General features: G+C 68.3%; 46 protein-coding genes and 5 pseudogenes. 22 read left to right on the top strand and 29 right to left on the bottom strand.

Annotated features, from left to right (window positions below):
- Positions 1-423: 423 nt before the first annotated feature.
- The gene (locus ACFVST_RS22010; RefSeq protein WP_390154566.1) at positions 424-3,000 is read left to right on the top strand and encodes a Helicase associated domain protein; all 2,577 of its coding nucleotides are present in this window, start codon (positions 424-426) and stop codon (positions 2,998-3,000) included.
- A 267-nt stretch (positions 3,001-3,267) separates the two neighbouring features.
- Here the strand turns inward: ACFVST_RS22010 and ACFVST_RS22005 are convergent, their stop codons facing one another.
- From ACFVST_RS22005 to ACFVST_RS21995, 3 genes are all read right to left on the bottom strand, one after another.
- Positions 3,268-3,510, bottom strand: a complete 243-nt coding sequence (locus ACFVST_RS22005; protein WP_390154564.1) for a hypothetical protein — start codon at positions 3,508-3,510, stop codon at positions 3,268-3,270.
- Between the two features lie 68 nt (positions 3,511-3,578).
- Positions 3,579-3,980, bottom strand: coding sequence for a hypothetical protein (locus ACFVST_RS22000; protein WP_390154561.1), 402 nt, complete (start codon positions 3,978-3,980; stop codon positions 3,579-3,581).
- Entirely contained in the window at positions 3,977-4,237 is a 261-nt protein-coding gene (locus ACFVST_RS21995; RefSeq protein ID WP_390154559.1) for a hypothetical protein, read from the bottom strand. The genes ACFVST_RS22000 and ACFVST_RS21995 overlap by 4 nt, the downstream gene beginning before the upstream one ends.
- A gap of 357 nt (positions 4,238-4,594) precedes the next feature.
- On the opposite strand from ACFVST_RS21995, the pseudogene ACFVST_RS21990 reads away from it, so the two are divergent.
- The 4 genes and pseudogenes from ACFVST_RS21990 to ACFVST_RS21975 all read left to right on the top strand — a co-directional run.
- Positions 4,595-4,750: pseudogene (locus tag ACFVST_RS21990) on the top strand (helicase associated domain-containing protein); the annotation flags it as partial.
- A gap of 172 nt (positions 4,751-4,922) precedes the next feature.
- The gene (locus ACFVST_RS21985) at positions 4,923-5,075 is read left to right on the top strand and encodes a hypothetical protein (RefSeq protein WP_390154580.1); all 153 of its coding nucleotides are present in this window, start codon (positions 4,923-4,925) and stop codon (positions 5,073-5,075) included.
- Positions 5,072-5,575, top strand: coding sequence for a hypothetical protein (locus tag ACFVST_RS21980; RefSeq protein ID WP_390154577.1), 504 nt, complete (start codon positions 5,072-5,074; stop codon positions 5,573-5,575). The genes ACFVST_RS21985 and ACFVST_RS21980 overlap by 4 nt, the downstream gene beginning before the upstream one ends.
- Positions 5,572-5,727 (top strand): hypothetical protein, encoded by a 156-nt coding sequence (locus tag ACFVST_RS21975; protein ID WP_390154556.1) that lies wholly within the window; start codon positions 5,572-5,574, stop codon positions 5,725-5,727. Before ACFVST_RS21980 ends, ACFVST_RS21975 begins: the two co-directional genes overlap by 4 nt.
- A gap of 721 nt (positions 5,728-6,448) precedes the next feature.
- On the opposite strand, the gene ACFVST_RS21970 is transcribed toward ACFVST_RS21975, so the two are convergent.
- The 4 genes from ACFVST_RS21970 to ACFVST_RS21955 all read right to left on the bottom strand — a co-directional run bounded on the left by ACFVST_RS21970 (position 6,449) and on the right by ACFVST_RS21955 (position 9,476).
- A complete protein-coding gene (locus ACFVST_RS21970) occupies positions 6,449-6,706 on the bottom strand; it encodes a hypothetical protein (protein WP_390154553.1) in 258 nt (85 codons plus the stop codon).
- A 3-nt stretch (positions 6,707-6,709) separates the two neighbouring features.
- The gene (locus ACFVST_RS21965) at positions 6,710-7,171 is read right to left on the bottom strand and encodes a hypothetical protein (RefSeq protein WP_390154550.1); all 462 of its coding nucleotides are present in this window, start codon (positions 7,169-7,171) and stop codon (positions 6,710-6,712) included.
- A gap of 548 nt (positions 7,172-7,719) precedes the next feature.
- Positions 7,720-9,024 carry an endonuclease/exonuclease/phosphatase family protein gene (locus ACFVST_RS21960; protein ID WP_390154547.1) on the bottom strand — a complete coding sequence of 435 codons (1,305 nt, stop codon included), beginning with the start codon at positions 9,022-9,024 and terminating at the stop codon, positions 7,720-7,722.
- A gap of 236 nt (positions 9,025-9,260) precedes the next feature.
- The gene (locus tag ACFVST_RS21955; RefSeq protein WP_390154544.1) at positions 9,261-9,476 is read right to left on the bottom strand and encodes a hypothetical protein; all 216 of its coding nucleotides are present in this window, start codon (positions 9,474-9,476) and stop codon (positions 9,261-9,263) included.
- A 327-nt stretch (positions 9,477-9,803) separates the two neighbouring features.
- Between ACFVST_RS21955 and ACFVST_RS21950 the strand changes: the two are divergent.
- Positions 9,804-10,316 (top strand): annotated as a pseudogene (locus ACFVST_RS21950) (helicase associated domain-containing protein); the annotation flags it as partial.
- Between the two features lie 321 nt (positions 10,317-10,637).
- On the opposite strand, the gene ACFVST_RS21945 reads toward ACFVST_RS21950, so the two are convergent.
- The 4 genes and pseudogenes from ACFVST_RS21945 to ACFVST_RS21930 form a co-directional block, all read right to left on the bottom strand.
- The gene (locus tag ACFVST_RS21945; RefSeq protein WP_390154574.1) at positions 10,638-11,213 is read right to left on the bottom strand and encodes a hypothetical protein; all 576 of its coding nucleotides are present in this window, start codon (positions 11,211-11,213) and stop codon (positions 10,638-10,640) included.
- A gap of 658 nt (positions 11,214-11,871) precedes the next feature.
- Positions 11,872-12,006: a hypothetical protein gene (locus ACFVST_RS21940; protein ID WP_390154542.1), complete on the bottom strand. Its 135-nt coding sequence runs from the start codon at positions 12,004-12,006 to the stop codon at positions 11,872-11,874.
- A 186-nt stretch (positions 12,007-12,192) separates the two neighbouring features.
- Positions 12,193-13,170, bottom strand: a complete 978-nt coding sequence (locus ACFVST_RS21935; protein ID WP_390154571.1) for an XRE family transcriptional regulator — start codon at positions 13,168-13,170, stop codon at positions 12,193-12,195.
- Between the two features lie 127 nt (positions 13,171-13,297).
- A pseudogene (locus ACFVST_RS21930) lies at positions 13,298-13,495 on the bottom strand (helix-turn-helix domain-containing protein); the annotation flags it as partial.
- A 338-nt stretch (positions 13,496-13,833) separates the two neighbouring features.
- Here ACFVST_RS21930 and ACFVST_RS21925 point away from each other — a divergent pair.
- The gene (locus ACFVST_RS21925; protein ID WP_390154539.1) at positions 13,834-14,277 is read left to right on the top strand and encodes a hypothetical protein; all 444 of its coding nucleotides are present in this window, start codon (positions 13,834-13,836) and stop codon (positions 14,275-14,277) included.
- Here the strand turns inward: ACFVST_RS21925 and ACFVST_RS21920 are convergent.
- On the bottom strand, positions 14,219-14,539 hold the full coding sequence (locus ACFVST_RS21920) for a hypothetical protein (protein WP_390154536.1): 321 nt from the start codon (positions 14,537-14,539) through the stop codon (positions 14,219-14,221). The two genes, ACFVST_RS21925 and ACFVST_RS21920, sit on opposite strands and share 59 nt — an antisense overlap.
- 171 nt (positions 14,540-14,710) lie before the next feature.
- Here ACFVST_RS21920 and ACFVST_RS21915 point away from each other — a divergent pair.
- A pseudogene (locus ACFVST_RS21915) lies at positions 14,711-14,943 on the top strand (IS5/IS1182 family transposase); the annotation flags it as partial.
- A gap of 384 nt (positions 14,944-15,327) precedes the next feature.
- On the opposite strand, the gene ACFVST_RS21910 reads toward ACFVST_RS21915, so the two are convergent.
- The 4 genes from ACFVST_RS21910 to ACFVST_RS21895 form a co-directional block, all read right to left on the bottom strand.
- Positions 15,328-16,017: a hypothetical protein gene (locus ACFVST_RS21910; RefSeq protein WP_390154533.1), complete on the bottom strand. Its 690-nt coding sequence runs from the start codon at positions 16,015-16,017 to the stop codon at positions 15,328-15,330.
- Positions 16,014-16,904 (bottom strand): hypothetical protein, encoded by an 891-nt coding sequence (locus ACFVST_RS21905; protein ID WP_390154531.1) that lies wholly within the window; start codon positions 16,902-16,904, stop codon positions 16,014-16,016. Before ACFVST_RS21905 ends, ACFVST_RS21910 begins: the two co-directional genes overlap by 4 nt.
- Positions 16,901-17,362 (bottom strand): DUF3592 domain-containing protein, encoded by a 462-nt coding sequence (locus ACFVST_RS21900; protein WP_390154528.1) that lies wholly within the window; start codon positions 17,360-17,362, stop codon positions 16,901-16,903. The genes ACFVST_RS21905 and ACFVST_RS21900 overlap by 4 nt, the downstream gene beginning before the upstream one ends.
- Before the next feature lie 83 nt (positions 17,363-17,445).
- On the bottom strand, positions 17,446-18,069 hold the full coding sequence (locus ACFVST_RS21895; protein ID WP_390154525.1) for a hypothetical protein: 624 nt from the start codon (positions 18,067-18,069) through the stop codon (positions 17,446-17,448).
- A gap of 272 nt (positions 18,070-18,341) precedes the next feature.
- Between ACFVST_RS21895 and ACFVST_RS21890 the strand changes: the two genes are divergently transcribed.
- Positions 18,342-19,001: a hypothetical protein gene (locus ACFVST_RS21890; protein ID WP_390154522.1), complete on the top strand. Its 660-nt coding sequence runs from the start codon at positions 18,342-18,344 to the stop codon at positions 18,999-19,001.
- A 125-nt stretch (positions 19,002-19,126) separates the two neighbouring features.
- On the opposite strand, the gene ACFVST_RS21885 is transcribed toward ACFVST_RS21890, so the two are convergent.
- Genes ACFVST_RS21885 through ACFVST_RS21875 form a run of 3 tightly spaced genes read right to left on the bottom strand, consistent with a single transcriptional unit; the run spans position 19,127 to position 20,356 of the window.
- Positions 19,127-19,702, bottom strand: coding sequence for a transcriptional regulator (locus ACFVST_RS21885; protein ID WP_390154520.1), 576 nt, complete (start codon positions 19,700-19,702; stop codon positions 19,127-19,129).
- Between the two features lie 37 nt (positions 19,703-19,739).
- Positions 19,740-20,114 (bottom strand): toxin Doc, encoded by a 375-nt coding sequence (locus ACFVST_RS21880; protein ID WP_390154517.1) that lies wholly within the window; start codon positions 20,112-20,114, stop codon positions 19,740-19,742.
- Positions 20,111-20,356 carry a ribbon-helix-helix domain-containing protein gene (locus tag ACFVST_RS21875; protein WP_390154514.1) on the bottom strand — a complete coding sequence of 82 codons (246 nt, stop codon included), beginning with the start codon at positions 20,354-20,356 and terminating at the stop codon, positions 20,111-20,113. Before ACFVST_RS21875 ends, ACFVST_RS21880 begins: the two co-directional genes overlap by 4 nt.
- 166 nt (positions 20,357-20,522) lie before the next feature.
- On the opposite strand from ACFVST_RS21875, the gene ACFVST_RS21870 reads away from it, so the two are divergent.
- Together ACFVST_RS21870 and ACFVST_RS21865 are read left to right on the top strand one after the other, a co-directional pair.
- Positions 20,523-20,873 (top strand): hypothetical protein, encoded by a 351-nt coding sequence (locus ACFVST_RS21870; RefSeq protein ID WP_390154511.1) that lies wholly within the window; start codon positions 20,523-20,525, stop codon positions 20,871-20,873.
- A 52-nt stretch (positions 20,874-20,925) separates the two neighbouring features.
- Complete coding sequence (locus tag ACFVST_RS21865) at positions 20,926-21,288, top strand: VOC family protein (protein ID WP_390154510.1); 363 nt, start codon at positions 20,926-20,928, stop codon at positions 21,286-21,288.
- Here the strand turns inward: ACFVST_RS21865 and ACFVST_RS21860 are convergent.
- Positions 21,266-22,008: pseudogene (locus tag ACFVST_RS21860) on the bottom strand (IS5 family transposase); the annotation flags it as partial. The gene ACFVST_RS21865 and the pseudogene ACFVST_RS21860 sit on opposite strands and share 23 nt — an antisense overlap.
- Positions 22,009-22,491: 483 nt before the next feature.
- Here ACFVST_RS21860 and ACFVST_RS21855 point away from each other — a divergent pair.
- Both ACFVST_RS21855 and ACFVST_RS21850 read left to right on the top strand, forming a co-directional pair.
- On the top strand, positions 22,492-22,707 hold the full coding sequence (locus tag ACFVST_RS21855; protein WP_390154507.1) for a hypothetical protein: 216 nt from the start codon (positions 22,492-22,494) through the stop codon (positions 22,705-22,707).
- 699 nt (positions 22,708-23,406) lie between these two features.
- Entirely contained in the window at positions 23,407-24,231 is an 825-nt protein-coding gene (locus ACFVST_RS21850; RefSeq protein ID WP_390154504.1) for a hypothetical protein, read from the top strand.
- A 961-nt stretch (positions 24,232-25,192) separates the two neighbouring features.
- Here ACFVST_RS21850 and ACFVST_RS21845 read toward each other — a convergent pair.
- From ACFVST_RS21845 to ACFVST_RS21815, 7 genes are all read right to left on the bottom strand, one after another.
- A complete protein-coding gene (locus ACFVST_RS21845) occupies positions 25,193-27,226 on the bottom strand; it encodes a Helicase associated domain protein (RefSeq protein WP_390154502.1) in 2,034 nt (677 codons plus the stop codon).
- Positions 27,227-27,381: 155 nt separating this feature from the next.
- Complete coding sequence (locus ACFVST_RS21840; RefSeq protein ID WP_390154499.1) at positions 27,382-30,006, bottom strand: RNaseH domain-containing protein; 2,625 nt, start codon at positions 30,004-30,006, stop codon at positions 27,382-27,384.
- Positions 30,003-33,215 carry a hypothetical protein gene (locus ACFVST_RS21835; protein WP_390154496.1) on the bottom strand — a complete coding sequence of 1,071 codons (3,213 nt, stop codon included), beginning with the start codon at positions 33,213-33,215 and terminating at the stop codon, positions 30,003-30,005. Before ACFVST_RS21835 ends, ACFVST_RS21840 begins: the two co-directional genes overlap by 4 nt.
- Before the next feature lie 50 nt (positions 33,216-33,265).
- On the bottom strand, positions 33,266-34,426 hold the full coding sequence (locus ACFVST_RS21830; protein WP_390154493.1) for a hypothetical protein: 1,161 nt from the start codon (positions 34,424-34,426) through the stop codon (positions 33,266-33,268).
- Positions 34,427-35,222: 796 nt separating this feature from the next.
- Positions 35,223-35,705, bottom strand: coding sequence for a hypothetical protein (locus tag ACFVST_RS21825; protein ID WP_390154490.1), 483 nt, complete (start codon positions 35,703-35,705; stop codon positions 35,223-35,225).
- A 71-nt stretch (positions 35,706-35,776) separates the two neighbouring features.
- Positions 35,777-38,116 carry a Helicase associated domain protein gene (locus tag ACFVST_RS21820; protein ID WP_390154487.1) on the bottom strand — a complete coding sequence of 780 codons (2,340 nt, stop codon included), beginning with the start codon at positions 38,114-38,116 and terminating at the stop codon, positions 35,777-35,779.
- Between the two features lie 18 nt (positions 38,117-38,134).
- Entirely contained in the window at positions 38,135-38,293 is a 159-nt protein-coding gene (locus ACFVST_RS21815) for a hypothetical protein (protein WP_390154485.1), read from the bottom strand.
- Positions 38,294-38,316: 23 nt separating this feature from the next.
- Between ACFVST_RS21815 and ACFVST_RS21810 the strand changes: the two genes are divergently transcribed.
- The 8 genes from ACFVST_RS21810 to ACFVST_RS21775 all read left to right on the top strand — a co-directional run bounded on the left by ACFVST_RS21810 (position 38,317) and on the right by ACFVST_RS21775 (position 47,840).
- Positions 38,317-39,399, top strand: coding sequence for a TniQ family protein (locus ACFVST_RS21810; RefSeq protein ID WP_390154482.1), 1,083 nt, complete (start codon positions 38,317-38,319; stop codon positions 39,397-39,399).
- Between the two features lie 122 nt (positions 39,400-39,521).
- On the top strand, positions 39,522-40,250 hold the full coding sequence (locus tag ACFVST_RS21805) for a TnsA-like heteromeric transposase endonuclease subunit (protein WP_390154479.1): 729 nt from the start codon (positions 39,522-39,524) through the stop codon (positions 40,248-40,250).
- Between the two features lie 19 nt (positions 40,251-40,269).
- Complete coding sequence (locus ACFVST_RS21800) at positions 40,270-41,901, top strand: hypothetical protein (protein ID WP_390154476.1); 1,632 nt, start codon at positions 40,270-40,272, stop codon at positions 41,899-41,901.
- Complete coding sequence (locus tag ACFVST_RS21795; protein WP_390154474.1) at positions 41,787-42,629, top strand: hypothetical protein; 843 nt, start codon at positions 41,787-41,789, stop codon at positions 42,627-42,629. The genes ACFVST_RS21800 and ACFVST_RS21795 overlap by 115 nt, the downstream gene beginning before the upstream one ends.
- A 125-nt stretch (positions 42,630-42,754) precedes the next feature.
- Complete coding sequence (locus tag ACFVST_RS21790; protein WP_390154568.1) at positions 42,755-43,882, top strand: AAA family ATPase; 1,128 nt, start codon at positions 42,755-42,757, stop codon at positions 43,880-43,882.
- Positions 43,883-44,405: 523 nt separating this feature from the next.
- Complete coding sequence (locus ACFVST_RS21785) at positions 44,406-45,521, top strand: ABC-three component system protein (protein ID WP_390154471.1); 1,116 nt, start codon at positions 44,406-44,408, stop codon at positions 45,519-45,521.
- Positions 45,518-45,994 carry an ABC-three component system middle component 2 gene (locus tag ACFVST_RS21780; protein ID WP_385670908.1) on the top strand — a complete coding sequence of 159 codons (477 nt, stop codon included), beginning with the start codon at positions 45,518-45,520 and terminating at the stop codon, positions 45,992-45,994. Before ACFVST_RS21785 ends, ACFVST_RS21780 begins: the two co-directional genes overlap by 4 nt.
- A complete protein-coding gene (locus ACFVST_RS21775; protein ID WP_390154467.1) occupies positions 45,987-47,840 on the top strand; it encodes a hypothetical protein in 1,854 nt (617 codons plus the stop codon). The genes ACFVST_RS21780 and ACFVST_RS21775 overlap by 8 nt, the downstream gene beginning before the upstream one ends.
- Before the next feature lie 691 nt (positions 47,841-48,531).
- On the opposite strand, the gene ACFVST_RS21770 is transcribed toward ACFVST_RS21775, so the two are convergent.
- Both ACFVST_RS21770 and ACFVST_RS21765 read right to left on the bottom strand, forming a co-directional pair.
- Positions 48,532-48,864 (bottom strand): acyl-CoA dehydrogenase family protein, encoded by a 333-nt coding sequence (locus ACFVST_RS21770; protein ID WP_390154464.1) that lies wholly within the window; start codon positions 48,862-48,864, stop codon positions 48,532-48,534.
- A gap of 350 nt (positions 48,865-49,214) precedes the next feature.
- Positions 49,215-50,267: a hypothetical protein gene (locus tag ACFVST_RS21765; RefSeq protein ID WP_390154461.1), complete on the bottom strand. Its 1,053-nt coding sequence runs from the start codon at positions 50,265-50,267 to the stop codon at positions 49,215-49,217.
- A gap of 401 nt (positions 50,268-50,668) precedes the next feature.
- Here ACFVST_RS21765 and ACFVST_RS21760 point away from each other — a divergent pair, with 401 nt between their 5' ends.
- Positions 50,669-52,909, top strand: coding sequence for a Helicase associated domain protein (locus tag ACFVST_RS21760; RefSeq protein WP_390154458.1), 2,241 nt, complete (start codon positions 50,669-50,671; stop codon positions 52,907-52,909).
- Positions 52,910-53,120 lie beyond the last annotated feature (211 nt).

The raw sequence follows: 53,120 nt of genomic DNA, 5'->3' as shown, positions 1-53,120 counted from the left end.
ATGCGTGCCGGCCACTCCGTGGCCGGTGCGGCCAACTCCGTTGTCCGCGGCTCGGATCGCTCCGCGATCCGGCCTGGGGACGTCACGCGGGGCATGGGTCTTACCGGTTGAGGCTGGCGACGGTGTATCAGTTCGATCTTGATGCAAGACTTCCACCTTGGCGGCCAAGCGGCCCGATCAGCCCAACCAACTCTACATCCGAAGACATGTGTGTCAAACTAGATGCCAGGTATCTTAGGGCCTGAGGGCAGACCACCGAATCCAGGACTGGCTAGGAGTCGACAGAACCAAGTGACGACGACGCAGATTCGCTAACCGAATCCTGGCCGCCACGAATTCGGCAATTCTATCGCAGAAGTCAGGGACAGAAAGATGAAATCCGCAGAGGGAACCGAATCCGATCACGCGCATCGTTCTGCAGCGGTGTTGCGGCCGCACCAGGTCGAGGCCGTCGACGCCATCCTCCGGGCCCTGCAGACACCCGCGGACGGGCATCTGCCGGCCGATGGGCTGCGGTGCCAGTGCATCGCCGCCACCGGCTCTGGCAAAACCCTCATCGCCGCTGCGACAGCCCAACGACTCGGTGCGCGGCGGGTCTTGGTGCTGGTACCGACACGGGACCTGCTGGTGCAGCTGGCGACCGCGTGGCGTCGGGACGGCGGACGGGCAGGGGCGATGGTCGGGGTGTGCCGACTGTCGGCACGGGACTCCCAGGGCGTGCCGTGCACCACGGATGCGGGTGAACTCGTCGCCTGGACACAGGACTTGGACACCGTGACGGTGTTCGGGACGTACGCCTCGGTGGGTGTCCTCCAGCAGGCACACGCGGCCGGCCTTGCCGCGTGGGACCTGGTGGTGGTCGACGAGGCGCACCGCACCAGCGGGGACGGCCTCAAGCCATGGGCCACCGTGCACGACCAGCAGAAGATCCCCGCGGCGCGCCGGCTGTACATGACCGCCACACCGCGGGTGTGGGAAGCCGCCCCGGGACCACGGAGTGATGAGGTGCCGCGGCTGGTGGCGAGCATGAGCGAGGACTCCCCCGTCTTCGGGCCCGTCGCGTACAAGCTGACGTTGTCGGAGGCGATCGGACGGGGGTTGATTGCGCCGTATCAGGTGGTGTGCGTCGACATCCGCGACCCCGAATACGGGCGCCGTGCGCAGTTGGGCATGGGGACCGAGCGGGTGCGTGGGGCGCGGCTGGCCGCGTTGCAGGCGGGTGTGCTGACCGCGGCCGCGCAGGAGAACCTGCGGAAGGTACTCACCTTCCACTCCCGCGTCGCCGAGGCCGAGGCCATGGCCGGCGGCATCGCGGACGCCGCGGGCCGGTTGTGGGAGCAGGACCCGCGGACGTATCCGGATCCGCAGCGGGTGTGGGCGAGCTGGCTGTACGGAGACCACCCGCCCGCCCGCCGGCGTGCGGTCCTAGAGGAGTTCGACTCCGATGTCATCGAGCACCCGGCGCCCGCCGGTGCCGGGCCCGAGCTGCTGCCCGCGGCGCTGCGTGTGCTGGCATCAGTCAAAGTTCTCGGAGAGGGCGTCGATACCGTCGCGGATTCGGTCGCCTTCTGTGATGTGCGGGGGTCGATGGTCGACATCGTGCAAATGGTCGGGCGTGCGTTGAGAATGCGGCCCAGGGAAGGGAAAGTCGCCTCGCTCGTCGTTCCCGTATTCCTCGGAGAAGACGAGAATCCCGAGGACATGCTGTCGTCCGGCGCCTACCAGGGCCTTGCAAAGGTCCTTTCCGCGCTCCGTGCACACGACACGGAGACCATCGAAGCCCTCGCCGACTCCCGAGCCCGCAGCGGCAGTTGGACCGGCGAAGACACCGGTGGAGCCGAGGATGAGGGTCGGACAGAGGCATTTCCGGGTGACGCCGAAACCCTGAGCGAGGGTGAGGCCGAGTCGGCGGGGGCGGTGAGTGCCGGGGCGCGGGAGTTGCTGAAGTTCTCCTCGCCGAGGGATCCGGCGCAGCTCGCGCGGTTCGTCCGATTGCGGGTGCTGGAGCCGGAGAACGAGTACTGGCGACGCGGCATCGAGGCCGCGGTCCGGTGGGTGAAGGAGACCGGCGCTGAGCAGTTGCGGGTGCCGTACGACTACATCACCCCCGAGGACTGGACGCCGGCCGGGTTCCCACTCGGGACCTGGCTCGCCACCCGACGAAAAGCCCGGAAGGCCGGGCAGCTCGACGCGGAGCGGATCGCGGAGCTGGATGCGCTGGGGATGGTGTGGTCGCACCAGGACCTCGCCTTCGAAGAAGGCCTCGCCGCCGCCCGGGAATGGGCCGGTGAGCACGGGCACTTCCTCCCCCCGGCAACCGCGGTCTGGGGCGGATACCCGGTAGGGAACTGGGCCAAGGCGCAACGGGCCGCGGCCAAACTCGCCGACCAGCTCGAAGCCCGGCGCGAAGCCGGCCTCCCCGCCGGCTCCGCAGCCGGCGCACTCCCGGAATCCCGACGCAGGGCGCTGGAGGACATCGACCCCGACTGGGCCCCGGCATGGGACGTGGGCTGGCAACGCGCCTTCCGACTCCTCCAGGCACACGTCCGCGACGGCGGCACCGTACCGACCGCGGTAGGTGAAGTCATCGCCCACGGCGAGGACTTGGGACGCTGGGTACAGGCACAGCAGCGCGGATGGGACGAACTGCTACCCGCGCAGGTATGGCTACTGGAGAACACCCTCGGCCTGAAACCAGCCGGGAAAGCCGAACGGCAGGCCACACGACCAGCGAAACGGACCCAGGACGACAAATGGGCCCTCAACCTCGCTGCCGCACGACAGTTCCACGCACGGGAAGGGCACCTGAACGTACCCAGAAAACACGTTGAGGAGGTGCCCCTCGACGTAGCAGGACCCGCCGCCACCGGACGCGAAGTGACCGCCGAGGACACCGTGCCCGTCGCCCTGGGCATGTGGACCACCAACGTACGCCGCCGGGCAGACAAACTCACCGACCAACGACGCCGAGATTTGGACCAACTGGACATGCGCTGGTGAGCAGGATCGGTGGCGTTGGGATTTGTTCAAAAGAAGCTTCAGCAGGGTGGCGTTGTGAGGGTCCCCAGGGCTCACATAGAGCGGCTTGAGGACGGGATTGAGGCCCGGCTTGGGGCTTTTGAGCAACAGCAAGAGCAGGCGCGCCAAGCTGAGCGCGGACGACTCCAGGCGCTGGCGGACTTTGGGCTGGAGTGGGCAACGGCGTAGCGGCCGTCAGGAACCGCGCGAGGGGCCACGCCGGAGTCGGCGTGGCCCCTTCGCGCTGTGTCAGGCGCCGGCCCTCTTGGCGCGGGCGGTCAGCGCGTCGCGCAGGATCCCGTCGGATGCGCGCGCCATGCGCAGCAGTTCACGGATCACCTCTGACTTGTCCCAGCGGACGCCGGTCTGGACCCTCAGATCCAGGAGCCATTGATCGATCTCGTGGGACTCGCTTGGGTCGGAGCGGACTGTCGTCGGGATGGCGCCCTCCGCCTTCGGAGCTGGCCGGGGAGCGGTGTCGTACATCGTCATGCCGAGCCCAACGAGGCGGCCGTGCGATAGGGACGTGCGGCGCCGCTCCAGGCTGTGTAGACGCGCGTTCAGGACGATCCGGTCGGAGCGATGGGGAAGGCTTTGACGTCCAACTGCGTGTAGAGGTCCGGTGTGGTGGTGAACAGGGTCAGGCCTTGGGGCCAGTACGGGCCCGGGCGGGCGACCTGTGCGGCGTGTACGACTTCCCAGGCGTGGCCGGCCGCGCCGTGGGCGCCGATCGCGCTGGCCGTGGGGAAGTCGAGGTCGACGAAGGACAGTGCGGGCAGGGCGCCGAAGTGCTCGGCGCTGCCGGGGCGGTCCTGTTCCGCGCGGGTCAGGGCCAGGACGGGGATGAGGATCTGGCGGCGGGAATCGCGGTGCGCGGCCTCCACCAGATGGGCCAGGAAGCTGTGGCCGGTCCCGAGCGCGGCCAGTGCGGTGTGGTCGAAGACGACCGCGGTGGCGCTCACGCGGCGGGGCCGGTGCCCTCAAGGCCGGCCCAGAATTCCTCCGCCCGTTGCCCTTCGGCTACGTCGTCCAGGCGAGCGCCGAACTCCTCGGTCAACACCCGGCGCGCCGCAACCGTACGCTCCTGCAGCTCGGCCGGCGTGAGCGTGTGGGCGGCCAGGTCGGCGACGATCCCGCCGATGCTGGTCCCCGCGGCATCGGCGAGGATCCGCAGACGGTCGCGGACAGCGGAGTCGACCTGAATCGTGGTGAGGCTCATCTCTGCACGATACCCTGACCTATAGATCATCTCTAGTCACCTGCCGGGAGCGGGCGGCTGGGCGCAACGCGGAGCGAAACGCCATCGGCAGCGGTCGGGTCTCCACGCCTTTCCCATGAAGCGGCCATGCCTCCCGCGGTGGTGTGGAGGTGCCGAAGGTCCAGCCCCTGCCGGGCCCGCACTGCCCCACTCACATCCTCGCCCGCAGGGATGGTCCCGGAAAAGCGCCACCCTCCACCCACCGTGGGAACACTCCCCGCGCCCTGAACCGCGCCAGCTCGGGCTCCGCCCGGGAGAGCGCGGTGATGACGTGACGTCAGGCCAGCTGCGCGGCCGACTGCCTGGGTACGAAGCCACATGACGGCGTGCCCCTTCTTCCCGCTCGTCCAGGCCGTCCCCAAAGCCGCCGCGGCGGCCCGCTCGTACTACGAGCAGCACTGGACGCTGTGCGCTCCGCGGTCCGCGACCGCCCTGGACCGCCCCGTCGGGCAGTGGCTGGCCAAGCAGCGCCAGCACGGGGTCTGGACGGCCCTGATGGACGGGCAGCGCGAGCGCCTGGAGCAGCTCGGTGTCGTGCCGATGCCCCCGGAGCAGGAAGCCCCCGCGAAGTCCTCGAAGACGGCCTTGGGCGCCTTCGAGAAGGGCGTGGCGGCCATGGCGCAGTACGTCCGCTCGGGAGGGCTCGGTGACGGTTCCCAGGGGCCTTGTGGAGACGTTGGAGGACGGCTCGGAGGTGAAGCTGGGCGTGTGGCTGTCGAACACGAAGTCCCGGCGAGCCAAGCTCACCGAGGACAAGCTCGCCACGCTGGCCGAACTCGGACTGGAGTGGGCGGCATGAGCGAGCCCGAGACCGTTGGTGAGCTCAGGCCGCTGCGCGGCAGCGTCGTACTCCGATCGGGTGGCTGTCGGCCTGAGCGGAACACGACACGGGCCGTGCTTGCTGAGCAAGGCATGACGATCCTGGATGAGGACGCGCGCGTGACGGTGCAGTCCATCCTGTACGCGTGCGCCGACCGTCCCGCACGAAACGCCTCTGTCGCGGCGTCCTCTGGTTTGGCGACCATGCGCAGCAAGCACGGTGACGTGGGGGCAACGACGTTGTCGATGATGACCGCAGCCCGCGTGGGTGGGCTGTGGCGGCGGTACTGCAGCGAGCCGCCGACACCGGAGGCCGTCGCCCGAATCATGCGATACGGGTTCATCCACACGCCCTTGCGGCGCTCGCTACTCGAAGCGCTGACCGCCCTCGTGACGGCCTGGGAGGCGGTCCGCCCCACGACGGACATCCGCTTGGCTCTCAAGGCCTTCGACATGGCTGTGCACCGCTTTTCGACATGACTGTGCACCGCTTTGAGACCGAACAGCCGCTTCACGGAGCCGACTTCCTCTTCTCCGAACTGGTCCTGCTGACCGCAAAGCTCGTGAGCCTGGGCGCGGTACAGCGCGGTCTGACAACTCGGGAGTTCCTGAACGTCGATCTCGCTGCCTGAGCACTGCGGGTGGGGCGTGGTCCGCGCGGCCGCACGGTGGTGAGGGGATTCGGGGACACCGGAGGTAGCCCCGTTACCGGGCCGGGGTGGCGTTAGCCGCACACCGCACCGGAGGTGTGTCCCCCCACCACGGTGCGGCACCGTGACTCCGAGCCAGACCCCCACCCCTGATCGGAAAACCCGCACCCCCACCGGGGCGCACGGCACGGCCATCCCGGACGCGGGACGGCCGGTGCCCCGGGACGCAGCAGCTGCGCTCGGTGGAGAACGGCCGACTCTCCGCTCGCCTCGCTGCGCCCGGAGCCGACACCCACGTAGGCCGGCTGCGAACTGCGGCCGACGGCGGCCAGGGGCTGAACGAGGTGGGCGCGGCTCTCGCTGCCGGGCGCGGCCACGTCTTCGGCGTGACCGAGGGGCCTGGGTACAGGACCGTTGTGGCGTTCATGCCCGACCATCCCGAGGACGGCGTCGGCACGCTGGCCCGGGTCCGCACCGGCGAAGGCCCGGACGGCGACGTCGTCTTCGAGCGGAGCGCGGAACGGCCGATGGGGCTGTGGGCCGAGGCAGGGGAGAACCTCCTGCGGATCGTGCCGGTGCTCGGTCCGGACGCGCCGCCGGCGGACGAACTCGAGGACTGCCGCTCTGCGGCCGCTGCCGGGAAGACTCTGGTGGGGCAATGCCGTGGGCTGCGCACCGGCCGTCCTGCCTCATCGGTAGGAACTCAGTTCCAGAAGTTTTCGATCTTGCTCGTGCGGCAGAACTCGCGGCTCTCTCGAAGCGTGAGGTCGTGCGGAAGTGCGGCAGCTTTGATGCTGGTGGCGACCTCTTCGGTCAGGACTCCTTGAGAGCGAAGCTGCTCCACGAGCAGGTCGAACGCCTTGGCGTTGGCGACGGTCCTCTCGGTGGTGCGGCCGAGTTGGGGCTGGTTGAACGCCGCGGTGCCCAGCGGGGGGCTCCGGCTGGCCTTCGTCGGCGACAAGTGTCAGGTTGTAGCGCCGGGCGCCGCCTTCACCTTGCTGCCACAGACAGCGGCCGAAGCGCATGCGGACGGGGTCTCGCTAACGCCCCGGCGGACGACGTCGACGTACCGGTCCTCCTGCGTGACGATGAGCTCCTCCAGGCGCTCGCCTTCCTTGCTGGAGACGTCGGCGACGAGAAACACCATGAGCGCTTCTTCGTGGACGTCTTCCTTGTACAGGATCGGGGTGAGCGCGAGCCCTGCGACCTCCACGGCGGATGCCTGAAGGTCTTCCACCTCTTGGAGTTCCAGACGGTGGGTGTACACGAGCGGCTGCGCGTTGTCGGTGTACGAGTAACTGTGGCCGGACACCAGCCAGACGGTGCCCTCCCCCGCAAGGGGTTGTCCAGCAGAAGCGGCAGCGGCCTTGAGGTCGCTTTCGAGATCGTCCTGCAGATGGCCCGGTACCTGCAGTTGCAGCTGCACACGTCGCAGCTGCCGTCCGGTGTAGGCGGAAGCCGCGGGCGGAAGCCACAGGCGGAAGCTCTTCCGCCTCGAACTGCCGTTGAGAAACCAGGAGATGAAGAGAGAAATCAGTTATGCCACTACTGTCCCATTGGGTACCGACAACGGGTGCAAGTCACTGCCCCGGTTGCAGCGTCATAGGTCGCCGCCCCAGTGCGGGCAGTACCGGTGCGGGCGGGGCTGCGGGTGGAGATGTCGATACCCCTGGAGCGCATCTTCTTGAGCTGCAGGCTGATCGTGGACGGCGATACGCCGCCGACAGGATCGGCTGCGCCGGCGCACTATTTCTCCGCCGCGGCCTGCCGGTCGGCTGCGAGGACGCCCCCGTCGCCGTCCGCCCCTGCCCGTGGGCCGTCGTCCAGCTCACCTGGCTCCGCCGCCCCGCCCTGGCCCAGGGACACCCCGGTGACCGGCCCATCGAACTCGTCAACTGGCCCGAACACGGCTGCGCCGGCGCGGACGGCTGAATCAGACCGTCCGACACCGGCGTCAGCTGGATGGCCGACGGTTCAGGTGATCTTCCCCGCGCACAGGGGCAGGTTCTTGCCCGTGTCGTCCCGGGCTTCGTCGTCACCCCAGTTGGCGAGGCCCGTTGCCGAGACCCACTGCAACTGCCAGGGGGTGCCCTCGTCGAGGTCGGTCAGCAGCCACCAGTGATTCGTGGGCGTCCCCTCCGGCTGCCGGCCCCACTGACGGCAGTAGACCCTCGGTTTCCCGCCGTTGAGAAGACCGGTGACCTCACCGCTGTACGGGCTGGCGTATCCGAGCAGATTCCCGGTGGTGGAAACGGGGATGCCGGCGCCGTGTGACGGCACGTCAAGAGTGGCCCACAGCATCCGGTGGTCGGAGAATTTGGCGTCGGTGACATCCCGGGAGGTGACGGTGACCCACTCGGACACGAACAGGTAGTCGATCTTCTGCTTGTTCAGCCAGACGACATGCTTGCTCGGCCGGGAATGATCTCCCTCGCCATAGCTCTTGCACCGCACACCGGATGCCGACTCCTCGGCGATGCTCTCACCGCACGGGCTGAAGACTTCCTGATAGGCACCGGAGGTGTTCGGCACGGCGGCACCATCACCATCCGTGTATGCGGGATGGTAGATGCTGTTCATCTGCTTCTCGTGACTGCCGTACGGATCACTGGCGTTGAAGTCCGCACCGAGAATCTTCGTCCGGCCCGGGTACTCTCGGGCCAGCACGTCCGCCGCCTTGTCGGTCTGGCTCTGCGAAAGCTCCTTGGTGTGGCCGGAGCAGGCGGTCAGATTACGTGCCGCGAAGTCCGCGCAGAGCATCCAGCGGTACTCGTCATCGCCCTGATTACCGAGGTTGTACTCCGTGAATTCGGGTGCCCCGAGACCAGGGGCGGTCAGGACGGCAACTCCGAAATCGTGGTCACGGGACTCTTCCCCGCCCTCACGGATCTTGCATTCGTGCTCTGCCCCCGTACCCTCCGTCGCGGCCTGGAACTCGTACGTGTACCCCACCGCAGCGGCGACATCCGTGGTCCAGTCCCGGCATGCCTCCTGCAGCAGTACGATGTCCGGCTTGTTGGTGAGGATCGAGTCTCTGAGCGCCTTCGGTGATTCTGTGCGCTCAGCGTCGTACGGCGCCCCGTCCTCGCCCCCCGGGTCCCTCTCGTCACACAGCTTGGAGTCATCCTCGCCCGGCTCGTTGGGACGGTTGACGGTGCATGTCCAGCCACCCGCCATATTGAAACTCAGCACCTTCAGTGAATTATCCGCCGCAGCTGCCGCGGGCTTCCCCGCCGGGGGCGACGGCGCGGCAGCAGCCGTCGCGGAGACGACCAGCATCAACGCCGCCGCGACGATCAGAAATACGGTACTGATTCTCCGAGGAACATCCGGTAGACGCATAGCGTCCGCCCCCCTGTTTCCGTTGAGGCCCATATGAAAGGCGGCCCCAGCGTAAAGAGGACGGCCCCTCAAACCAACCTCGCTTGTACGAGGTTGACACCGCCTGTCCACGCGACGGGGGCCGGAGCCACTGGCATTGGCTCCGGCCCCCGTCGTGCGGCGGCGCGGACGGGTCAGTCGGTGTCCTCGTGCGGTTCGAGCAGGGCGAAGTACGTCGCACGCTGTTCGTCGGTCAGTTCACCGTCGAGCGAGAGCGCCGAGCGCAGCGCGCTCAGGGTGTCCGCCGCCGGCGCCTTCCAGGTGTGGTGGGCCTGGCGCTGGATCTCCCCGATGGTGGTGTACGCCTCGGCGGGGAAGCACCGGATGTACCAGTCCAGCGTCTCGGCCACCGACGGCGTACGGAGACCACCCGCCGGCCCACCGGCGGGCGGTGCTGAAGGAGTTCGACTCCGACGTCATCGAGCACGAGCACCAGGCGCCGGGGGGGGCGCCGGGCCCGAGTTGCTGCCCGCCGCCCTGCGGGTACTGGCCTCGGTAAAGGTCCTCGGAGAAGGCGTCGACACGATCGCGGACTCGGTCGCCTTCTGCGATGTACGCGGATCGATGGTCGACATCGTGCAAATGGTCGGGCGCGCACTGAGAATGCGCCCCGGGCAAGGAAAGTCGCCTCGCTCGTCGTTCCCGCATTCCTCGGAGAAAAGGAGAATCCCGAAGACATGCTGTCCTCCGCGGCATACCAGGGCCTCGCAAACATCCTCTCCGCGCTCCGCGCACACGACACCGAGACCATCGAAGCCCTCACCGACTCCCGAGCCCGAAGCGGCAGTCGGACCAGAGAAGACACCGGTGGAGCCGCTGGTGCTGGTGACGGGGAAGAATTTCCGGGTGACGACGGGGCCCCAAGCGAAGGCGAGGGTGCGGCGGCCGGGGCGGTGAGTGCCGGGGCGCGGGAGCTGCTGAAATTCTCCTCACCAAGGGACCCCGCGCAACTCGCGCGATTCGTGCGGTTGCGGGTACTGGAACCCGAGAACGAATACTGGCGGCGCGGCATCGAAGCCGCAGCCCGGTGGGTGAAGGAGACCAGGGCCGAGCAACTCCGAGTCCTCTACAACTACATCACACCCGAGCACTGGACACCCGCCCGGTTCCCCCTCGGGACCTGGCTCGCCACCCGACGCAAGGCCCGCAAGGCCGGGCAGCTCGACGTCGAGCGGATCGCGGAGCTGGATGAGTTGGGGATGGTGTGGTCACACCAGGACCACACCTTCGAAGAAGGCCTTGCCGCGGCCCGGGAGTGGGCGGCTTCGCGCGGACACTTCCTCCCGCCGGCGACCGCGGTATGGGGCGGGTACCCGGTGGGGAACTGGGCCAAAGCACAACGAGCCGCTGCTGTGTCGTGCGGTCCCAGAGGTGAACCGAGTCCGGTGCCTCCCAATAAAAAAAGGGGGGATCCGGGTTGCGATCCGGGCCAGCCACTCTCGTGCTGCCAAATATCAGTTACGGGAGAACCCTTAGCGACCACCCACCGGCCTCGACTCCACGGCACGGCCTCAGTACGTGGTGTGCTCCCCTCCCTTCACCGCCGACACCCAGGCGTTGAACGGGTCGGGATCCGCGTATCGCCAGGCGTTGGGCACCACGACGTCGAATTCGTCCTGGACCCAGGATCGAAACGCGGCGTGCCCCTCGACGGCCTCTTCGTCTTCGGGTTCGCCGTCGAGGTATGAGCCGACCTCCTCGTACCCGATGGCGACCAGACGGAGGAAGTCGAGCGTGTTCTCCGCGAGTAGGGAGACCTGGCCTTCCCCGCCGAGTGCGCCCACCTGAATGTCGCGTCTGTCGTCACTCCACAGGACGCCGAGGCTCCCGCTGCCGTCCAGGTCGACGAACGGTACGAGTCGATCGAAGCCGGTGTCACCGGCTTCGAACCAGCCATCGAGCGTGAGGCCCGGCGAGAACACGACCCCGAGCTGCCGTTCGCCCGCGTACGGCGTCAGGTAGTAGTCATGGGAGTTGCTGCTGCCCCACCCCTGGGCCTCCATCCATGACCATGCGCGTTCCAAGGGTTCAGGGATCACGAAGTCATCGGGTAGGCGGGTCCGAAGCTGATCAGCGAAGTTCGACATGCTCACAACCTATGCGGCGCAACCTTGTTCAGGTCCCGGTGTTCGCGCCGAGAGCGGGCAGTGCCGGATCCCCCTGGATGGTGAGGCTGAATTCGGCTGCGCCTTGAGGCGGACCTCCATTGGGTTTCGACGGGCAGAGCCGTCTGGCGGGAGCGGGACGGTCGCTCACAGCGATGGCCGCACGGCGCCGAGGGCGGGGTGGGACGGCTGTCTCGTACGGGACGACGGCGCGGCAGCAGCACAGCAGAGTGACTACGGAGGCGGGACCGCGGGCTGGCAGTGGCCGGAAAGCGCGGGGGCCGGGTGGGCTGACCAGGGCACGAACCCGAAACATGGGAACAACGCGGCTGGCGTGGGGTTCACCCGCCAGCGTCGGTGCCGCGCCCACAGTCGGCTGTGAAGGGAAGGATGGTCCACTGGCCGTTCGGGAGCGAGAGAGTGTGGGCGCCGGGGTGCCGCGCGGGGGTGAAGGCTTCCCATTGCGGTGCGACGTCGTCTGTAAGCGGCCTGGCTGCGGAGCGGCGGCGGTTGCAGTGCTGGGCCGTGAACTGGTTGACGAGGTGGTCAGGGACCCGTGTGGCGCGTACCCACAGCAAGCCGCTGCCGGTGGGGAGCCCGAGAAGGGACTCTCTCCAGGTGGGGAGGCTCGGCAGGTGGGTCACACAACGCGCGTACCGGTCACCTTGCGGGCCACGCAGCGGATACTGGGGAGACCGGGCATGACCATCAGCCGACCGCCCAGCACGTAGGTCTCACCGCGCTCGGCGTCCCGCGGCTGCTCGGAAGGCTCCATTTCGGGTCCTTTCCCGTTCGGCCAGAGGCGCCTTGTGCCAGTTTGCCAGCCCGGCGCCACACGTTGCCCCGCGGCCAAACCACCGAAGACACAGGCGCCGTGACCGGTCCGAGCGCCACTCGCCGGTGACCGCGGCTGATCCCTCTGTCACGGTCGCGGTATTGCGGAGCCCTGACCGGATGCCAGTCAGGCAGCTCCGATGCGGCGGGTGAATGCCAGGGCGCCCGGTACGGGCTGGGCGCGGCGTGCCAGGTCCAGGGCGAGGGCGTGTGCGGCCGGACGCCTTACGTCCTGGGCGGCGAGGCGCTCGATCTCGAAGAGCTGTGCGAGGCATTCCCGGTCGCGGCCCCACAGTAGGTGGGCGCGGGCCATTTCCCAGTGCAGTCGCACGCGCCGTTCGCGGGGCAGGCCGGTGGTCGGAATGCCCCGTGCGGTGGCGATGGCCGCGCCGGCGTCTCCGAGGAGGTGATGTACCGACACCTCGTGCAGGGCGACCTGTGCGGGCCCGAAGTACCCGCAAGCGCCCGGTGCTTTGATGCTGCGGCCCAGTTCGCGGTCGTGGAAGCGGGCCGCGTTGAGCAAGTCGCGTGCTCCAGGGCCGTCGCCTGCCTTGGCTGCGCTGTAGGCGGCCGTGGCGAGCAGGTTTCCTCGGGTGGACAGCAGGCCGGTCCGGTGGGTGTCGTGCGCGGAGTCGAGCATGTCGGCTGCGCGGACGGCGACTTGAGTGGCCCGCTCGTGCTGACCGTGGCGGCGGTGGGCGCTGGAGACCATCCGGAGGGCCTCGGCCATCACCAGAGGCGAGGAGGCCCGTGCGGCGGCTGTGACGGCCCGGTCGGCTGCCACAGCGGTCATCCGGTCATCGCCGCACTTGATCGCCACCCTGCTCGCCACGCACCACAGCTGGGCCGTTGCTGTGTGCCCGGCGTCATCGCCGAGGGCCTGTGCGAGCGCGAGGCGCTGCGGCAGTGTGCGGGCGAGGTCCGTATACCGGCAGGCGAGGAATTGCGTCCTCGACTCCTGAACGGCGGCCGCGACCGTTGGCACGGACGCTTCCCCGGCCGGCCGGGGGAGGCCGTAGGTGAGCAGGTCGTCGAGCCCGTCGAGTGGACCGGAGGAACGGGAGGAGGCCGCGTGCGCTGCGGGCGCGGCCGCCGTGGCCCCCACGGCAGCGCGCCTGTGAGGAAGGTCCTGCGCCGCACATCGTCCTCCAGTTCCACCGGGTTTCAGCCTCGGGCACCATAGTGCCCGCCGGCACCGTGCCCGCGGCCCGTTCCGGGGTCAGGTCCCCTAAGGACAGACGCAGCACGCGTGCCAGGCGTACCAGATCAGGCCAGCTCGGGGTGAGCCGGTTGCCTTCCACCCGCGACAGCCACGATTGCGTGTAGCCGAGCAGCGCGCCGAGTTCCGTCTGCGACATGCGCTGCGCTACCCGGCTGCCGCGGATCACCGCGCCGAGGTCCGGAGTCAGCGCCACTGGAAGACTCGTCATGCGACCTCCACCGTCCCGCACGCGGGGACACCACCACGGTAGTCGGCGGTCAACATACCGTCACGGTTCGGCATGAACTATGCGGGCTCCGCATAGGAGTTGAGGAAACCGGAGCAGCGATCCCTTGCATGCGGCGGCTGCGGTGCAGTGAGGGGGTACAGCCCCGAGCGAAGGGAAACCGACGTGTCCGCAGCGCTCACCCGTCCCGCCCCGAGACGATCGCCGAGAAGGCCCGTCAGATCCTCACCGACTGGTACCAGGACCCCGAGATGACCACCGTCATGGACGGATGCGCGGCGTACAGCAGTGAGTGAGACGACTTTTATGGCGGCCCGCTGGTGATCGAGTTCGACGTCACCCGCGACGCCCGGCCCCTGCTGGAGACCGCGCTGAAGGTGATGGCGCTCAAGACGGCTGTGTACGAGGCGACCGGGGGCGACGAACTCGCCGCCGAGCTGCCCGTCCCGGTGCCGGTCGACGTCACTATCCACGCCCTCACTGCCCAGTTCACGGCCCTGTCCCGCGTACAGGAACGGACCGGGCACCCGTTCGTGCACTCCACCGTCAACGAGCGCATCAACAACGCGCCGTGGACCCACGGCGACTACACGCACCAGGCGTACCGGCAGGCGTTCGGGCCGGTGAACGAGCGGTACTGGATCCCGGCCGCCGAGGCCGAGCGTCGTCGCCGGTACCTGGACGGCCTGTACGAGTCGATCGGGGTCACCGACCGCGGGCAAAAAGCCTCCATCGACTTCCCCGCGCCTCCGGCTCAGGCGTAGCCGGCAGCGGTTCCGGCTCAGCGGGCGGAGCGGTCCGGTCAGGGTCCAGCCCGATCTTGTGCGGGTGGACGCAGGCCGGCACCCTCCGCCCCTCCGGGCCGGTGGCGTACCGGAATCCGTCCGCCGTATCGAACGGCGCTTCCCGGTTCGGCCGGTCGTAGATCACGAAGCCCTCACGGGGCAGCCGCTTCGACGGGCAGATGCCGCACACCGCCGCGTCGATGTCGTCAGGGTCGATGTACGGGCGCACGTAGTCGTCCATTCCCGCAGGCTACCGGCAGTTGCCGGTGACGCATCATCAACTTCCTTAGGCAGCACATCAACCCTCTGGTGCTCCCGAAAACGCGCGTGCGGATTGTCCCCCCGGCCCGAACCTTCAGGAGCGCCAGACCGCGTACGTGGACGCAAGAGAGTCCACGCACTCCGGCTCAGACACCAAAGAGCCGGGGGCACGGTCCGTGTCCCCCCCCACCGCGGCAGGCGGGAGACGCTGCCCACAGGCCGGCAGGCCGTCAACCGGTCCCGCGCGAAGATCCGGGCCCTGGCCGGGCCAGCCGTCGCCACCCTCAAGTCCCGGCGAATCCTCCGCAAGCTCCGCTGCTCGACCACCCGCATCACGAGCCTTGCCCAGGCTGCCCCACCCTCCACCTGGCCAGCTCAGAGTGAAGTTGGAAAGGCTCACTGCCTGACGGAGCCGGGAGCAGAAGCGCCTCCTGGTGGTCAGGGCGCGGGCAGGAAGGGGACGTTGGTGTCGGGGCAGTCGCTGGCGAACTTCTTCAGGGCTGTCTGCCGTCCTGGTCGGCTGTGAGTTTCCACCGCAGCTTCGTGGCGACCCAGTCGGAGAGGTACTGGCACTGGGCGGAGGCGGCCGGCGGCATCCACTCGGCCGGGTCCTTGTCGCCCTTGCCGCGATCGAGGCCGCGTCTGCTGCGTCAATGTCGGGCGGGTCGCTCAGGCGATTGACGGGGTCGGGTGAGCGCACGGCCTCTTCCCACGCCGCAGCCGGATCGGCGGGCCACGACGAGGTGAAGGTCTCGCGAGCGTCGCTGGTCATCGTTCTCTTTTCACTGTCATTCCCTCGCGTAACCTGTCGCGGCGTGTGAGGCAGACGCAGCCGAGGAACATGCCTGCCGGGATCACGCCGATGCTGACAGCGACGGCGACGGCCGGGTGAAGCCGGGGAAAGACATCGGCGAGCATGTTGGTGCCGGTGAACGAGCCGAAGATCAGGTTGCACAGTAGGACCGGGGTGAGCATGACCCCGGCGTATCCGATGACGAAGAAGCAGCCCGCGAGAATGCTCCAGATGCGGGCGCGGAACGCTCCCGGACCTTCGTAGCGGACGGGTGTGAGGGCTTCTGTGACGTGCGTCGGCCATCGTGTCACGAGGATGTCGTTGTCGTAGTCGGGGTCGACGGTGGTGTGGCGGACGATGACCTGCGTCCCGATGAGTCGCTGGCCCGCACCAGGACCGGGCAGCGGGCACCCGACCGTCCGCAGCAGCGTCAGAGGCTGGCCGTCGTCACTCGTGTCGATGTGGATGACGAGATCGTCGTCCATCTGCCCGCCTTCGGGAGCGTCGTTCGATACCGCAGAGCGGATGATGCCGATGGCCGCGCGGCCCTCGGAGAACTCCTTCTTGCTCGGGGTCGGGCGCGGTTCCGGCGGCGGAGTGAACTCGTCGATCGCCTTCCAGATGCGTCGGAGCAGGGACGGTTTCGCTGTCTGCTGGTCGGTCATGGCTGCTCCTGTTCCTGTCGGGCGCGCTGTGCCCGGTGCATCGTCCGGTGCCCGTCCGGGTCGACGAGGATGCTCAGCACCTCACGCACCACGGCAAGGTTGGGGCTGCGTCGCTCCAGACCGGGAACGCCATAGCCGCCCCTGGTTCGGAAACCCTGGTCCCCGTCGCCGGTGAGGATATGGAATCCGTCGGCTCGAGCCGGGTCGTCGGTGATCCGGTCCGCGCTGCCATCGCCGGATGAGATGGAGTACTGGACCCGCATCCTCGACAACGCGAACTCCCGCCCGTCGGGAAGCCTCAGACTGTCCGGCGTCAGCATGATCCCTGGTTTCCCCGCACGCCTGCCCGGGAAGACGACGCTCTGTCCGGCTCGCAGCTGCGACACGGCCTCTCGCACCAGGATCGGCTGCGCGGCTGCACGGAGTTCTGAGGGCGCTTGCTTCAACTCGCCCTTCCACGGGGCGGTGAGTCGGCCTGTGCCGATGTCTGGTCGCGGGGAGGTGAACAGTGCTCGGCCCTGGTCGGTGACGCCGCCGGAGAACGGCATCGCCTGCCGCACGGTGCCGAAGCGCGATTCGACGACACCGTGCTCATACACGTCGACTGACCAGCCTACGTGCCGCCAGGCGGTCAGCAGCCCGAGGAACTCGAAGACGCCCCACAACAGCAACAACCATGCGGCGAGGCCCGGGGCCAACACCCACCACGGCGGCGCACCGCCGCCCGGTTCCGCGACCCGGACGCCCCACAGCACGACGACTGCGGCCAGCACCAGCGCGAGGACGACCAGCAGCACCCAGCGCACAGTCCTCCTCCGCACACCATCGAAGGAGTTCTCGGCATGGAAGCGCAGGACGCCATAGTCGAGAGAGGGGTTACCGTTCACGAGGCCTCCTCATCTGATCGCTGAGCCGTCCCGTCGACGAACTTCAGGAACAGGATGTCCCGCAGGTCGTCGGGATCGCGAGTGTTGTGGCGGAAGCGGATGCGCTGCCCGGGGCGCGGCGCGTCACGCGGGGACTCCCGCGCCGCACGTCGGATGCGTCCACCACCAGTGACCTCTGCGGTGATCAGCATGTCGTAGGCGGGATTCGACTCGGGACCCATGCTGTCGTCGGCGGTGACCTCGGTGATGGTTCCCACCGTCTCCTCTCCGTCGAGATACCGGGCTGCGTCGAGCAGATTCCAGGCGACGCCCCACAGGGCGACCGTGGCGAGCACGACACCGAGCGCGATCACCGGGCCCCACCATGGGAGTTCGTGTCCGAGGAGCTCCAGGACCACAGACACGGCCAGGGTCACGACGAACCCGAGAACGCTGGCGACCATGAGGACGAAGAACACGCGACGGAGCATCGCCCACCGGCGGATCCGCGCCCGCGTCTCGGGCGTGCGTGCCGCTGCCATCCACCTCTCGACGTCTTGCCTCATGACGCGAACCTGTGCGTGTCGTTCAGGAACGGAGAGCCCGATGTCGGTTGCCGAAGGGTCAGGAACTCGCGATTGCCGTGGAGCCCGGTGACCAGGGAACCGCTGCGCCGCACCTCGTCGTGTGCCTCGGTGAGCACGACCATGGTGTCGGCCAGGTCCGGGTCGGCGAAGGCATATACCTGCCATCGGCTTCCGGGGGTGAAACCGGTGATCGAGGAGGCGTGGATGAGGTCGCCCAGCCATGCCGTGTGCGTGCTGCCGTCGGCTCCGTCGTAGGCGACGACGATCCGCTTCGTCTCGACCTCGGCGATCGTGTCGGGCTGGTCCCATTCACGGATCTCGCGCACCCGCGCCGTCCTGGGGGTGCGGTCCAGCGGAGGCAGGGGAGTGTTCGACATTGTTTCGAGCCATCCGAGGCCGCAGGCGACCGCGGCTGCGATGATCGCGAAGAACAGGATCACACCGCGCACGACACCGTCGAATGGCAACGACAGGATGCCCCAGGCCAGCAGAGCCGAGCCCGCCAGGAACAGGCAGACCCAGGTCCCGCCGTCGGTCCAGATCGAACCGCGCGCCCTGTTCACCGACCTTGCCCGCCGGTCGCCTGCCGTGCCGGTCATGATGCGAACTCCCACGTCGATCCCGCACGGAGAAACGGCGACCCCGGGCCGGGTTTCACGGGTCCGCCCTCGCCGCCGATGCGGACGCCGTCGAGCTTCCAGCCGCTGCGCCACACCTCATCGTGCGTCTCGGTAAGGAACACGACTGAATCGGCCAGCTCCGGATCGCGGAAGGCATACACCTGCCACTTCGTGCCGGGGGCGAAGCGATCCTCCCCTGGACCGCCCTGTACGAGCGGACCGGCGACGAACCCAGCGACTACGTCACGGAGATGCGCACCGCGGTCGAGTACGGCCTGCACGATCCCGAGGACTCGATGGAGATCGCCTGCGCGGCCGCCGAGACCGCTGGCGCCTCGGTCCAGGCTCTGTCGAGCACGTGGTCCCTCTACACCCCGCAGGACGCCGCAGCGGTCGCCTCCGCGCTCTTCATTCAGCTCCGGCACGGCGCCGACGCCCTGACCGAGCTCACGCGCTCGGTCGGCCGGATCATCGAGCGCGGCGAGGCCGAACTGCGCGCCCCGGCCGGGCCCGGGCAGCCGGCGAATCTTGCCGACGCCCTGGCGGCGCTGCGGACGGTGTCCGAGACGATCCACGGCCTGGTCGACCGGCACGGCTCCACCACCGTGCGCGCCCTGCACGCCGCCCCCGGAACCGCTCCCCTGCCGGGCAGCGCCCACGAGACCGTGGTGGCCGTCGCCGCCTTGCTCACCGAGCAGAGCAGCCTGGCGGTGACGCTGAACCGGCGCCACCCCGACGGCGCGTACGAGGACGCCGACGACGGCTTCGGGTGGGCTGCGACATCACGATCGCCAGCAACGACGAGAAGTACCGCTTCAACCGAGGGGACTGCGAGTGGACGGTCCACCGGGAGTCGGACGGGCGGAAGCAACCCGACGGCACCACCGTCTTCCGCACCTGGACGACCCTGAACACCACGCTGAGGAAAGCCCACCCGCAACAGCTCGTCGACGACATCCTGCGCGTCATCGCGCCCGCCCAGTAGGGGCAAACAGGAGGTCGCCGACGGGGCCGTGGTTCGTATCGTCGATCGTCGTTAGGCGGCGAAGCCTATGTTCATGACGTACTCGTAAGACCCGTAGTCGGATCCGAGGTCCGTCGTGATGCCCATGAACCACGCCTCGTCCATGGCCTGATCGTCGTCAGCCGCCCACGCCTCGACCACCTGGTCCCAGTTCCTCACGTTCAGGGTACGGAAAGAGATGGCCCGCTGGTAGGGGCGGGGGACCTGGGACTGGTTGAGCGGGTGGAACTCCACTCGTGTGCCGCGGCCTTGCCGGTTGAGGCGTTGCAGAAGATGACGGGCGACGTTCTGGCGGCGCACCTGCCGGTACGCGGCGTCCAGTTGGGCCAGACTCATCTTGGAGGGGGAGGCCTTGCCCTCCACCCAGCGCCTGAGTGTGCGGTCGGTGACCTGCAGGCCGGCCTCGCGGGCGGCCGCCTTCGCGCGCTCGGAGCGGGTGAGGTAGTTGAGGCGAGCCATCAGGCCCCGGCGCTGCGTAACGGGCGTGGCGATGAACCCTGCAAAGGCGTCGAGCTGGCGGGCCACAGCCTCATGGCCCTTGACGCCGCGGGCTCCGAACTTGCCGAAATCCAGGTTCCTGTCAGGCACTTCCCCTCTCCCCCCTTCGTCGTCCTGGTCGTCGTTCTCACAGCCGCCAGGAGCGGATGCGGTCGGCTGTGTCGTAGGTGTCGGTCCGGCCGGCGTCGATGTCGCGGGCGAGGTCGATGAGTGCGCCGTAGGGCGGGTCGACGGTCTGGCCTGCGGCGCTCATGTACGCGACGACGATGCCGGCGCCGAACAGGGCGTTGCGGGCGGGCAGCGGGCGCAGGCGGACGATCGCGTACATGAGCGCGGCGGCGCGCCAGGCGGGGTCGACCGCGGTGCCGATCTGCGGGGTGTTGACGCGGTGCTTGGCGACGGCGGCGACGAGGTTGGAGAAGTCGTGGATCTGTGGCTGCTTGGGCAGGACTTCGGTCTGGCGCTCCAGGAGCCAGCGGATGTCGATCGAGAGTTCCGTCACGCTGCTCGGGTCGCGTCCTGCCGGGCGGGGGCGTCGTCGGGGAACGCCGTGTCGAACGCGTCCGCGTTGTCGGCGACGAACGTGCGGAAGACCTCGGCGGCATCCTCCAGCCGGGGGTCGCGCACGGCTGTACGCGCGGCCTCGGTGATGAGCGCGGTCACGGTGGTGCCCTCGGTCTCGGCGCGCTCCCGGAGCTGCGCGGCGAGCTCGTCGGGGACTCGGATGGTCACTGGCTTCGACATACCCCGACCGTACAGCAAGACGTACAGCAGCGTCAGGTGCTTCCGCGAGGACCGTGGCGATGACCTGCGGCAGGGCTACGGAACGGGGCGTCCGGTGGCAAGCAGCGCCAGCTCGCTGACGGGGTGTGCCCCTGGAACCTGCTGGTCAGCGCACTACGGTGAGGGTGTGAAGTATGAATTTCCTGACGATCTCCTCAAAATGCAGGCGGACATGGTCCAGGTCCGGGCCGAGCTGCATGACGTCCTGGCGGCGCTGCCGTACTCGGTCGAGCCGTTGGAGGCCTGGCGGCGCCCGGAGAACTACTGGCGCGACGCCTCGCCGGCCCGCGACGAGTCCCCGGGCTGGACGGAGCGGGAGCAGCAGCAGGTCACTGCTCTGCGGGGGCGGGAGGTCGGTCTCGCAGAGGCGATCGTGACCCACTCCTTCTGGGGTCAGCTGTCGCCGGACGAGCGGCCAGCGGCCCGCGATGCCCTCAAGCACGCCGCAGAGCCGGGGCCCGGTGAGAGCGAGGCTTAGGGCCTCTTGTTTGGATCAAGTTGTTGGAGCGGTCCTCGGCTACAGTGCGAGGATGACGATCCGTCGCATCATGCCCAACGTCGTCACCCAGGACGTCGAAGAGAGCCGAAGCTTCTACAGCGATTTCCTGGGCATGGACGTGCGTATGGACGAGCCCGGCTTCTTGATGTTGGCCTCGCCCGGTAACCCGACGGCGCAGATGACCGTGGTCTCCCCTGCCGCAGACTCATGGGACCCGCATACCGCCCATTCGACTCTGGCGGTCGAAGTCGAGGACGTTGACGCCGCGTACGCCGCAGCCGAGCGCCAGGGGCACCAGGTGGTCTATCCCTTGACCACGGAACCATGGGGAATCCGACGTTTCTTTGTTCAGGCACCCGACGGAAGTGTCATCAACGTCCACAGTCACGTCTGAGGATGAAGGATCGGGCAGACCAGAGGAAGATACCGATGATGTGGAGTCCGGCCAGATAGACGGTGGCGGTCTTCTCGTATCGGGTGGCGATCCCGCGCCACTGCTTCAGGCGGTTGATGCACCGTTCGACAGCGTTGCGCCGCTTGTGAGTCTCACGGTCGAAGGCCGGTGGTCTGCCGCCGCGGCTGCCCCTGCGTAGGCGGTGTCCGCGCTGGTCGGCGGGGACGGGGATCACTGCCCGGATGCCGCGCTTGCGCAGGTGCTGGCGGATCGCGCGCGAGGAGTACCGCCTTGTCGGCCAGGACCAGGTCCGGCCTGGTGCGGAGCCGTCCTCGCCGACGAGGAACGCGCAGGCGGGCCATGACGTCGGTGAAGGCGGGCGCGTCACCGGCCTGTCCGGCGGTGAGGTGAAAGGCCAGTGGGCGGCAGCGGCCGTCGGCGGCGAGGTGGATCTTCGTGGTCAGTCGCCGCGGGACCGGCCGATGGCATGGTCGTCAGGTTCGCCGGCCGGGGCCCCTTTTTGCGGGCCCCGGCCGCGTGCTGGTGAGCCCGCACGATCGTGGAGTCCACCGACACGGCCCAGTTGAGGTCCCCGTCCGCGTCGCCCTGGGCCACCAAAGTGGTGAAGACCCGCTCCCACGTGCCGTCGACAGCCCACATCCGCAGCCGGTTGTAGACCCGAGGCACGGTCCCGGGCGCCTGAGGGCAGGAGAGTACGGGGCCAGTGCCCGCGGACCGGCAAGTGCTGCCGCTGGGGTAGCCGTCTGTTTCAGTACTAATCTTGAGGCGACGGTTCACGTCGCTGAGGGTTTCGTAAGCGGCGGTGACGCCGGAGCGGTTGCCGACGGCTTCCTCGATCAGCATCCAGTCCTGGTAGAGGGTTTCGGCGCTGTCGTCGACGTCGAGGCCCTGCTTCACGGCGTCTCGTGCTGCGTCGAGGTCGGGCAGTGAGGCGGTGCGGTGCCAGGTCGCCTGGGTATGCGCGACGTCGGTGATGCGGGTGAGCATCTCCTGGGTGCGGGCGGCGGCCCAGGTGAGGTCCGTGCCGCCGAAAGGGCGTCCTTGCACGAGGTCCAAGGCGACTGCAGGCTGCAGGTACCGGTCGTGGGGCCAGCGTTCAGGCCACGTTCGGCGATAGTAAGCGCTTCTCCAGCAGGTCTGCGGCCGACCGCCAAGGAGGCTGCGGCAGTTGATACTGACCTCATGAACGACGATCAAAGGTCGAACACCACGTACACCGCGCCTGTCGGCTCGATCGACATGCACGCCTTCGACAAGGACGGCGCCGCGTACGAGATCTGGCCGTGCCACCACTGCCATCCCTGGCATGGCGAAGTCGTCCTGGACGAAGGCGAGGTCATTGTCCGGGAGTGGCATGCCATCGGCTGCCCTGCCTTTCAGGAACTGCTTGAAGACTAACCGCCGAACCCGCCGCATCCTTCAGCAGCACCGCCGCCCCAGCCGCCGCGTCCCCATGCCCGAGGGCAGCGGTGAGCGACAACTCGCTGCTGTAGCGCTCGCTGTAGGCGTACCCATCGCCCGCGAAAGCAACGGAGGCCAGCCGCCCACACACAGCGTGCGGCTCGCCGCGAGCGGGTACGTGACACGCTCCTGGGCCAGCTGCGCACCGTCGTCGACCGCGGTGGAACTCAGACTCCGGGCTCCCGCCCGTCCGAGTGAACCCGAGGCGGTGTCGCCGGCCTGAGCCGGTCACCGGCGGGATGATGGGCGGTGGCCCGAGGCGGGCCCCGTTTCGACCGCCGCCCGATCCGGCGTACCGGAACGCAAGGAGCGTGGCATTGCACCGGCCTGCACCACGGAGTCACACACAGCAGTTCGTCAGTGTTCATTGACGTGCCGGGTCGGGCAGAGGCGCGTCAGGAAGGCACTGCCGTGAGCGACCGCTCTTCGTGGGAAGCCCGTAAACTCCGCTACTGGTCCGAGTGCAGTGGGCAGTCCCGCCGCGCTGCCCTTCGCATCAACCACCCGGCGCCCGCGGCCTCGTCGGCACAGGCACGGCTGGAGAGCCTTGTCCTTGAGCAACTGGGCACCACTCCGGGCCTATGCGCCCACTCCTTCGGTGTCACTTCCCTGAGCAGTACCGCCACGTCCCTTACGTTGTACCTCGACGCCTACATGGGCCACGAGCGGTATTCCTTCCCCGAGTACTGTCTGAGCCGGCTACTGCCCGCGGCTCCGGCACCGGGAAGCGGCGACGAGCCGCACGGGATCCCCGGCCTGCGGATGAGTGGCATCGACAGTCGGCATCTGCACCTATGCATGGTGAAAGATCCTGGGCAGACAGCCACACTCGTACTCGCCTTGCCCAAGGGACTAAGGGAGAACTGGGCGGACATCGAGTGCCGGCACCGGCGCTGGTGTGACGACAACGGTCTGCGGCCACTGTGGACAGCCCCGCAGCTCGACGGCGTGGAATCCAAGTGCCGCAGCGTCTATTCCAGTCTCGAAGGCGCCCGGGCCAGGCGGGCTGCGGTGGGCAGCGGGCTGCTGCGACGTATCGCGCTCTTCCATACCGTCACCGCCTTCTACCGGGTCCAGTGCTGGGGCGACGCCGACAGCTGGAAGATCGACGCTCGCACCGCCCATCCCAGGGCACGCTGGCACGACCAGCTCCTGCAACGACTGTGCCACCCACGTTGGGGGCTGCCGGTTCGCGAGTCCCACCGCTTCTGCCGCTGCGCCGAACCGGACACTCCCTTTCGCTGGAACCACACCTGCGACTTCTACTTCGATGGCCGCACCACGGGCCACGATGACCCTATCTACCTGCGCGTTCACGCCAGCCCCGAAGGGCACGACTACGACCGGCAGATCGCAACACTGCACCAGGTCGGCGCCCCAGCGGACTGGATGGCCCGTGCCTTTCCCCAGCAAGCAGTCCAGCACCATGACCGGCATGGTCAGGTGGAGCGGACGCGGTAGCAGATCGTCTGCCACCGCACGAGAGGACGCCGTGCATGCCAGGACCGAACCTGCTGCCGCCAGCAGCCCCCATGACCGCCGAGGCTCTGCTCGTCCGCTGGCCCACCGGCGCGCAAAAGGTGGAACTCCTCCACGGCGTGCTCATCTTTGTCGGCGACTTCGACGAGCGTGACCTGAGGACGGCGAGGCGTACCTATCCTGGCCGTCGCCCGTGCTGAATGCCGACGGCGGCCTGGAGGTGCATCCGGCCCGAGCGGGTGATCCGACGCCTCTGCTCGCGTAGGAAGGCGGGGGCCATCACTGCCCTTGTGCAGCCGCCCTGGAGCGGAACGCTGGCCAGCGCCGCTGTCAGTGGCCACCCGTGTCTTGCTGAGGGCACGGCGCGGCTGAACGGCTTGGTCACATAGTCGCCGCCGCCCGCCGTGATCCCGGGAGCGGGAGCCTTTGATGCGTCGCTACATTTTGCGTGCCACTTCTGTTAGGAACACTTCCGGCCCGCCCGTCTGGGCCGAGCACCGTTACCCAACGCGCGTCTGAAAGTCCGGCGCCTGTCACGGCTGCCGCACCATTCGGGATTTCCAGGGCCGGTTTGGGAGGCGGCTGAGAGGTGCCGATGGTGGTGTAGCAGATGCAGGCCATCGGATAAACAGCTCGGCCATCTTCCGGTACCAACGGGCACGTTCGGACTGATCTTCATTGAAGCAGGTGGAGTGCTTCACCCGGCAGGTCGCGTGTCGTCCCATGGATTACGCGGGACGTTTGCGCCCCAGGTGCTTGCGTAGCTCGGCGCGCATCTGTGGAAGTGGTGTGTGGGCGCCGAGCGTGGTGAGGAACTCGGGGACGCTCCAGCGGATCATGGTGCCCTGGCGGGAGAGGTAGAAGCCGACTTCGCGGATGCTGTACCGGTCGTCGTAGTCGAGAAGGAGGTATCCGGCGAGTTGCTGTACCTCGTCTCGTCCTATCAGGACAGCGTGGCGGGGTCGTGGCCGGCTTCGATGTGGCGGCGTAGCAGGTGGTATTTGCGGTGCCAGTCGGGGCCGTACGGCAGCTGCCAGTTGGAGTCGAGGGCGGTGAAGTGCTGCTCGCGGCTGGGGGTGATGAGGCCTTTGCGGGCGCGGGCGCGCTGATCGACGAGGAACTGTCCGCCGGGCGCGGTGGCGGGGATGGCGAGGTGGCCGTGGACGGCGTGGAAGGCCTCGACGGTGGCGAGGTTGGCTTGCCAGGAGGCTTCGTTCTCGTCCCAGACCATGCCCAGGGCTTCGAGTTCGGCGATCCAGTCGGGGGTGAGCGCGTCTTGGTGGTAGGCGGTGCGCTGGCCGGTGATGAAGGAGCCGAGGCGGTAGCCGTAGGCGTCCTCGTAGTCGGTGGGGACGCGCAGGTGGCCGTGTTCGGCGTGGTAACGGATGGCGGCGGCGAGGCCGGCACGGCGGGGCGCGGAGAGGACGGCGCTGTCGGAGGGCCAGGCGATCAGGTCCATCGCGCGGGCGATGTGGTCGGCGTTGAGGGTGAAGTCGAAGCGGAAGCGGCGCGCGATCAGTTGGTGGGTGTCGGTCTCCAGGCGGCGCTTGGCGTTCTTGCGCGGGGCGCGGGCGGCGATGGACTGGTCGTGGTGGCGCAGCGCTGCGGTGATCAGCCACACGGCCTCGTAGGGGGTGCCGAGCAGGTCGCTGGGTTCGGCGTCGGGCGGGGTGTAGGCGGGGATGACCAGGCTCGCCATCTTGTGGTCGAGCGTGGGGGGCTTGCGCAGGGCGCGGCCGAGAGCTTGGACGATACGGCGCACGCTCGCGGTGCGGTCCGCGAACACGATCGCGTCCACGGCCGGCAGGTCGACGCCCTCGCCGAGGACTTGGGCGTTGGTCAGGATGCCGCGGGGGGCTTTGGCGAAGCGGTCGAGGATGGTGTGGCGCTGCTCGGGGGCGTGGGTGCCGTTGATCGACTGCACGTTCAAGTGCTCTGCCCAGGAGGGGCGTTGGTTCTCGGGCAGGATGCGCAGGGTGTGGGGGAACTGGCGGGCGAAATCGCTCGCGTCGGCGATCTGCTGGAAGTAGACGATCACGTGGTGCAGGTCGTGCTCGCGCATGGCCTTGAGGACGGCCAGGTGCAGCGCGCTCGTACGGCGGGCCGTGGGACCGAATCCCGTCTGGGCGTCTTTGTCGGTGAGGAGGGTGCGCAGGTCGGTGTCGGTGATCGTGGGGATCAGGAGTTGGTAGTCGGCCAGGACGCCGTCGGCGATCGCATCGGCGTGGGAGTAGGTGTGCAGACGCGGGCCGAACACCTTGGGGTCGTCCATCGACGCGATCAGGGACGGGGCTTCCCAGGCGGGGGCGGTGGCCGCGGTGCGCTTGGGTTGCGGGCGGGTATCCGGGGCTTCGGTCAGGCGCGGGGCTTCCCACTCGTAGGGAGTCGCGGTCAGGTACAGGCGGCGGTCGGCCGGGATGCGCTGGTTGTCGTGGATCATCGTCCACTGCTTGTCCCAGGACCCGGCGGTGCGGTGCGCCTCGTCCACGACCAGGAGGTCGAAGACGGGGACCGGGAAGACCGTGTGCTGGGTCTCCTCGATCCGGGCCAGGGAGTCGAGCGTGACGAACACGGTCGCCCGCTCGCGTCGTTTCCTGCGCTGGGCGAGCCAGTACGCCAGGTACTCCCCCGAACCCGTGCTCATCGCGCCGGCGTCGGCGAGTAGCGGGTGCTTGCCTGCGTCGAGTGAGGACACGGCCATCAACGGCTCTGGGCGGCCGTCGGCGCGGGCGGCCTGGGCCCACTGGGCGATCAAGTCCCAGCTCGGCACCGCGATCAGCAGGTGGTAGGTGTCCAGCGCCTCGGCAGTGCGCAGCGCGATCAGTGTTTTGCCGGTCCCGCACGCGGAGACGATGTGTCCGCGCGAGCGGGGGTGCTTCAGGTGCCGGACCGCCGCGTCGATGGCCGCGTTCTGATCCGGACGCGGCACACGACGTCCGGGGCGGGCGGCTTTGGTGGAAGGGGTATCGGGCGGCATCGGAGCATGGATCCTCAGGAGGCGAGGGGCACGGGAGTTGGGGTCACTGGGTCTTCATCCTCCTGTATGCAGTAGGCCGCCCGGATGGGGTCGCTTCTCTCCCGGAGGAGATCCTGGTGGGGAAGTCCTCCGGGAGGGCCGGGGCGTGTGACCGTTCAGTCGTTCAGTCCCTCTTGGTCGATGAAGCCTGGGTGCTTTTCGTCGGCGCTCTTGGCGAGGTGGAGGGGGGCGGGGAGGTTGGTTCGTCCGTCCCACATTGCGGCTTGTTCTGAGATTCGGGCAGCGAGGCCGGTGAGTTGTTCCTCGTGCCATGTTCCAGGGTGGGCTACGACGTACTCGCTGCGGGTCATGGCGTGGAACGGGGCGCTCATTTGGGCGAGTTGTCCGCTGGGCAGAGTGCGGCGGGTGTGCTGGGTCCCGGTGCGTTGGCCGCCTGCGTGTTGGCGTGATTGACCGGCCAGCAGCCACGAGTTGGCGCCGCCGTGGTCGGAGCGGTAGAGGATCTTTTCGGGCATGACGGGTTGCTCGGGGTTCTTGGGGAGCTTGCCTCCGCCACCGATGCGTCGGGATGGTTGTGGGGTTCCCTGCCCGTTGCCGATACGGACGACTGAGATGTCCCAGCCTTGCGCGATGAGTTGTTGTCCCGGGATCCGTGGGTCGCCCAGTCTTTCGTTGGACAGGCCGGGCCAGATGCCTTTGCGCTGTTCGGTGAAGACGATGATGGGATAGCGCTGGGTGAGGGCGGCGAGGGCCCGGTTGACGTAGTCACAGACGTTGTCGGGGCCCTTTTGTTCCTTGCGGAGGTGATGACCCTTTTTGCCGATGGGGCCGGCGTGGTGATGTGCGCGGGCTCGGGCGAGGCGCTGCCATCCTTGGTCGCTGTACATCAGAGTGGGCCAGTACTCGTCTTCGCCGGGTGTGATCCGCATGGCGACGAGGGTGACGGCCAGGACGGCGGCGCGTTTGGGGCGGCCGTTGGTTTCTTCGAAGCGGTGGAGTCGGGTCCATAGTCCGACGGCGACGGCTTCGCGGTCCAGGGCGGTGTCTTTGGCGTTGCGGTGGAAGGTGGCGGCGGCGAGGCGGTTGTCGATGATGCCGGAGTCTGATTGCAGGCTGCCGAGGGCGATCTGGACGGCGTTGTCGTCTTTGTAGTCCACGGCAGGGTCTGGCAGGCCTGCTTTGCGGGCTTTGGAGCGTTCTACGCGGTCGCGCATGTTCATCCGGTAGGGGTCTCCGGGGTCGGAGTCCATGGTGATGAACTGGGAGGGGATGCCGCGTTCGGCGAAGAGGGCTTTGAGGGCATGTTTGGCGTCGGTGAGTCTGTTTTCTTTCTCCTGGTCGGTGAGATAGCGGGTCTCGCACAGGGCGGTGACTAGGTCGCGTTCGGTGGAGCGCTTGAACCAGGGCAGGCTGTTGAGGATCAGGGCTCGGTCCTGGTCGCCGTGGCGGACGAGTTCCGGCAGGTGCATGGCGACTAGTTCGAAGCTGGGGGCTATCTGGAGCGGCTTCTCGTCGGTGAGTTCGGCCAGGGCGGGGAGGTTGTAGTCACGGGCAAGTTGCCCGAGAACCCGTCGTTTCCACTCTGCCGACTCGTACACGACGACGGTGCGCAGCGCTGCGATTTCGGCACTTGCCAGGGCGGGAGCGATCTTGTCGGCCGGTACGTAGGGTCGGAAGTCGGTGGTGGGTTTGCTGATCCTGACGCTGGTGGCCTGGTAGGTGACGGGTGCTTGGTCGAACACTCGGGTTGCGTGTTCCTCGAGCTTGGCGAGGAACATCGCGCCGGCGCCTTTCTCGATCGGGTGTTTGCCGGTGCGGTGTACGCCCCGTACCTCGCTCAGCTCGTCGAGGTTGGTGGGCGGTTCGGGCAGGCGGGCGACGCCGCAGGCTTCGACGATCTGTGCGGTGGCTCCGTAGTAGTCGACCGACTTCGGCTGCATGAAGCCGTCCGGTCCCTTTTCCCAGCGGGTGCGGATCGGGGCCTTGAGGATCACGTCGGGGTTGACGGAATGCCGCACGAGGGCGTTGCGGATCCCTTTCCAGTGGTTGGCAACGCGTGAGATGCGTGCCGACAGGTGGGCGACGAGGGTGCGCCCGCCGGGTGCTGGTTCGACTTCGATGTGGATGCGTTCCATCGCGTAGCCGACGATCCGTCGGCGCTTTCCGCTGTCTTCGTCGATCCATGTCTTCTCGTGGGTGAGCGGGGATTGCCAGGCGAGGAGGTCGCCGTCGGTGTCGAGGAGGAAGGGCAGCGGTTCGGGGAGTTGGTCGTCGATGGGCATGGGCTGGCGGGCCAGCAGGTTCGCCAGGTGCCAGCCCGCGACTCTGAAGGCCCAGTACGGGCCGGTGATACGCCCTTGGGTATCACGCTGCAGGATGTCGGCCAGTGCGTACGGGCCGCCGGCTTGGATGTCGAGCAGGGGCGCGAGGGTGTTGTGCTGCTCGTGGCCGGGGATGCGGGTTTCCCATTCGCGGACCAGGTTGCCGATCATGAGGGGGTCGAGCGGGCCGGGGGTGATGAGGAGGGTGCGCCTGGCCCAGGGGCCGTTGAATGCCGGGCGGTTGGGGTCGGTGAATACCAGGCGTTCTCCGGTGACGGCTCGGGCGGCTGTCTGCAGGGAGGCAATCGGCTGGAGGGCGTCCTTGCCCTTGGGCTTGGGCAGCCGGTTCCAGGCGGAGGGGAACTGCTCTGGCTGGGGGGAGACGTACACCTTGCCCAGCAGCCGTTCGTCCATGGGGAAGGACAGGGTGAAAAGGCTCTGGTCGCTGTCGGGGTTCACCACTGCGGGAACTCCTGTTCTTCGTCCGGTCCCATGGCTGAGGAGGCGTGTTCTGCCAGGCCCAGGAGGGCGTCTGTCATCGTCGTGCGGTAGATCTTGTCGATCAGCGGCATCTCCCCGCGTTCGGTCCACTCCGAGCGCAGTTGGCCGAGGAGGGCGGGGAGTGTGGAGTGGGAGGCGGTGTCGGTGAACGCTGCGTCCAGGAGGCGCAGCAGACCGGGGTCACCGCCTCGGCGGGTTCGGCCGCCGAGCTGGATGAGACGGGTGAGGATCTCTGCGACGACGGCGAGCTTGACGTCGGTGCCCAATGTCTTGAAGTAGCCCTGGCCGCTTCGGATGTCGTCGAAGGTGTGGCCTGCCTCGAGGCGCAGGCGCTCCAGTTCGGCGGCTGGGTCTGTTCCCGGTCGATGGTGGCGGTAGGCGATCGAGTTCACCACCGACAGCAGCACCGGCGGGTCTTCCATCACCGGGACCGGCCGGTTGACCAGGCATGCGACATGTAGCAGGGAGCGGCCTTGGCTGTCGACGATGTTGAGGCCGCGTTCGACGCGGGCCATGGGGGCGATGAGGTAGCGGCATCGTCCGTGGCCCACGCTGTAGGGGAACTGCTCGAGCCGGTCGCTGGGGATGGGCACCCAGCCTGGTGGGTTGCGTTCGTAGGACGCCATGTCCTTCGAACGCACAGCAACGCATATCTCGGCGGGGGCGATGGCTGCCGCGATCATGCCTCGGGCGATGGCCGGTCCGGCGTCGTACGCGGTGGGAGCGAGGAGGGCGTAGGCGCGGTGCGCGGTTTCGGGGTCGGCGGCTACGGCATCCAGCTGCGGCGGCAGGTCCCGCCCGATGCTGCGCCCCATGGCTTCGTAGGAGCGTTCCCGGTATTCGCCGTCGGTGCCCGAGACAACGATGTTGGCTCCGTTGTCCTGTCCGGGCTGCAGCTCTACGGTGAGGCTTCCGTTGACGTCGTCGGGCACGTACCAGCTGGGCTTTTGCAGGATGTGGTGGCGGGGGGCGTAGGGCATGTAGGCGGTGGCCGACATGCCGATCACGGCGCGGTGGGTCCCGGTGTGGGCGAGTGCGGTCACGTCCCCCAGGTAGGCGATGTGGGCGTGGGGGTCGCCGACGTAGGACTTGAGGTGCAGGGCAGTCTGGCGGCGGTCGGCGGGGTCGAAGGTCTCGGAGAACGCGAACAACGGTCGGCCCATCGGCCCGTAGGGGGCGGCTCGCCAGGGAACGTGTGAGGCGACGGCGTCGGCGAGGTCGTTCGTGGCGGAGATGCCGGCACCTTGGAGGGGGCCTGCGACGCTGACGATGCGGTGCAGGATGCTGCGCATCTCTTCCAGGTAGGCGCGGCGGGCGGAGAACAGCGCGAGGGGGTGGAGCCGCTTTTCGTCGCTCTCCCCGGTGATGGCGGAGAAGGCGTCTTCGATGAGTTTGAGCGTGGCGTGGTTCAGTCTGTCCAAACCGCCGGACAGGTCGGTGATGGAGGACAGCAGTTGGCGCAGTTCGGCCAGGCCCGGGACCGTGTCGGCGAACTCAAGGGGGCCTTCGCGCCGGTAGAGCTGGCTGACGGCCTGCATCTGCTGCGGGCTGGGCCGCTCCCCTGGGGGAAGACCGAAGATCCGGGCTGCGATCATGCCGTCCCACCGCCTGGGCACGACCATGCTGCGGCGTTCGCGGTCGGGGTGGATGACGCCGCCCACGAGGTGGGACACGTACGACTCTGCCAGCCACATCAGATGTGTGATCAAGGGGCGCAGGTGCTGCTCGACGCTCATGTCCAGGCGGTTGCAGTGCTGTCTGAACTGGGCATCGAGATCCCGTACCGGCGTGTTGGAGGATCCGTCCCGGGCGAGGAGTACCTGCCGGGCGGCGCAGTCGAATGCCAGTGCTTGCAGCGCGTCGACTTCGTCGATGATCACTAGGTGGCTGCGGTGCAGCAGGAGCTGTTCGGTGGTCATGTTGCGGCCCGGGGCAGGGCGTCCGCGCAGCGGGGTGTGGATGTGTCCGCTGAGGAAGTTGGCGTGATTGGTCACCAGGATGTTCGCCGTGGCCGCGGCGCGGTGATGCCGGAACTTCCCGCAGGTGCCGCGCCACGGGCACGCGTACGTGGTGCGCCCGCCGGAGCCGTTCGCCTTGAGCTGGTCGCACGGTTCCTGACCCGGCGACCATGAGTCCACCGCCGTCGATGAGACGGTGGCGTGGGCGGTCAGTGGGCAGCTGTAGGACATCTCCCGGTACACCCAGGAGCGGTAGGCGGGTTCGTCGCGCGGGTTGCTCGCCGCCTGTTCGGCCAGCTCCTGCATGGAGGCCGGGGAGATGATCGGAGTGACCTGCGCCGTGACTCCCAGGTCGTGAAGGTCCTGGCGCAGCCGGTGCACGCAGGCCAGTACTTGGGCGCTTTGCGGAACCACCAGCGACATCACGAGGCCGGCCTGCGCGCACCACAGGGCCACCAGCTCGCTGAGCACGTTCTTGCCCATGCCGGTAGGAGCGTGGAAGACCCGCAGCGGGCCGGCAGCGGCCCGCAGTACCTTCCCTACCTCCGCGCCGTCTTGGCCGCGGGCGTACTGGCGGATGTCGGCGACCGCCTTGCGCCGGTAGGTCTGGCCGCGCCGCTCGTCGAGCCGCTTCGCAATGCTTTCCAGCTCGGCGAACGGAATGGTGACCTCGTCCAGCTCCGGGGCCGGGCCGAGCGTGTGCACCGCGGCGGCGGCCGGGGTGCCCTGGTAGTCGAGGTGGTAGACCACGTCCACGATGCGGCCCGAAGGGCTCAGCGCGTCGCGGATGCGCAGATCGGAGACGTAGCTGCCGGGCTGCGCCGGCTCGGGGAAGCCGGGGGTTTTGGCGGCGTTGTGCTCCAGCTCGTCGAGCAGGGCGTCGATGCGTGCCTCCGGGTCCGCGCTGGCGAGCACCAGTACCTGGTCCTCGCCCTCTGTGTCGGCGAACTCTGTTGCCTCTCCGCTTGTGAGGAGCGCGGCTGCCTCGTCGACGAAGACCGTGCGGGAGGCGAGAAACGCCGGCCGTTGCCGCAGCATGCGTGTGATCCGTACCTGGTCCGCATCCGGCAGTTTGGGCCACGCGTCCCACAGGTGCATTTGTCCCGTGGTGAGGAAATGGGCGTCACGCAGGTCGACGACGTGTCTCCAGGCCGCCTGGTCCTCGCGCGCACGGTTGGGGAAGAGCCGTGCGGCCAGCAGCACCGCCACCCTTACGGTCAGCGGACCGCTGACCGAGTGCTTGCCTTTGCTGGCCGACGTCATGCGGACTCCCCCTTGAGACGCTTGGCCATCGCGGCCTTGAAGCGGCTCACGGTGAACACCGTGTAGCGGCGGCCATCCGGCGTGTGCAGCGGATCGAGTCCGGCCTGCAGCGCGTTGACCTGGCTGCGGTGGTGGTTGGGGACCACGACGATTTCCCCCGTCGGCGGGCGGTCGATGATCGTTTGAGGGTCCTTGTGGTCCTTGACGTCCACCCGGCCGCTCCAGCCGTCCTCCAGGTAGACCCCGATGTCCCATTCGTCCATGTTTTCCCAGCACTCGACCCGCACCCCGGGCTGGCGTTCCAGCCACTGCATCAGCTCCACCTCGACCAGGCCCGGGCAGGTGATGTAGCGCCAGACCGGCCAGTTCACGCACAGCACTCCCTCCGCCCGGAGGGCCGCTGTCTTCGAGCGGGTGCTGATGCCGGTGACGCGGGGCGGTCTGCCGCCTGGGGCGCTGTCCTGAAGAAGTCCGAACCGGCCTTGGTGCGAGGGGTACTCGCAGCGCAGTTGCCCGCCGCGCAGCACCATGGGGTAGGCGCACTGCGGGCACGGCCACCACCAGGAGGCATCCCGGCCCTGGAAGACGCGGTCTTGGGGGATGGCCTCGTAGACGTCCATCCGCGGAGCGCGGCGGTGGGAGTACTCCTCGATCAGGGCCTGCTCCGTGCCGCACGGCACCTCGGTGAGCATCGCCCGGGCCGCTTCGTACTCGGCTTGGCTGCCGGAGCGGATCTGCCGGAAGGTGGCCCGCTCCGTCTGCTCCGCGGTCTGCCGAACCCACGCCGGCAGCCAGGTTCCACCCGGCTCGAACCGTCCGTCGTCCCGGTAGAGGGCTTCCAGGTAGCTCATCCCGGCCTCGAAGGCCTGCTCGGTCAGCTCGTCGTCGTTCTCAAGGACGACGAGATCTCCCATGTCCTCGGGCAGACCGCTCCAGTTCAGCGGCATCCAGTCCCGAAGCTGCTTCGGAAGGCAGTCGATCATTTCGGACGGTGTCGCGGGTCCGGTCCCGATCGGCAAGCAGGCCAGGAGGACTCCGTGCATGCGGGACAACTCCCGCCAGGCACGCTCTTCTTCGTTGCGGTGGATCCAGGCGGCTCCGGCCCGCAGTACGGCCGTGACGGCCCTTCGTGCTGTTGCGTGTTCGCCAGAAGGCATGACGCAGTACCCCTTCCATGCCCCACCAGTGGTATTCGGGGCTCATCCAGACGGGTTAGCGCTGTGCATCCTACTCACAGGGACTGACATCCACGCCGAGTTCAGACAACTTGCCTCAGATGACCGCCTCTTGACGTTTTGACGATCAGTGGCGAAGAGCGGTGAGGCAGGTGCCGGGCGGGCTCTTGACTCTCCGTGTGCGAGGGTGCTGCCTGCGTCCGGGTGCAGCGTCGTAGCCGCAGGGCCGATGGTCATCAGGTGGTTCCTCATGGCGCGGCCGAGACGTCGAGGGGCGGGTTCGCGGGAATCAGCAGTACGGCCAGTGGATTCCTTGTCCCTGGCCTCTGATCGCACGCCACTCAGGGACGGGGACCCGGCCGGCGGCTGCGTAGATCCATCCTTTGTGGTGGTAGACGTGAGTGATGATCGTGTCGAGGGCGTGCCAGTCTGCGTGATGCCCGCAGGCTCTGCACCGGTTCGGGTTGAAGCTGCGGCCTCGCTGCCGGGCAGGCCGGTCGTGCAGTTGTGCTGCGACGTCTGCGGTGTCGCCGTCCGGTGCTGCAAGGATGCGGCGTGCCATGGCGACGGCTTCGGGGAAGTCCGTGGTGGTGAACTCCTCACCACGCGGTCGGTATGTCGGCAGTAGGCCGAACACCCACCACAGGGAGAAAGAACACTGCTTGCACGGCGCCTCGTATGCCAGCACGTCTACCTGTAGCGAACCCACCGGGATACCCCCTCTTTGCAGAGCGATCCTGGCACATCGTTGCGGTGGGATCAGGTTCTGGCAGGGGGGTTACCAGTAGAGGAAGTCTGCCCCGTAGCGGTCGAGTCCGGCTACCAGGGTGACAGCGTCATCCGCCACTTCCCGGCGCTGTTCTGGTCCGCGGACATGGTCGGCGGTGTTTGTCTGACCTGTGCGGTATCTCTCGGCGAGGCGGCGGAAGGTGGCTGAGGGGTGGAAAAGCGTGTCCTTGGGCGGGTTTTTGTTCACGAGTGCGTCAGGAAGGCCGCCGTGTACTTCGGAGGTGATCCAGAATGCCCAGTCCACCAGCTTTTTCACCGCTTGCGCGTCCTGTGCGGCGCAGTTGAGCAGGAACGTCCGGCAGTCCTCACATTCCTCTACCGTCGCGTAGTAGAGCTCGTCTGCCACGACATCGCTCGGGTTCGCCAGCAGCACCGACGGTGGCGAAGATCGTGTATCTGCGTCGGAGTGTGTGTGGACTGCGCTGGTTGCGGTCTCTTCCTCGGCTTTCTCGGCAGGTTTGCTGCTCGGCATCGCGGCTCCTTGCTTCTCATTGTCGTTCGTCGGTCGGGGTGGGGTGGGGCGGTCTTCTTGTGGTTGGTGGGTCAGCACCATCGCATGTCCAGCGCTTGTAGGGCGTTGATCTGCTGGGTGGTGAGCCGGGTGACGTTCCGGCGCCGTTCGGACAGCCAGCGGCGTAGTAGGAGTGGGGGATCTTGGTCGTTGCCTCGGTAAGTGGCGGGGACTGCGAGGTGTTGGTGGGCGCGGCGGAACAGGTAGGCCTCCCGCAGTCCTTTGTGGAAGGCCCAGGCCGAGTATCCGCGGGGGCGGCGCAGCAGGTACGCGAGAGGGTGGCGCAGGGGGATCTGGCCGAGGAGTTCGTGCTGGGTGGTGGTGAGGTGGGGTAGGGCGGTGATCTGGTCGGCGAGCCATTCGCTGTACGGGTTTTCGGCCTGTTCCGGGCCGTGGTCGGGGAAGGGCACTGTGTTCCGGCGGGCGGCGGCCAGGACGGCGGCGTAGGTGCGGCGCCACCGCCCGGTTTTGTCCCAGTGGCTGTTCCACCAGGGGTAGATCTCGGTGAGGGCGCGGTGGTAGCAGTAGGGCAGTTCGCGGCGGCCTGCTTCGGTGCGGAGCCGGGAGAGCTGTGCTCCCAGAGGGATGCCGCCGTGGGACTCGTCCTGGGTGGGGACGAGGTGGCCGTGCCGGGCTACATAGTCGCGTGCCACGTCGAGGGTGAACTGGATGCTGGTGCGGGAGTGTTCCCATCGCATGTCCAGTTGGTCGAGGGCGTCGGCGCGCTCCGGCAGAAGCATGCCGTGCTGGTTCAGGCTGCGCTGCGTGCCCAGCCACCAGCCTAGGTAGAAGCCGTCGTCGGTGCGGTGGTGGTCGGGGACGTTTACGTGTCCGTGTCGGGCGTGGAAGGTTTGCGCGTGTTCGTAGGCGCTGTCCCAGATCTGGTTGGGGGCGGGGGTGTGTTTGGGGTGGAGCAGTTCGATCAGTTCGTCGGCGCGTAGCGGGCGGGCGGGGGTGTAGGGGCGCAGGGTGCGGTCACCGCCCAGGAAGTGGATGCGGTCGAAGACGAGTTCGTCCCAGATGCTGAGGCTGATGAGGATTTGGTGCAGCAGGTGGAAGCTGGTGCCTTTGACTCCTTCTTCGAGCTGTTGGTCCGGGCTGAGGTAGATGGGGACGATGATGCGGGCGATCTTTCCTTGTCCTGGGATCTGGCGCAGGGCTCGTCCGACAGCTTGGAGGATCTGGATCGGGCTGCTCTTGGGTTCGGCGAACAGGATGGAGTCCAGGGAGGGGATGTCGACTCCCTCGGTGAAGCAGTTGCAGTTGCTGAGTACTGCCCGGCGCGGAAGATCCTCTCCAGCGGGGGCGTGGGTGGGGGTGTCGATGAATTCCTGGACCCGTTCGCGGCGGGCGACCGAGCCGGTCTTGCTGTGGACCACGTTGCTGACCAGGTGGCAGCGCATGTACGTCGGTATGAACTCGGCGGTCTCGGTGAGGGTTTCGGCGTAGACGGATGCGTCGGCGATGTAGGTGTGGAAGGTGAGGGTGCGGCGAAGGTCGTAGAGGTGCTGTGCGTGCAGGAGAGCGATCTGTGCGGCTGCCAGGCGTAGGCCTTCGCTGGTGGCGTCGGTGCGTCGGGTGTTGCGCAGGGCTTGTCTGAGGTCGTTCTCGGTGACTTCGACGGCGACGATCTCGTAGTCCGCCAGTAGTCCTTGGGCGATCGACTCGGCCAGGGAGAGGCGGTAGACGACGGGCCCGTACAGACGCGGGTCGTCCATGGAGGCGATCACGTCGGTGCCAAGGATGTCTTCGCCCGCGTTTGGGGCCAGAACGCGAGGGGTGGCGGTCAGGTGGAGGCGGTGGCGGGCGGGGATGAGCGCATCGTCCAGAACGTGCGCCCAGGTTTTGTTGCCGTCGCCGGCGGTCCGGTGGGCCTCGTCGCAGATCATGAGGTCCCAGCGGGCGAGGTGATGCTCGCGGTGGGCTTCTTCGACCTTGTCCTGCGAGTGATAGGTGCACAAAACGTTCAGCGGCCCGAAAGCTGCTGCCCGGGCAGCGTGGTGGGCCAGTTCCTCGGCCGAGGTGACGCGCAGGAGACCGTCGGGCACCGTGCCGACGCCGTCCTGACTGCAGATGGTCAGGTACAGCCCGCGGCGGCCCTCGCGATGCCAGACCTGTGCGGTTTGGTAGAGCAGTTGGATGTTGGGGGCGAAGAGGATCAGGTTGCCGTGCGGGGTGATGCGGTGGGCGACGTGGAGGGCCACGTGGGTCTTGCCGGTGCCCGTGGCCATCACGACGCTGACGCGGGCGTGGTGGTCGAGGAACGCGGAGACCGTGCTGCGGACGGCGATGGCCTGATGGCCACGCAGCGGGGTGACGAACGGGTCATCCTGGTCTTCGGTGAGCTGGTCTTCGGATACGGACCCGAGCATCGGCCTCCCCCCTCGTGATCATGTACCGGGAATCTCGTGGTCAGCGCGGGTGAGGGCGAACGGTTTTCCTTTCGGGTCCAGTTCATCCTTTCTGGCGTATTCGACCGGGGTGGAGGATTCGACGGCGTGGCGGCGGCGCAGCATGGCAGGCGCCGGGCTGCTGATGGCGGCCGCCATCAGCAATCAGGAAGGGGGCAGGGGTGGGTGAACAGGCGGCTGTGGCATGGCCGTTCGGTCCTCGCCAGCCGCTACCGGTTCATGTGCCGCCGGTGCGGGGGGAATCGACCGGCAGTTACGTCAGCCGGCTGGCACACGGTCAGGGACTTCATCTGGAGGAGTTGCTGGAACGGGTGGGCTTCGGGCAGGCCTCGCGGGATCCGGCGCGGGTGCGGGCCTACCCCTCCACCACCGAGATGTACGTCAACGAGCTGGGGCTTGAGTACCTGGCGGTGCTGTGTGAGAGCACGGTCCGTGCGCTGCAAGATGAGCTGCCGAGCACGGCCGCTCATCTTCTGGAGCCGAGCGCCGGTACGGATCCGGTGTGGACGTGGCCGTGGCTGCCGCGCCAGGGGCATCTGGTGCCGCTGTGCGGGACGTGCGCCGCGGTCGGCGGGGTGCACGAGACGGTGTGGATGGTTAGCCCTGACCGGTGGCGGGTCTGTTTGGAGCATCTTCGGTTCACCGACAGCGACGCCACCGGGGGGAGGCGGGGGCTGTCGCTGAAACTGCTGCCGGAGGCCATCGCAGCCCACCGGGAGCGCGAGGCCTTGTACCGGCGTTATGGGTCGGTAGGGCAGGAGTTGTTCGCCGACGCCTTCCAGATCACGGTGCACTGGTGGACACACCTGCCGGATACCCCGCGCTGGGTGCAGCGGGCGCGGGACGCGGGACTTGGAGGACACGCGGTGCCTGCGGCGCCGCTGGTGCTGATGCCGGAGGCTGCGGCCGTGGCCATCCGCCTGGCCTCCTTCGAGCACGCCGACAGGCGCGACGGGCGGGCCCGCACCCGGTGGATGGATCAGATGCGGGAGCTGATGGACCAGTGGGGCGTCGACTTCCCCATCGGCCGTTGGGCGTTGATGGACTGGCTGCAGCGGCATAGCGTCCCCGCCGCCGCGGCGCCGGAGGGCACCGACGACCGTAGCCGCAGGCCGACGTATGCGGGCGTACCGCTGGGGCTGCGGCTGTCGCCGGGGCATGCGCAGGTGGCACAGCCCACCGAGGTGCTGGGGGCCGCGTCGTGCCTGCCCTGGCAACTGGGACAGCCCGCGTGCGGGGTGTGAGTCCTGGCGGCCGGGCCAGGCGGCCTGCGGGCAGCACGCCCGGCAGGGGGCCCGGAGCAGCCGGAGGCGCTCTCGCCGGACCGCCCGTGCAGGCGTGCGGGCCGATGCAGGACCCTGGGGCATTGCCGGCAGAGCATGCGGTGGACGCAGGCCGGGACGTGGTGGCGCTGTACCGCAGGTCGAGCGGGCCGGTATGTGCGGGCGGTGCGGCCGTGCTGCGCGGGCTGGCGCTGGAGGAGTTCGGGCCGGTCAGCGAGCCAGTGCCCTACCGGGGTCGCAAAGGCATCATCACGTACTGGCCGGTGGCGACGCGGGAGCAGACCGTGGTGTGCGGCAGCCTGCGGCAGTGGCGACTGGCGCTGGAGTTGGACTTCGATCCGGCCTGGGTGGCGTTCAGCGCCAACCCGGTGGAGTTGCGATGGCAGGAGCGAGGCAGGAAGCGCCGCTGGCGCCCGGATTTCGTGGCGCGCACGGCCGCGGGTGTGCGCGAGGTGCTGGTACTGAAGCCGACCGGCGCGCAGAGCCTGCCCGAGGCAAAGCTGCGGGTGCTGCAGGCGGTAGCCCGGGCGGCCGGGTGGCGGGTGCGGCAGGTGCGTGAGCCGGCGGGGCTGCGTGGACGCAATCTGGGGTGGCTGGCCGGCTACCGGTTCCCCGCAGGCGACCAGGAAGGTCAAGGGCGGGCGCTGCTGGAGGCGTTCAGGGAGCCGGCGGGGCTGCGGGCGGGGGTGGCGGCGAGCGGGCTGGACGAGCTGACGGGTCTTGATCTTGCTTACCGGATGCTGTGGCAGCGGCGGCTGCTGTTCGATATCGCGCAGCCGCTGCTGCCCGACGTCATGGCCTGGACGGCCTGAAGGACCGGAAGGGGGGCGCATGGAGGGGTCGGGTGAGGGTCGGCTTGCAGGGTCGCTGTCCATCGGGGCGGAGGTGCGCTGGCAGGGGCGCGAGTGGGAGGTGGTGGCGTGGCAGGGGGCGCAGGTCACGCTGGTGCCGCAGGGCTGCGGCCAGGAGGTGCCCCGGGCGGTGTCGTACCGGTGGCTGGTGGGCGCGGAGGACTTCGCCGTCGTCAGCGGCGGTGGGGCACCGATCACGGACGGCGTGGCCCTCGGCGGGTGGGGGCGGCAAGAGGGGCGGGAGGAGGCCGCGCTGTGGCAGGCGCGCATGGTGGAGATCGACACCGGGCTGACGCCGGGCAGGAGTGAGCATGAGCGGGGATTCGGGCCGGGAACGACACTGGCCCAGCGGTGCGCCGCGATGTCGTCGCGGCTGGCCGCCGACGGCGTCCGCTGCTCCGCCCACACCCTCGCCGACAAGCGGCGCAAGTGGAAAGCGGCCGGGGAGAACCCGGCCGTCCTGTTGCCTCGGCCCCGGGAGGGACGGCCGGGGGGCTTCACCGACCCGCGGTGCCTGGCCGCCATGCAGGAGGTGGTGGCCCGGCGCGCGCACGCGTCGGACGTGACCATCGAGCTGATCCGCGAGGAGGTCGAGGACCTGCTGCACTCGCGCTACGACGAGGAGCTGGGCGACCCGGCTGCCGTGGCGGCTCTGCTGCCCTCCCGTTCCACCTTCTACCTTCGGATGAAGGAGTCCGGCCTGGCCGACATCCTGGACCAGCCGACACGGGCCCGGGCCGCCCTGGCCTCCACCCCGCCCCTGCCCCACGGCGGGCGCGAGGCCGTACTGCGGCCGGGGCAGGTGACCCAGGTCGACACCACACCGCTGCGGATCCTGGCCCGCGGCGACGACGGCCGGCCCACCGCCACGGAGATGACCTCGCTGATCGACGTGGCCAGTCACAGCATGTGCGCACTGATGATCACGCCCAGCCGTCCCCGGGACGCCAAGAGCGGACAGGCAGGTCAGTCGACCCGGGCGATCGACCTCACCCTGATGCTGGCCCAGGTCTTCGCGCCCTGGCCGGTGATGCCGGGCTGGGACCCGCTGAGCGCGGCCGCCGCCTCCACCCTGCCTTTCGGGGCGCTGCGCGCGGCGGACGATCGGTTCACCGAGGCGACCGCCGCCCGCCCGGTCATCCGCCCCGAACTGATCATCTACGACCAGGGCAGCCCCTATGTCAGCGCGCATTTCACCGAGGTCTGCGACCGGCTGCGCATTGCCCGCCGCCCGGCGCGCAAGAGAACCGCGCCCGACAAATCGCTCGTCGAGCACTCTTTCACCACTCTCGCGCACCGCTTCAGCCAGTACGTGCAGCACGGCTGGCAGGGCCGCAGCCACAGGAAACGAGGCCGCGGTATCGAGCGGATGCCGCTGTACACGATTGCCGAACTCCAGCAGATGGCCCAGGAGTGGGTGGCCTGGAGTACCAGCAGACCCCCGACGCGGGACTGCGCGATCCGTTCCGGCCAGGCGTCGTGCTGTCCCCCAACGACATGTACGCCCTCCAGGTGGCCCGCAGCGGCTACCGCCCCATGCCGCTCTCCCCCGCCCAGAACCGCTTCTTCCTGCTGTCGCGGTGGGTCATCCCCGGCACGGGCGGCTTCATGATCAACTACCGGACCTATCAGCCCGTCGCGCAGGACGCCGCCCACTACCGGGAGATCCTCCTGCGCGGCGGCTCGAAGCTGCCCGGCCGGGAGAAGCAGTGGGAATGCCGCTTCAACCCCTACCGCCCCGAGCGGGTGTGGCTGTACGACCACACGGCCGACACCTGGGTGACCTGCGATTTCCGGCTCCGGCACCTGCTGCACGATCCGTGGACCGCGGACATGTGGCAGGAGCACGCCGAGCAGCACCGCGCGGCCGGCGGCAGCGAACAGGACGAAGAGGCGATCGCCCTGTCACTGGCGCAGCGCGACCGGCGACGGCGCAGTCGCAGACCGCCACCCAAGCGCACCGAGGCCGAACCGCCCTTCCAGGGTCTGGAGTTGGAGACCGAACAACCGTCCCAGGACCCATACGCGGATCTGGAGGAGTTCGACCTGTCGACCCTGCGGCCCTACCCGGCGCTGCCCATCTCCCCCATGGCGCCCCCGCCCGCATCCGCCCCGCCGGCGCTGCCCGCAGGCACCGGCGGCGCGGACCGGCCGCCGGACAGCGGGCAAACTCCGCATCCGCTGGCAGGGCTCTTCCCCGACGACGGCGACGGCAGCGGGCCGCAGGCCCCCACGGCCGAAGTAACGGCAGCTGCATACGAGGTCGTCGAGGCGGAGCTCCTCGACGACCTCGATCCGGACAGTGACGACGAGGCCGAGGACGACGTACGGGAGATGTGACGACCTGGGGCAGGGGCCGTGAACGACGCAGCCGCAGGCCAGCCTCGGGGGGCGGGACGCGCGTTCTCCGGCCCCAAGCCGGTCTGCCGGTGTCGAGGCAGGAACCACGATGAGAGAGAAGCGTGATGAAGGCATCCGTCGAACTGCGTGACAAACGTGAAGCCCGCCTGCGTCAGCAGCTAAAGGACACCCCGATGCGGCCTCTGCCGCTGTTCCAGCTCACCGGCTGGACCCACTTCGTCGACGAGGAGGTGAGCCCGCCCCTCCTGGCGGCGGGCAGCACTCCCACCGCGGGCAGGAAGACGGACGAACGGGCCATCGCCTACCACCGGCATCTGCGAATGGTGCCCACCGACGCGATGACCCGCATACAGGAGATGGTCGTCGAGGCGGTCCACCGCAACAGCGGGAGCCGTGAGGGCCTGATGGACCATGTCATCGACGGGCCCCCGGGCACCGGCAAGACCTGCCTGCTGCGGGCGATCGGGCGCACCGCCCAGCAGGAGATCGAAGCCGCCATGGGCGGCAGGCGCCAGAACACGATTCCGGTGGTGCACATCACCACCCCTGCAGACCCGGAGGCGAGGGTGAACTGGATCTGGGAGATCGGCTCCTACCTGGGCCTCAACCCCGAGCCGAAGAATCTCGCGGAAGTCCTGGATATGCGCAGGCACCAGGACGTGACCCTGTCGGTCAACTACGTCCTGGAGACGGCGCAGACCCGTCTGCTGCTCATCGACGACATCAACCGCGCCTCGCCGCAGCACCTGGCGAGCGTGCTGCCCTACTTCGACTACCTGCGCGACAAGCTGGGCATCTCCATCGTCTTCTGCGGCACCGGCGCCAGCCACCGTCTGCACCAGGCCAGCATCCTGGCCGGAGAGCTGACCCGGGTCAGCGAGGAGAACCGGGTACGGCTCGAGCAGGCGGGACAGCCAGCCCAACCCGTCTCGCCCTCACCCACCGCGCTGCTGCCGGTGACCTGGCTGCACCCCCTGCCCCTGGGCGCCAAGAGAGAGGAACAGGAGATGTTCCGGCGCGTACTGGCAAGTTTCGAAGCCGACCTGAGCCTGTACCGACTCGAGGAAAACGCCCTGAGCCAGCACGCCGCCGAGCTGCACCGGCGCACTGGCGGCTACTTCAAAGCCCTCACCTACGTCATCTCCACCGCCGCCGTCATCGCGATCCGCAGCGGCAGCGAAAACATCACCATGAAGGAGATCGACGCCGCGACAGCCCAGCTCCGCTACTGAAACGAACCGCGGGCCATCAGCGGGCGTCCGGTGCAGACCCGCTGCTTTGGTGGTTGACGGTGCGCTTGCCGTAGTGTCGCGTCTGCCGTTCCTTCCGGGCCCGTCGGCAGCATGCGGCGGCGCTCAGGTCTGCGGCCGCAGGCACCTGTCAGAGTTCAGGGCGCCGAGCAGCATGCCGGCCGGCCGTGTACCTGATGTCACACAGCCTTTCCATCATCGCTGTTGTCGCGAGCGCATGCGGCGCACCCGGAGCAACCAGCGCCTTCCGCGGCACAGCCGCCGGGGAGCCGTCGGTGCGTGACAGGCCGGTTGAGGATCCACCCGGCAGCGGAAGGCTCCCGGGCGGGGGCACCGGACGCCATGCGCAGGGGCTTCGCCGTCAGCCCCTCACCCCGAGATGCCGCGCATTGCCCACAGCTCGGCCACACGGGTCCTGATTGGCGGAATGCACGCTTTCGGGGCGCGGCGGGCAATGGTAGGAACGTGCTCTGGGCAACGATCATGATCATGCGACGGGGGATGCATGAGTTCACCCGACGGCTCCGCCGAGCCGCTGTTCTCCGACGTCCCGAAGCCGTCGCAGGTCCCAGTGACAGTGCTGTCCCCCATGATGGCGACAGGCCCCGCGATGACGCCCAAGCAGATCCTTACGCATCACTCGCCGACTCAGTTCGAGGAGTTCGTCTACGAGTGGCTGCTGGCGCTGCAGGAGGACGAATACGTGGACGTGAAGCAGCTGGGCGGCGCCCACGACGGTGGCGCCGATGTCGCCGCGTTCCTCACAGCGCACCGGACGGACCACCGGTGGCACTGCTATCAGTGCAAGCACTACGAGAAGGCGCTCACCCCGGCCATTGCCTATGCCGAGATACTGAAGATCATCGCAGTGGTGGCCGGCGGCAAGTACCGCACGCTGCCCGAGCGTTACGTCTTCGTGGCACCCAGGATCGGCGCCTCACTCACGCAACTGCTGGCCAAGCCCGCGGAGCTGAAGGAGTCGTTCCTCGACTGGGCCGCCAAGGGCGCCGACCGGCTGACCGCGGAGTACGGCGCAGATCCGCTCGGAGCGGCGCTGGAGCTGGCCCGGGAGACGGACTTCGCCCGCTTCGAGGCGGCCAATCTCGACCGGATCCTCGAGCAGCACGCCACCACGCCGTATCACGTGCGCAGGTTCGGCACGCGGCTGCCGGACCGCGAGGCCCGTCAGGCGCCCCCGCCGGAGCACACACCGGTGGAAACCCGGTACATCCAAAAGCTCCTGGACGTCTACCAGGAGAAGTGGGGCTGTGACCCTGGAGCGATGGGGCAGGTGCGCACGCATTCCAAGGCGGGCCCTCACCTGCAGCACCAGCGGGAAGCCTTCTACTGCGCCGAGCAACTGCGGGTGTTCGCCCGTGACAGCGTGCCGGAGGGCACCTTCGAATCGCTGCAGAAGAACGTCTACGACGGTGTCGTCAACGTGACCTGGCGGGACTTCGCCACCGGATTCGACCGGCTCAACGCGGTGCAGGACGCGGCACGCGACATGCAGCTGGGAACGAACGTCCTGGTCCACGTGGTGGAGCCTGTTGACCGCATGGGCATCTGTCACCAGCTCGCCAACGACGACCGGCTGACCTGGGTCGAGGAGGAGACGTGAGAGCGCTCAACAGCCCGCTGGAGGTCGGTGTGCGCGCTCTGGTGCTGCTCGCAACCTCCTTTCCCCGGCCGCTGGACCTGGCTCAACTGGTGTATCTGGATTACGCGATGCTGCACAGCGGCGAGATGGACGGGCCGCCCAGTGTGCACCCGTCACTGCCGGCCGGCCCGGGCGAACTGGCCATGAAGCGCCAGCTACTCGAGCAGGGACTGGTGGTGCTGATGCGCGCGGGGCTGGCCGACGTGCAGGCGGACGACAGCGGGCTGATGTACCGGGCGAGCGAGGAAGGCCCGGGCTTCCTCGACCTGCTTGAGGCCCCATATGTCGGAGCCCTGCGAGAGCGGGCGCAGTGGGCGCTGGCCTTCCATCACCGCGTCCCGGCGGACAGCCGTGCCGCCACAGACGACATCACACAGCGGTGGATGGAGACGTTCGAGAGCCGTCTGCCGCGCCAGGAAGGCGATGATGACTGAGCTGCGCCTGCTGCATCTGACCTACGCCGGCATGGGCCGAGAGACGGCCCGCGTGGACTTCGATCCCCGCCTGACGATCGTCTACGGCGCCTCGGACACCGGCAAGTCCTTCGTCACCGAGTCGATCGACTACATGCTCGGCGCCCGCAAGCTGAACCTCATCCCCGAGGCCGAGGGCTACTCGCAGATCCTGCTGGGCATCGCCTTGCCCGACACATCGGTCATCACCCTGATGCGAGCGCCTCAGTCCGGGCGGGTCAGCGTCTTCGAGGACGATATCCGCGACCTCGTCTACCGGTCGCCGGACCTGGTGCTCTCCGCCCAGCACAGCCCCCGGACCACCAAGAACCTATCCCGTTACCTGCTGGAGCGCATCGGGCTCGACGGCTCGCTGCTGGCCACCAACGACTCCGGGGGGACCAAACTCGCCGGCTTCCGGGACCTGCTGCACCTGTGCCTGATCAGCGAGACCCGCATGGTCTCGAAGGTCTCCCCCGTCCTGCGCACCTCCTCGGGCACCAGCGGCCAGACCGCGCACAAGTCGGCTCTGAAGCTCCTGCTCACCGGGGAGGGAGAGCAGGTCTCACCCAGCCGCCTCAACCAGGCACAGCGCCGCGTCCACAAAGGCAAGATCAGCCTGCTGGACGAGCTGATTCTGGGGCTGCAGCGGCAGTTGGCCTCGCGCGAGGCCAACCAGAGTCAGTTGCAGCAACAGCTGCGACGGCTGCTGGAGCATCAAGACACCCGTGCCGAGTCGCTGCGGGACGTCACCCGCCGCCACGCGCAGGCGGCCTCCGACCGCGCGACCCTGTCCGTGGCGCTGGCCCGCTACGCGCAGCGCCTGGCAGAGACGGATGACCTGCTGGGCCGATTCGAGCTGCTGCGCGCCCAGTACGAGTCCGACCTGGCCCGCCTGGGCATGGTCAGCGAGGCCGGCAGCCTGCTCGGCTACTTCCGCAGCGGCCCGTGCGTGTTCTGCGGCGCAGAGCCCCACCACCAGCAAGCCGGTCACGACGCCATGGAAACCACCGCCCTACACCAGGCCGTCACCGCTGAAAGCACCAAGACCCGCACGCTCCTTGCCGACCTGCTGCTCACCATCGACGACCTGCGCTCTCAGCGCGAGTACGTGGCCGAAGACCAGGCCGCGCAAGCCGCCTTGGCCGAGCAGGCGGACGCCGAGATCACCCGCATCGAACGCGAGGAACTCAACCCCCTACAGGACGAGGTGGCCGAGGTGATGGCCGCCCGCTCTCGCCTGGAGAACGAACTCGGCCTGCACGCACGGATCGAGGAACTGGAAGACGTCAGAGCGCAACTGGTCTCCGAAGAGGCCCAGCCGGGCGGGCAGCCCAGCCGCGGCATCCCGCCCGCCACGCTGACCGGCTTCGATCGCACTGTCGAGCGGACGCTGGATGCCTGGCAGGTACGGCGGGAGGAGGAGGTGACCTACGACCAGTACACGGCGGAGCTGTATGTGGGCGACAGGTCCCGTTCCGGCCACGGCAAGGGCATGCGCGCCGTCCTGCACGCCGCCTTCACCACAGCTCTGGCCGACTACTGCCTGGAGCAACGGCGCAGCCATCCCGGCTTCATTGTGCTGGACTCTCCCCTGGTCACCTTCCGGGAACCCGGGGTGCGGGAGGCGGATCTGCGCCAGAGCGTGCCCCGGCACTTCTACCGGCATCTGCTCAACGCCTTCCATGGCCAGGCCATCGTCGTGGAGAACACCGACCCGCCGTCGGACATCCTCGATCAGGCGCAGGTCTACATGTTCAGCCGCGAAGCTCACGGCCAGCGCTTCGGATTCTTCCCTCTCACGTCTTCCTCCTCGCCGACGCAGTAATCGGATACAGCAGCGTCAGCGATTCCTCCGATGTACTGGTGGTGAAGGCGGTGTCCACCTCTCACCCGGTCCGGTGCCCCGGACTGCCGGAAGCAGGTGTGGCGCATACGGCACGTACCAACGCGCCCTGGCTGCAATGCCGTTGGGATCTTGCAGGGTCACAGTCCGGCTGCGGGTCCGCCGTGTGTCGCGGCAGGCGTCGGCGCGGGCGAGGTGTCGGCACGGATGAGCTCCACCAGAGGGCCCGAGCAGGCGCGCGGTGATCGCGTAGCAGAGCTGGGGTTCATGCCACCGTGTGTGACCAGCGCATGTCCAGCGCCTCAAGTGCGTCGAGCTGTTCACGGCTCAGGTGGTAGGACCTCAGCCGTTTGCCGGAGATCCACTTTGCCATCCCCGAGAACTACTGCTCCCGCCTCACCGCCAGACCCGGTGCCCGAGCCCCGATCCGCCAGACCAATCCCTGACCAGCACAAACCGAGCTACCCGGACCACGCAGCCATTAAAAAAATCCTGCGTCGATCACTACATTCCGAGACGATCACTAGACCTGCACCTCGGGACCTCTCCGGATCCCAACGCCTCCTCGGAAGCCCCAGCTCAGAACCCCACTACGCCACAGCAAGAAATCCTGTAACGATCACTAGATCCCCAGCTCAGAGCATCATCTATCTAGTGATCGCTAGCGGATTTGTCAGATGCGTTCGCCGTCGCCTTCGGGTGTGGTGAGAATGTTGTCCTTGGGGATTGCGACGTCTTGGAGTTGGAGTGTTCCCCAGGCCCATCCGCCGAGTCCGGAGGGGTTTTCGGGAAATCGGGTGACACCCTCTGACTCGGCGGGTACGACGGCTGCTTGGATGCGCCCGCCGGGGTCCTTTCCGAATACGACGAAGGCTGCGGATTCCTTCAGGCGGGAGACCCAGCACTTCTCGCCGGTAAGGCGCCAGCCATCAGCGTGCGGCGTGAGGCGGGTGGTGATCTCGGTCAGTCGGCTGCCGCCGTGCCGCTCGGTCGCGGCGATGCCCACCAGGGCCCCGGAGTTGAGGCGGGCTGCCCAAGTAGCCCGGAGGGCGGGGGCGGCGTGGCGGAGGATCATTCGGCCGTGGCCGGGGCCGATCGTGTCGCGGAGATCGAGGTCGTGCCATGACCAGGCGCCTGGCCCGGAAGGGCGCCACCCCCAGCTGGCCGAGGAAACCAGCGCCAGCCGGCCCCTGACGACGCTTCTGCTACTCGGCGCCTCACCCGAAGTCCGGCAGCCCTGAAGCCGCCGGACGACGGTGAATTCCGGCTGAACACTCCATCGCTACCCGACGAGTCGTGGTGTCCGAGACGCCTGGAACAGGAGTGCCCGGGCTAACGGGTGGCCAGAGTGAGGTCCTACACGTGGATGCCGTCCTCAGAGGCGGTAACGGCAACGGGAGTTCCTGCTGTCTCGGTAACCATCTGGAGACGGTGGTCGGTGAACGGGTCTCCGATCTGCCGGCCACTGGCCAAGTCCCACACACGGGTCGTGCCGTCATCGCTTCCGGTCACGACGATCGCGCGACCGGCGACCGTCGCAGTTCCCAGGGTCTGAATCCCGTCGGTGTGACCGGTCATCGGCGCTCCGATCGGTTCCTGCGTGGTGAGGTCCCACCTGCGCAGCGCCCTACTATCGTCGCCAGCCACCACCATCATCCGGCCGTTCACTTCGGTGATCGTGATAGCCCACACGGACTCGGCACCACCGGTCAGGTTCTTGCCGATCTGCACACCGGTGAGAAGGTCCCAAGCCTGAAGGAAACCGTTGCCGCCCCCTGTGACGGCGACCGGCCGACCATCGACGAGACCAGCCCCCATCCCTCCGTTGTGATCGCCCTCGATCTCCGCGATGCGTTTGCCACCATGGGTCAAATCCCAGGCCAGCAGAGTGCCTGCTTCGCAGCTGCTGACAGCGATCAACCCCTGGTCGGACGCCACGGTGGTCAGCGAGGCTACGCCCAGCGCGTGACCGGTCAGCGTGGTCCCCACCTTGCGACCAGTACGCAGATCCCACACACGCACAGCCCCGGACGTCATTTCAAGGTCGGGATGGGAAAGGTCGAACCGGCCGCCGCCGGTCACCACTACTGGACGCCCGTCCAGATGCGCCACCCTCAAGGCAGAGGCGATCTCATAGGCGTCCGCTTCGAGCCTTGGCCTCTCGTCCTCGTCAGGGTCGTCCTCGTCCCACATGTTCTCGAAGTACCAGTCGTCCTCTGGGCCAGCGGCGTCGAGTTCCAGGTCACGCTTGGCGCATTCACCACCGAGCAGGTCGCAAGTCCACAGCGTTCCGTCATCGTCAATACTGACCGTAACGAGAGCACCGTCCAGCTCAAGCACAGGCGTGGTCTCGTGTGCGCCGGCGTGGGAGTGGCCGGAGAAGCGACGCATCATTCGATCATCAGTCATGTGGGGCACCCTAACTGTCAGCACTGACAGTCCAGTTGGCCACGGTCACACACGTCAGACAGCCGAACGGCATCACTACCAGGGTTGGAAAACACGCACTGAGCTTGACTCTGTCGGGGATCTTGGAGTTTCCCGGTGCGGCAGCAAGATCGACGGGCATGCTCGGGTAGTTCCGCCGTCCGATGCAGCTGTCGAGGTGCTCGTTGTCCCTTCGTCCCCGTTCCGGTGAGCAGGTCCCGTCTCTGACTGCGCAGGTTGCGCGGGCGAGCAACCCGGACGGCACGACGGCGATATGGGTACGTGACCGCCTCGATGGGCTGTGGTGCGACGAGGACTTCGCCGACTGGTATCCGCGAGACGGGCGTCCGGGTCTCTCGCCTGCTCAACTGGCCACTGTCTGTGTGCTCACGGTGACGGTGTTCGGGACGTACGCCTCGGTGGGTGTCCTCCAGCAGGCACACGCGGCTGGCCTTGCCGCGTGGGACCTGGTGGTGGTTGATGAGGCGCACCGCACCAGCGGGGACGGCCTCAAGCCATGGGCCACCGTGCACGACCAGCAGAAGATCCCCGCGGCGCGCCGGCTGTACATGACCGCCACACCGCGGGTGTGGGAAGCCGCCCCGGGACTACGGAGTGGTGAGGTGCCGCGGCTGGTGGCGAGCATGAGCGAGGACTCTCCCGTGTTCGGGCCCGTCGCGTACAAGCTGACGTTGTCGGAGGCGGTCGGGCGGGGGCTGGTTGCGCCGTATCAGGTGGTGTGCGTCGACATCCGCGACCCCGAGTACGGACGACGGGCCCAGTTGGGCACGGGTACGGAGCGGGTGCACGGGGCGCGGCTGGCCGCGTTGCAGGCCGGTGTATTGACTGCGGCCGCGCAGGAGAACCTGCGGAAGGTACTCACGTTCCACTCGCGCGTTGCCGAGGCCGAGGCCATGGCCGAAGGGGTCGGGGACGTGGCTGCGCGGCTGTGGGAGCAGGACCCGCGGACCTACCCGGACCCGAAGCGGGTGTGGGCGAGCTGGATGTACGGGGACCACCCGCCCGCCCGTCGGCGGGCGGTGCTGAAGGAGTTCGACTCCGACGTCATCGAGGACCAGGGGCCGGGCGAAGTCGAGCCCGAGTTGCTGCCCGCCACCTTGCGGGTACTGGCCTCGGTAAAGGTCCTCGGAGAAGGCGTCGACACGATCGCGGATTCGGTCGCCTTCTGCGATGTACGCGGGTCGATGGTCGACATCGTCCAAATGGTCGGGCGTGCACTGAGAATGCGGCCCAGGGAAGGGAAAGTCGCCTCTCTCATCGTTCCCGTATTCCTCGGAGAAGACGAGAATCCCGAGGACATGCTGTCCTCCGGGGCATACCAGGGCCTTGCAAAGGTGCGTTCCGCGCTCCGTGCACACGACACGGAGACCATCGAAGCCCTCGCCGACTCCCGAGCCCGCAGCGGCAGTTGGACCGACGAAGACACCGGTGGAGCCGAGGATGTGGATGGGGCGCAGGCATTTCAGGGTGGCGCCGAGGCCCTGAACGAGGGTGAGGGTGAGGGCGGCCTGGTGGAGGTGGTGAGTGCTGGGGCGCGGGAATTGCTGAAGTTCTCCTCGCCGAGGGATCCGGCGCAGCTCGCACGGTTCGTCAGGTTGCGGGTGCTGGAGCCGGCGAACGAGTACTGGCGGCGCGGCATCGAGGCCGCAGCCCGGTACGTGAAAGAGACCGGCGCCGAGCAACTCCGGGTCCCCTACGACATCGTGACACCCGAAGAGTGGTCACCGGCGGGGTTTCCGCTCGGGAGGTGGCTGGCGACGCAGCGCAAGGCCCGCAAGGCCGGGCTCGTCGACGCCGCGCGGACCGCCGAGCTGGACGCGCTGGGGATGGTGTGGTCGCACCAGGACCTCGCCTTCGAAGAAGGCCTTGCCGCGGCCCGGGAGTGGGCGGCTGAGCACGGGCACTTCCTCCCGCCGGCGACCGCGGTATGGGGCGGATACCCGGTCGGGAACTGGGCCAAAGCACAGCGGGCCGCGGCCAAACGCGCCGACCAGATCGAAGCCCGGCGCGAAGCCGGCCTACCCGCCGGCTCCGCCGCCGGCGCACTCCCGGACGCGCGGCGGCGGGCGCTGGAGGACATCGACCCCGGTTGGTGCCCGGCATGGGATGTGGGCTGGCAACGCGCCTTCCGACTCCTCCAGGCGCACGTCCGCGGCGGCGGCGCGGTACCGACCGCGGTAGGTGAAGTCGTCGTCCACGGCGAGGACTTGGGACGCTGGGTACAGGCACAGCAGCGTGGGTGGGAGGAGCTGCTTCCGGCGCAAGTATGGCTACTGGAGAACGTCCTCGGCCTGGAACCGGCCGGGAAAGCAGAGCGGGCGGCGGCTCGGCCCGTGAAACGGACCCAGGACGACAAATGGGCCCTCAACCTTGCTGCCGCACGACAATTCCACGCAAGGGAAGGACACCTGAACGTACCCCGCAAACACATCGAGCAGGTACCCGTCGAGATGGCCGGACCCGCCGCCACCGGACGCGAAACCACCCCCGACGGCACTGTCCCGGTCGCCCTCGGTATGTGGACCACCAACACACGCAGGCGCGCCGAGAAGCTCACCGCAGAGCGACGCCACGACCTCAACCAACTCGACATGCGCTGGTAGCAGGATCGGTGATGTTGGGGTTTGTTCAAAGGGGGCTTCAACGGGGTGGCGTTGTGAGGGTGCCCAGGGCTCACACAGAGCCGCTTGAGGACGGGTTTCTCCAGGCGCTGGCGGACCTTGGGCTGGAGTGGGCAACAGCGTAGGGGCCGTCAGGGACCGCCCGGTGGGCCACCCCCACACCGGCGTGGGCCCACCCGCGGTGGAAGGGCCC

Source organism: Streptomyces sp. NPDC058045 (genome assembly GCF_042885635.1).
Lineage (GTDB): Bacteria > Actinomycetota > Actinomycetes > Streptomycetales > Streptomycetaceae > Streptomyces.
Note: the sequence above shows the minus strand (reverse complement) of the source record. Positions and strands in the feature narration are given on the sequence as shown.

Bases quoted from the DNA above. Each gene is read 5' to 3' on its own strand.
- ACFVST_RS21820 (WP_390154487.1), bottom strand. From the start codon at position 38,116: ATGCTCGGGTCCGTATCCGAAGACCAGCTCACCGAAGACCAGGATGAC.
- ACFVST_RS21845 (WP_390154502.1), bottom strand. From the start codon at position 27,226: ATGCCGCCCGATACCCCTTCCACCAAAGCCGCCCGCCCCGGACGTCGT.
- ACFVST_RS21865 (WP_390154510.1), top strand. From the start codon at position 20,926: ATGACGATCCGTCGCATCATGCCCAACGTCGTCACCCAGGACGTCGAA.
- ACFVST_RS21980 (WP_390154577.1), top strand. From the start codon at position 5,072: ATGAGCGAGCCCGAGACCGTTGGTGAGCTCAGGCCGCTGCGCGGCAGC.
- ACFVST_RS21790 (WP_390154568.1), top strand. From the start codon at position 42,755: ATGAAGGCATCCGTCGAACTGCGTGACAAACGTGAAGCCCGCCTGCGT.
- ACFVST_RS21875 (WP_390154514.1), bottom strand. From the start codon at position 20,356: ATGTCGAAGCCAGTGACCATCCGAGTCCCCGACGAGCTCGCCGCGCAG.
- ACFVST_RS21920 (WP_390154536.1), bottom strand. From the start codon at position 14,539: ATGGACGACTACGTGCGCCCGTACATCGACCCTGACGACATCGACGCG.
- ACFVST_RS21975 (WP_390154556.1), top strand. From the start codon at position 5,572: ATGACTGTGCACCGCTTTGAGACCGAACAGCCGCTTCACGGAGCCGAC.
- ACFVST_RS21775 (WP_390154467.1), top strand. From the start codon at position 45,987: ATGACTGAGCTGCGCCTGCTGCATCTGACCTACGCCGGCATGGGCCGA.
- ACFVST_RS21785 (WP_390154471.1), top strand. From the start codon at position 44,406: ATGAGTTCACCCGACGGCTCCGCCGAGCCGCTGTTCTCCGACGTCCCG.
- ACFVST_RS21825 (WP_390154490.1), bottom strand. From the start codon at position 35,705: ATGCCGAGCAGCAAACCTGCCGAGAAAGCCGAGGAAGAGACCGCAACC.
- ACFVST_RS22005 (WP_390154564.1), bottom strand. From the start codon at position 3,510: ATGACGATGTACGACACCGCTCCCCGGCCAGCTCCGAAGGCGGAGGGC.
- ACFVST_RS21800 (WP_390154476.1), top strand. From the start codon at position 40,270: ATGGAGGGGTCGGGTGAGGGTCGGCTTGCAGGGTCGCTGTCCATCGGG.
- ACFVST_RS21795 (WP_390154474.1), top strand. From the start codon at position 41,787: ATGTACGCCCTCCAGGTGGCCCGCAGCGGCTACCGCCCCATGCCGCTC.
- ACFVST_RS21890 (WP_390154522.1), top strand. From the start codon at position 18,342: ATGCGCACCGCGGTCGAGTACGGCCTGCACGATCCCGAGGACTCGATG.
- ACFVST_RS21940 (WP_390154542.1), bottom strand. From the start codon at position 12,006: ATGGAGCCTTCCGAGCAGCCGCGGGACGCCGAGCGCGGTGAGACCTAC.
- ACFVST_RS21945 (WP_390154574.1), bottom strand. From the start codon at position 11,213: ATGTCGAACTTCGCTGATCAGCTTCGGACCCGCCTACCCGATGACTTC.
- ACFVST_RS21765 (WP_390154461.1), bottom strand. From the start codon at position 50,267: ATGACTGATGATCGAATGATGCGTCGCTTCTCCGGCCACTCCCACGCC.
- ACFVST_RS21960 (WP_390154547.1), bottom strand. From the start codon at position 9,024: ATGCTGGTCGTCTCCGCGACGGCTGCTGCCGCGCCGTCGCCCCCGGCG.
- ACFVST_RS21995 (WP_390154559.1), bottom strand. From the start codon at position 4,237: ATGAGCCTCACCACGATTCAGGTCGACTCCGCTGTCCGCGACCGTCTG.
- ACFVST_RS21830 (WP_390154493.1), bottom strand. From the start codon at position 34,426: ATGCCTTCTGGCGAACACGCAACAGCACGAAGGGCCGTCACGGCCGTA.
- ACFVST_RS21815 (WP_390154485.1), bottom strand. From the start codon at position 38,293: ATGGCGGCCGCCATCAGCAGCCCGGCGCCTGCCATGCTGCGCCGCCGC.
- ACFVST_RS21895 (WP_390154525.1), bottom strand. From the start codon at position 18,069: ATGACCGGCACGGCAGGCGACCGGCGGGCAAGGTCGGTGAACAGGGCG.
- ACFVST_RS21855 (WP_390154507.1), top strand. From the start codon at position 22,492: ATGAACGACGATCAAAGGTCGAACACCACGTACACCGCGCCTGTCGGC.
- ACFVST_RS21910 (WP_390154533.1), bottom strand. From the start codon at position 16,017: ATGACCGACCAGCAGACAGCGAAACCGTCCCTGCTCCGACGCATCTGG.